This is a genomic window from Salinivibrio sp. VYel1 (assembly GCF_009377945.1).
Classification (GTDB): domain Bacteria; phylum Pseudomonadota; class Gammaproteobacteria; order Enterobacterales; family Vibrionaceae; genus Salinivibrio; species Salinivibrio siamensis.
The window spans coordinates 1-57,671 of record NZ_RSAM01000009.1; the positions used below are offsets into that span (position 1 = coordinate 1).

General features: G+C 50.2%; 56 protein-coding genes, 1 tRNA gene and 2 rRNA genes (1 of these 59 running past the window's edge). 43 read left to right on the forward strand and 16 right to left on the reverse strand.

Annotated features, from left to right (window positions below):
* From EHW58_RS09690 to EHW58_RS09700, 3 genes are all read left to right on the forward strand, one after another.
* Positions 1-214, forward strand: a 23S ribosomal RNA gene (locus tag EHW58_RS09690); the annotation flags it as partial.
* Positions 215-300: 86 nt separating this feature from the next.
* Positions 301-416, forward strand: a 5S ribosomal RNA gene (rrf, locus tag EHW58_RS09695).
* A gap of 101 nt (positions 417-517) precedes the next feature.
* Positions 518-594 (forward strand) — tRNA-Asp (locus EHW58_RS09700).
* A 233-nt stretch (positions 595-827) separates the two neighbouring features.
* Here the strand turns inward: EHW58_RS09700 and EHW58_RS09705 are convergent.
* The gene (locus EHW58_RS09705; protein ID WP_077522394.1) at positions 828-1,082 is read right to left on the reverse strand and encodes a YfhL family 4Fe-4S dicluster ferredoxin; all 255 of its coding nucleotides are present in this window, start codon (positions 1,080-1,082) and stop codon (positions 828-830) included.
* A 364-nt stretch (positions 1,083-1,446) separates the two neighbouring features.
* On the opposite strand from EHW58_RS09705, the gene EHW58_RS15670 reads away from it, so the two are divergent.
* The 3 genes from EHW58_RS15670 (at position 1,447) to EHW58_RS09715 (ending at position 3,583) form a co-directional block, all read left to right on the forward strand.
* Entirely contained in the window at positions 1,447-2,001 is a 555-nt protein-coding gene (locus EHW58_RS15670) for a hypothetical protein (RefSeq protein ID WP_194163215.1), read from the forward strand.
* Positions 2,002-2,039: 38 nt separating this feature from the next.
* Positions 2,040-2,585 carry a hypothetical protein gene (locus EHW58_RS15675; RefSeq protein WP_194163216.1) on the forward strand — a complete coding sequence of 182 codons (546 nt, stop codon included), beginning with the start codon at positions 2,040-2,042 and terminating at the stop codon, positions 2,583-2,585.
* A gap of 161 nt (positions 2,586-2,746) precedes the next feature.
* Positions 2,747-3,583, forward strand: a complete 837-nt coding sequence (locus tag EHW58_RS09715) for a hypothetical protein (RefSeq protein ID WP_152796164.1) — start codon at positions 2,747-2,749, stop codon at positions 3,581-3,583.
* Positions 3,584-3,653: 70 nt separating this feature from the next.
* On the opposite strand, the gene EHW58_RS16030 is transcribed toward EHW58_RS09715, so the two are convergent.
* Positions 3,654-3,842 (reverse strand): helix-turn-helix domain-containing protein, encoded by a 189-nt coding sequence (locus EHW58_RS16030; RefSeq protein WP_152796166.1) that lies wholly within the window; start codon positions 3,840-3,842, stop codon positions 3,654-3,656.
* Here EHW58_RS16030 and EHW58_RS09725 point away from each other — a divergent pair.
* From EHW58_RS09725 to EHW58_RS09735, 3 genes are all read left to right on the forward strand, one after another.
* Positions 3,778-4,302, forward strand: a complete 525-nt coding sequence (locus EHW58_RS09725; protein WP_194163217.1) for a hypothetical protein — start codon at positions 3,778-3,780, stop codon at positions 4,300-4,302. The genes EHW58_RS16030 and EHW58_RS09725 overlap by 65 nt on opposite strands.
* Positions 4,303-4,402: 100 nt before the next feature.
* Complete coding sequence (locus tag EHW58_RS09730; protein ID WP_152796170.1) at positions 4,403-5,287, forward strand: hypothetical protein; 885 nt, start codon at positions 4,403-4,405, stop codon at positions 5,285-5,287.
* Positions 5,288-5,365: 78 nt separating this feature from the next.
* Positions 5,366-5,860, forward strand: coding sequence for a hypothetical protein (locus EHW58_RS09735; RefSeq protein WP_152796172.1), 495 nt, complete (start codon positions 5,366-5,368; stop codon positions 5,858-5,860).
* On the opposite strand, the gene EHW58_RS09740 is transcribed toward EHW58_RS09735, so the two are convergent.
* From EHW58_RS09740 to EHW58_RS09755, 4 genes are all read right to left on the reverse strand, one after another.
* Entirely contained in the window at positions 5,841-6,764 is a 924-nt protein-coding gene (locus tag EHW58_RS09740; RefSeq protein WP_152796174.1) for a hypothetical protein, read from the reverse strand. The two genes, EHW58_RS09735 and EHW58_RS09740, sit on opposite strands and share 20 nt — an antisense overlap.
* Before the next feature lie 82 nt (positions 6,765-6,846).
* Positions 6,847-7,335, reverse strand: coding sequence for a phage antirepressor N-terminal domain-containing protein (locus tag EHW58_RS15840; protein WP_370517848.1), 489 nt, complete (start codon positions 7,333-7,335; stop codon positions 6,847-6,849).
* Positions 7,336-7,339: 4 nt separating this feature from the next.
* Positions 7,340-8,164, reverse strand: coding sequence for a hypothetical protein (locus EHW58_RS09750; protein WP_152796176.1), 825 nt, complete (start codon positions 8,162-8,164; stop codon positions 7,340-7,342).
* Positions 8,154-8,630: a hypothetical protein gene (locus EHW58_RS09755; protein ID WP_152796178.1), complete on the reverse strand. Its 477-nt coding sequence runs from the start codon at positions 8,628-8,630 to the stop codon at positions 8,154-8,156. Before EHW58_RS09755 ends, EHW58_RS09750 begins: the two co-directional genes overlap by 11 nt.
* A 172-nt stretch (positions 8,631-8,802) precedes the next feature.
* Between EHW58_RS09755 and EHW58_RS09760 the strand changes: the two genes are divergently transcribed.
* Positions 8,803-9,276, forward strand: coding sequence for a hypothetical protein (locus tag EHW58_RS09760; RefSeq protein ID WP_152796180.1), 474 nt, complete (start codon positions 8,803-8,805; stop codon positions 9,274-9,276).
* A gap of 164 nt (positions 9,277-9,440) precedes the next feature.
* Here the strand turns inward: EHW58_RS09760 and yegQ are convergent, their stop codons facing one another.
* Together yegQ and rdgC are read right to left on the reverse strand one after the other, a co-directional pair.
* The gene (gene yegQ / locus EHW58_RS09765; RefSeq protein ID WP_152796182.1) at positions 9,441-10,787 is read right to left on the reverse strand and encodes a tRNA 5-hydroxyuridine modification protein YegQ; all 1,347 of its coding nucleotides are present in this window, start codon (positions 10,785-10,787) and stop codon (positions 9,441-9,443) included.
* A gap of 123 nt (positions 10,788-10,910) precedes the next feature.
* On the reverse strand, positions 10,911-11,819 hold the full coding sequence (rdgC, locus tag EHW58_RS09770; protein ID WP_172970039.1) for a recombination-associated protein RdgC: 909 nt from the start codon (positions 11,817-11,819) through the stop codon (positions 10,911-10,913).
* Positions 11,820-11,859: 40 nt separating this feature from the next.
* Between rdgC and EHW58_RS09775 the strand changes: the two genes are divergently transcribed.
* From EHW58_RS09775 to EHW58_RS09795, 5 genes are all read left to right on the forward strand, one after another.
* Complete coding sequence (locus tag EHW58_RS09775) at positions 11,860-13,215, forward strand: exonuclease SbcCD subunit D C-terminal domain-containing protein (RefSeq protein ID WP_077579565.1); 1,356 nt, start codon at positions 11,860-11,862, stop codon at positions 13,213-13,215.
* 3 nt (positions 13,216-13,218) lie between these two features.
* Positions 13,219-16,986 carry an AAA family ATPase gene (locus tag EHW58_RS09780; protein WP_152796184.1) on the forward strand — a complete coding sequence of 1,256 codons (3,768 nt, stop codon included), beginning with the start codon at positions 13,219-13,221 and terminating at the stop codon, positions 16,984-16,986.
* Positions 16,987-17,093: 107 nt separating this feature from the next.
* Positions 17,094-17,783, forward strand: coding sequence for a phosphate regulon transcriptional regulator PhoB (gene phoB / locus EHW58_RS09785; RefSeq protein ID WP_046075035.1), 690 nt, complete (start codon positions 17,094-17,096; stop codon positions 17,781-17,783).
* 38 nt (positions 17,784-17,821) lie between these two features.
* Positions 17,822-19,117, forward strand: coding sequence for a phosphate regulon sensor histidine kinase PhoR (gene phoR / locus EHW58_RS09790; protein ID WP_046075034.1), 1,296 nt, complete (start codon positions 17,822-17,824; stop codon positions 19,115-19,117).
* Complete coding sequence (locus EHW58_RS09795) at positions 19,111-20,085, forward strand: PstS family phosphate ABC transporter substrate-binding protein (RefSeq protein WP_152796186.1); 975 nt, start codon at positions 19,111-19,113, stop codon at positions 20,083-20,085. The genes phoR and EHW58_RS09795 overlap by 7 nt, the downstream gene beginning before the upstream one ends.
* Before the next feature lie 66 nt (positions 20,086-20,151).
* On the opposite strand, the gene ppx is transcribed toward EHW58_RS09795, so the two are convergent.
* Genes ppx through EHW58_RS09810 form a run of 3 tightly spaced genes read right to left on the reverse strand, consistent with a single transcriptional unit; the run spans position 20,152 to position 24,283 of the window.
* Positions 20,152-21,663, reverse strand: coding sequence for an exopolyphosphatase (gene ppx / locus EHW58_RS09800; RefSeq protein WP_152796189.1), 1,512 nt, complete (start codon positions 21,661-21,663; stop codon positions 20,152-20,154).
* Positions 21,638-23,752 carry a polyphosphate kinase 1 gene (ppk1, locus tag EHW58_RS09805; RefSeq protein WP_046075032.1) on the reverse strand — a complete coding sequence of 705 codons (2,115 nt, stop codon included), beginning with the start codon at positions 23,750-23,752 and terminating at the stop codon, positions 21,638-21,640. Before ppk1 ends, ppx begins: the two co-directional genes overlap by 26 nt.
* Before the next feature lie 21 nt (positions 23,753-23,773).
* Positions 23,774-24,283, reverse strand: coding sequence for a glycine cleavage system protein R (locus EHW58_RS09810; RefSeq protein ID WP_152796190.1), 510 nt, complete (start codon positions 24,281-24,283; stop codon positions 23,774-23,776).
* A gap of 301 nt (positions 24,284-24,584) precedes the next feature.
* Here EHW58_RS09810 and EHW58_RS09815 point away from each other — a divergent pair, with 301 nt between their 5' ends.
* Genes EHW58_RS09815 through phoU form a run of 4 tightly spaced genes read left to right on the forward strand, consistent with a single transcriptional unit; the run spans position 24,585 to position 30,032 of the window.
* Positions 24,585-26,813: an ABC transporter permease subunit gene (locus tag EHW58_RS09815; protein ID WP_152796192.1), complete on the forward strand. Its 2,229-nt coding sequence runs from the start codon at positions 24,585-24,587 to the stop codon at positions 26,811-26,813.
* Between the two features lie 17 nt (positions 26,814-26,830).
* The gene (gene pstA / locus EHW58_RS09820) at positions 26,831-28,477 is read left to right on the forward strand and encodes a phosphate ABC transporter permease PstA (RefSeq protein ID WP_077606510.1); all 1,647 of its coding nucleotides are present in this window, start codon (positions 26,831-26,833) and stop codon (positions 28,475-28,477) included.
* Between the two features lie 18 nt (positions 28,478-28,495).
* Positions 28,496-29,314, forward strand: coding sequence for a phosphate ABC transporter ATP-binding protein PstB (pstB, locus tag EHW58_RS09825; RefSeq protein ID WP_046075028.1), 819 nt, complete (start codon positions 28,496-28,498; stop codon positions 29,312-29,314).
* 10 nt (positions 29,315-29,324) lie between these two features.
* Positions 29,325-30,032, forward strand: coding sequence for a phosphate signaling complex protein PhoU (phoU, locus tag EHW58_RS09830; RefSeq protein WP_046075027.1), 708 nt, complete (start codon positions 29,325-29,327; stop codon positions 30,030-30,032).
* A 3-nt stretch (positions 30,033-30,035) separates the two neighbouring features.
* Here the strand turns inward: phoU and ppk2 are convergent, their stop codons facing one another.
* The 3 genes from ppk2 to EHW58_RS09845 all read right to left on the reverse strand — a co-directional run bounded on the left by ppk2 (position 30,036) and on the right by EHW58_RS09845 (position 32,544).
* Positions 30,036-30,848 carry a polyphosphate kinase 2 gene (gene ppk2, locus EHW58_RS09835; RefSeq protein ID WP_077606511.1) on the reverse strand — a complete coding sequence of 271 codons (813 nt, stop codon included), beginning with the start codon at positions 30,846-30,848 and terminating at the stop codon, positions 30,036-30,038.
* 150 nt (positions 30,849-30,998) lie between these two features.
* Entirely contained in the window at positions 30,999-31,739 is a 741-nt protein-coding gene (locus EHW58_RS09840; RefSeq protein WP_152796194.1) for a copper homeostasis protein CutC, read from the reverse strand.
* A gap of 202 nt (positions 31,740-31,941) precedes the next feature.
* The gene (locus tag EHW58_RS09845) at positions 31,942-32,544 is read right to left on the reverse strand and encodes a peroxiredoxin (RefSeq protein WP_152796196.1); all 603 of its coding nucleotides are present in this window, start codon (positions 32,542-32,544) and stop codon (positions 31,942-31,944) included.
* A gap of 143 nt (positions 32,545-32,687) precedes the next feature.
* On the opposite strand from EHW58_RS09845, the gene EHW58_RS09850 reads away from it, so the two are divergent.
* The 3 genes from EHW58_RS09850 (at position 32,688) to aceA (ending at position 37,097) form a co-directional block, all read left to right on the forward strand.
* Positions 32,688-33,602, forward strand: a complete 915-nt coding sequence (locus EHW58_RS09850) for a hydrogen peroxide-inducible genes activator (RefSeq protein ID WP_046075023.1) — start codon at positions 32,688-32,690, stop codon at positions 33,600-33,602.
* 504 nt (positions 33,603-34,106) lie between these two features.
* Complete coding sequence (aceB, locus tag EHW58_RS09855) at positions 34,107-35,714, forward strand: malate synthase A (RefSeq protein ID WP_152796198.1); 1,608 nt, start codon at positions 34,107-34,109, stop codon at positions 35,712-35,714.
* A 78-nt stretch (positions 35,715-35,792) separates the two neighbouring features.
* Entirely contained in the window at positions 35,793-37,097 is a 1,305-nt protein-coding gene (aceA, locus tag EHW58_RS09860) for an isocitrate lyase (protein ID WP_152796200.1), read from the forward strand.
* A gap of 56 nt (positions 37,098-37,153) precedes the next feature.
* Here aceA and EHW58_RS09865 read toward each other — a convergent pair whose 3' ends face one another.
* Positions 37,154-37,594: a CBS domain-containing protein gene (locus tag EHW58_RS09865; protein ID WP_046075019.1), complete on the reverse strand. Its 441-nt coding sequence runs from the start codon at positions 37,592-37,594 to the stop codon at positions 37,154-37,156.
* Positions 37,595-37,809: 215 nt separating this feature from the next.
* Here EHW58_RS09865 and queA point away from each other — a divergent pair, with 215 nt between their 5' ends.
* The 5 genes from queA to secF all read left to right on the forward strand — a co-directional run bounded on the left by queA (position 37,810) and on the right by secF (position 43,303).
* On the forward strand, positions 37,810-38,862 hold the full coding sequence (gene queA, locus EHW58_RS09870) for a tRNA preQ1(34) S-adenosylmethionine ribosyltransferase-isomerase QueA (protein WP_077579560.1): 1,053 nt from the start codon (positions 37,810-37,812) through the stop codon (positions 38,860-38,862).
* Between the two features lie 112 nt (positions 38,863-38,974).
* On the forward strand, positions 38,975-40,096 hold the full coding sequence (gene tgt / locus EHW58_RS09875) for a tRNA guanosine(34) transglycosylase Tgt (RefSeq protein ID WP_077579559.1): 1,122 nt from the start codon (positions 38,975-38,977) through the stop codon (positions 40,094-40,096).
* A 36-nt stretch (positions 40,097-40,132) separates the two neighbouring features.
* Positions 40,133-40,462 carry a preprotein translocase subunit YajC gene (yajC, locus tag EHW58_RS09880; RefSeq protein ID WP_046075016.1) on the forward strand — a complete coding sequence of 110 codons (330 nt, stop codon included), beginning with the start codon at positions 40,133-40,135 and terminating at the stop codon, positions 40,460-40,462.
* Between the two features lie 27 nt (positions 40,463-40,489).
* Positions 40,490-42,343 (forward strand): protein translocase subunit SecD, encoded by a 1,854-nt coding sequence (gene secD, locus EHW58_RS09885; protein ID WP_077665915.1) that lies wholly within the window; start codon positions 40,490-40,492, stop codon positions 42,341-42,343.
* Positions 42,344-42,355: 12 nt separating this feature from the next.
* Positions 42,356-43,303, forward strand: coding sequence for a protein translocase subunit SecF (gene secF, locus EHW58_RS09890; protein ID WP_046075014.1), 948 nt, complete (start codon positions 42,356-42,358; stop codon positions 43,301-43,303).
* Between the two features lie 154 nt (positions 43,304-43,457).
* Here secF and suhB read toward each other — a convergent pair whose 3' ends face one another.
* Positions 43,458-44,261, reverse strand: a complete 804-nt coding sequence (gene suhB, locus EHW58_RS09895) for an inositol-1-monophosphatase (protein WP_046075013.1) — start codon at positions 44,259-44,261, stop codon at positions 43,458-43,460.
* A 222-nt stretch (positions 44,262-44,483) separates the two neighbouring features.
* On the opposite strand from suhB, the gene trmJ reads away from it, so the two are divergent.
* The 16 genes from trmJ to hisS all read left to right on the forward strand — a co-directional run.
* Positions 44,484-45,248: a tRNA (cytosine(32)/uridine(32)-2'-O)-methyltransferase TrmJ gene (gene trmJ, locus EHW58_RS09900; protein WP_046075012.1), complete on the forward strand. Its 765-nt coding sequence runs from the start codon at positions 44,484-44,486 to the stop codon at positions 45,246-45,248.
* Between the two features lie 122 nt (positions 45,249-45,370).
* Entirely contained in the window at positions 45,371-45,892 is a 522-nt protein-coding gene (gene iscR, locus EHW58_RS09905; RefSeq protein WP_077579558.1) for a Fe-S cluster assembly transcriptional regulator IscR, read from the forward strand.
* Between the two features lie 30 nt (positions 45,893-45,922).
* Complete coding sequence (locus tag EHW58_RS09910) at positions 45,923-47,137, forward strand: IscS subfamily cysteine desulfurase (RefSeq protein WP_046075010.1); 1,215 nt, start codon at positions 45,923-45,925, stop codon at positions 47,135-47,137.
* Positions 47,138-47,190: 53 nt separating this feature from the next.
* Positions 47,191-47,574 carry a Fe-S cluster assembly scaffold IscU gene (gene iscU, locus EHW58_RS09915; RefSeq protein ID WP_046075009.1) on the forward strand — a complete coding sequence of 128 codons (384 nt, stop codon included), beginning with the start codon at positions 47,191-47,193 and terminating at the stop codon, positions 47,572-47,574.
* A gap of 20 nt (positions 47,575-47,594) precedes the next feature.
* Positions 47,595-47,918: an iron-sulfur cluster assembly protein IscA gene (gene iscA, locus EHW58_RS09920; RefSeq protein ID WP_046075008.1), complete on the forward strand. Its 324-nt coding sequence runs from the start codon at positions 47,595-47,597 to the stop codon at positions 47,916-47,918.
* A 13-nt stretch (positions 47,919-47,931) separates the two neighbouring features.
* The gene (hscB, locus tag EHW58_RS09925) at positions 47,932-48,444 is read left to right on the forward strand and encodes a co-chaperone HscB (protein WP_046075007.1); all 513 of its coding nucleotides are present in this window, start codon (positions 47,932-47,934) and stop codon (positions 48,442-48,444) included.
* Between the two features lie 43 nt (positions 48,445-48,487).
* Positions 48,488-50,338 (forward strand): Fe-S protein assembly chaperone HscA, encoded by a 1,851-nt coding sequence (gene hscA / locus EHW58_RS09930; RefSeq protein ID WP_077606519.1) that lies wholly within the window; start codon positions 48,488-48,490, stop codon positions 50,336-50,338.
* 2 nt (positions 50,339-50,340) lie between these two features.
* Positions 50,341-50,679: an ISC system 2Fe-2S type ferredoxin gene (fdx, locus tag EHW58_RS09935; RefSeq protein WP_046075005.1), complete on the forward strand. Its 339-nt coding sequence runs from the start codon at positions 50,341-50,343 to the stop codon at positions 50,677-50,679.
* 29 nt (positions 50,680-50,708) lie between these two features.
* On the forward strand, positions 50,709-50,909 hold the full coding sequence (iscX, locus tag EHW58_RS09940) for a Fe-S cluster assembly protein IscX (RefSeq protein ID WP_046075004.1): 201 nt from the start codon (positions 50,709-50,711) through the stop codon (positions 50,907-50,909).
* 201 nt (positions 50,910-51,110) lie between these two features.
* Complete coding sequence (gene pepB, locus EHW58_RS09945; RefSeq protein ID WP_077606520.1) at positions 51,111-52,406, forward strand: aminopeptidase PepB; 1,296 nt, start codon at positions 51,111-51,113, stop codon at positions 52,404-52,406.
* A 149-nt stretch (positions 52,407-52,555) separates the two neighbouring features.
* On the forward strand, positions 52,556-52,984 hold the full coding sequence (gene ndk / locus EHW58_RS09950; RefSeq protein ID WP_077579555.1) for a nucleoside-diphosphate kinase: 429 nt from the start codon (positions 52,556-52,558) through the stop codon (positions 52,982-52,984).
* Between the two features lie 248 nt (positions 52,985-53,232).
* On the forward strand, positions 53,233-54,354 hold the full coding sequence (locus EHW58_RS09955) for a bifunctional tRNA (adenosine(37)-C2)-methyltransferase TrmG/ribosomal RNA large subunit methyltransferase RlmN (RefSeq protein WP_046075001.1): 1,122 nt from the start codon (positions 53,233-53,235) through the stop codon (positions 54,352-54,354).
* A gap of 24 nt (positions 54,355-54,378) precedes the next feature.
* Positions 54,379-55,134, forward strand: a complete 756-nt coding sequence (gene pilW / locus EHW58_RS09960) for a type IV pilus biogenesis/stability protein PilW (protein ID WP_152796204.1) — start codon at positions 54,379-54,381, stop codon at positions 55,132-55,134.
* Positions 55,124-56,122: a cytoskeleton protein RodZ gene (gene rodZ, locus EHW58_RS09965; protein WP_152796206.1), complete on the forward strand. Its 999-nt coding sequence runs from the start codon at positions 55,124-55,126 to the stop codon at positions 56,120-56,122. Before pilW ends, rodZ begins: the two co-directional genes overlap by 11 nt.
* A gap of 15 nt (positions 56,123-56,137) precedes the next feature.
* The gene (gene ispG, locus EHW58_RS09970; protein ID WP_077579552.1) at positions 56,138-57,265 is read left to right on the forward strand and encodes a flavodoxin-dependent (E)-4-hydroxy-3-methylbut-2-enyl-diphosphate synthase; all 1,128 of its coding nucleotides are present in this window, start codon (positions 56,138-56,140) and stop codon (positions 57,263-57,265) included.
* A gap of 52 nt (positions 57,266-57,317) precedes the next feature.
* Positions 57,318-57,671 carry the beginning of a histidine--tRNA ligase gene (hisS, locus tag EHW58_RS09975; protein ID WP_370517849.1) on the forward strand. Its footprint extends 915 nt past the window's final position, so only the first 354 of its 1,269 coding nucleotides appear in the window; it begins with the start codon at positions 57,318-57,320; the stop codon falls past the right edge of the window.

Below are 57,671 nucleotides of genomic sequence, written 5' to 3' on the forward strand. Positions count from 1 at the left end.
CGGGTTGTGTCGCCAGACGCATTGCCCGGTAGCTAAGTTCGGCACAGATAAGCGCTGAAAGCATCTAAGCGCGAAGCTGGCCCCGAGATGAGTCATCCCTAGAGCTTCGAGCTCTCTAAAGGGTTGTTCTAGACTAGAACGTTGATAGGCAGGGTGTGTAAGCGCTGTGAGGCGTTGAGCTAACCTGTACTAATTGCCCGTGAGGCTTAACCATACAACACCCAAGAGGTTTTGGGTTGGACTCGAATAAAGCCAGTTGATTGTGGCGAGAACGAACAGCTTTCTAGATTACCGAATTTGCTTGGCGACCATAGCGCTTTGGACCCACCTGACTCCATGCCGAACTCAGTAGTGAAACGAAGCAGCGCCGATGGTAGTGTGGGGTCTCCCCATGTGAGAGTAGGACATCGCCAGGCTTGCTTTCTTGTTTTCAGATTTTTGGAAAAATCTGAAGGCAAAAACAGATTTAAGCATCAAAGCAAATAGATGTAAGACTTTGATGAGACAGAATTGGTGCGGAGTGGTAGTTCAGTTGGTTAGAATACCGGCCTGTCACGCCGGGGGTCGCGGGTTCGAGTCCCGTCCACTCCGCCACTACTTAGAAACCCTAGCTGAAAAGCTGGGGTTTTTTGCATTTAAGCTCCCCAGAGCCAGACGTCTTGGTCGCGGCACTTGCAGTGCGCGTTGAGTCCCGGCACTCCGCCACTACTTAGAGACCCTAGCTGAAAAGCTGGGGTTTTTTGCGTTTAAAGCGCCCCTTTAGTGTTAGGGTTATTGCTGGAGAATAACAAGACATAAAAAAAGCGCCTTGCGGCGCTTTTAATGGCTTAGGCCATCCCTTGGATGACCACAAATTTTTCTAAGAGCTGATCCTCTGTCTCAACATTATCGGGATCGGTGATAATGCATTTGGAGATAGGGCAGACCGACTGACACGTTGGCTTGTCGTAATGGCCTTTACACTCGGTACATAAATCTGGCTCGATCTCAAAGATCTCGGAACCCATCGAGATGGCCCCGTTGGGACACTCGGGCTCACACATATCGCAGTTTATGCATCGGTCTGTTATTAATAGAGCCATGTTTCAAAAATCACTATTTTTGGTAATTATATCAATCATTTACGAATTGCTTTTATTAACTGTTCTTTGCCTTGAGTTACTGAAGTGAACTTTATTTTTCCATGTTTAGTAACGCAAATCCGTAACGCATGGTATTTTTTACGTATTCAAAAAGTAGCATGTGTGAGCTTTACGGATGAGCCCCGTTGAACAAAGGCCTCTACAGTGACGCGCACTTTAACATAAACCTCAAAAACGGCCAAAAAGTGATTATGAGCATGCAATTGAGCGCCGGTCGAAGTGTGAAAAGGCGAACTACCTGCGTGTCGATTTTAGTAAAACCGGTAAAGTCACCATATATGCCACGTTCCCAGAAGAGATGGGCTTGAAGGGACGCAAACTCGGCACCTATCCAGAGCTACAGCTCCCGATAGCACGAGAAAAAGCCCACGAGATAGCCCGTGATGGCTTACGCGCAGAATCTGTCGCACAAGCTATATCGATGTATGAAGACGATTTGCGGGGGCGCGTGGCTCGCCAGAGTATGAGCGAAGCCAGTTTTGATACTTACTCTGCTCGCATCAAACAACTCCGACTGGCATTCGATGAGCTTCTTGTCTTTGCTGATGTCTCTTATAACCAGCTTATCGATGTAGTGAATACGTGGATCGCTACAAAGTCTAACAACCACGCATTAGAGCTATTTGCCGAGTTACGCCGCGTGTGGCGATTTTGTGCACCGCTTTTGGCCAACGGTAAAAATGTAGCTGCCTCCATCCCTGATGACTATGTATCATCACGCGTTCAGCGGCCCCTACCTACACGCCTTTATACCGATATTGGCTCTATGGCTAGGCTATGGCTTAACTTGGCAAGCTGTGCCTCGCAGCATCAGAAAAATGCGGTGCGGTATATGATCCTGACTGGGGGCGCCCGATAAATGTCTGCAACCTCAAGTGGGAATACATCGATGAGGCGATGAGCGAGATTGTTTATCCTGCCGCGGTGATTGGCCTACGTGGCGCTATGAAAACGCAAGGTGAGTTTCGTTTGCCTATTACAGAGCCGCTTAAACAGATTCTTGAAGAACAACGCGAATGGCAGCATGCCGTACCTACGTGTAATAAGGAATATGTGTTCTTAAAGGTCTCAGATCCGTCACAGCCGTTTTCTAAACGGACACTCGATAAACTCATAAAAAGACACATGCCCGAAAATGCCATTAAAGGGATCACTCACGATGGCACGGTAAAAGGCAGTGCCGGCGCGTTTAACACCATTTGCCGCAAGTTTCTTAAAACCAATATCATTGTGTTACTGCGTTGCAAAGGCTTATCCCGCAGTGAGGTACGCGAGATAAGCGCCCTGTGCATGCACCACAAAATAGACCGCGACCCTATGGCCGAACACTACGATTTTTCAGACGAGATTTTGCAAGAAGAGATGGCCCTAAAGCGCATTGGGTTCCAAGCGCATGCAGAGAGCATTCTTGAGAACGCGGCGTTGCTAAGAAGAAAGCTCTAACAAGTTGATATCGTAAGTTATGAACTGGGTTAACGCTTTGCTGAGCTATGTTTGGCATACTAGTTCAGTAACTAAGCGTGATGAGGGCTAGCCTAGCCCCTCACGTCAGGTGAGTTATCCGTAGGTACCAAGAAAGCCATATTTATTTAGAGAGAGTAGTGATGAGTGAGCAGTCACAAAAGCGTTGTTTTGTCGTAACGCCAATAGGGCCAGAAGAGTCTAGCATTCGCCGGAAAGCTCAAGGAATTTTAGATGCGGTTATCAAACCCGTTCTAGAAGAAAAAGGGTTTAGCGTTTTTGTGGCGCATGAGATTGAAACCTCTGGGTCGATAACTAAGCAGGTTCTTAAACACTTACTTGAAGACGATCTTGTGATAGCAAACTTAACGGGCTTAAACCCGAATGTGATGTATGAGCTTGCTGTTCGTCATGCTAAACGACTCCCTGTTGTGACTATCGCTGAAGTTGAGACAGTACTCCCGTTTGATATTTCAGATGAAAGAACGCTTTTTTATAAAAATGATATGGCAGGAGCTCATGAATTGAAGCCTAAGATGGCAGGGATGATTGATTCAGCACTTGAAGATAGTGTCCCCGATAATCCAATCTATCGAGCAACCGAGTCCATCGTGTTCCAAGAGTCTACCGAGACCACTGATGCTGATAAGTATATGGTAGAAAGGTTAGATAGAATTGAGCATGTGTTAATGAACTTTGTTCATTCACAAAGTTACAAAGGCGATTTTTCAAATAAAGTGAGTGGGACGTTTTTGATGTTGGTAGTTCGAGTTACTGGCCAGCCCAAAAATATCAGTACATTCTCTAAGAAAGTTGGCCAACTAGCAGGATACCAAGGGCTAAGTCTTAGAGGTGAAAAAGATCCTGATAGAGGTAGTGCAGTATTTGAGTTGATTTTTGAAGCGATGGTAATTCCCAAACAGCTTATTGAAGATATCGCCTCTTTCTGTAACCTAGATATCGAGTGGTTGGCTGAATAGTGAACACATAGGGGGCAAGGGTGACATCGTATTATGAGAAGAAGCCAAGCTCTAGGCTTGGCTTCTTCGTTTAACTCACACTCAAACACCGGCGCTTGAACTCATACACTTGGCTTTCTAGGTAGCGCACGCGGCGTGCGCTGTACCGAATGGGGGCGAGAAAACTGCGATGCCGGTGTGAATGGGTCCAATCGATGAGTGTTTTCTGTGTGATCCCCAAAACTTCACACGCCTCTTTCGGTCTATCCCGGATCCTCAAGCCACTTTCCTATGCCGTGAACTCAGTAGAGGCTTATCGCGGCATTCGCGATGGCAACGGTGAGCAAGCCGGCTCGGCCTTGGGGGATTTAGGTGGATCACTGGCAGGCGCAGCGCTTGACTCGGTCGTGCCGGGCATCGGTACCGCCATTGGCGGGCTTGTCGGTGGTATTGCTGGCGGCTTGGGCGGGCAAGAAATTGGCGCATGGCTTGGCCGCAAACTGGATCCGCCCGAGGTGACGGCGGAGAAAATCAAAGAGGTAGAACGTAAAAAGGCAGAAGCTGCACAAAAACCACCCATGCACTTTGCACCTCAGATCAACATTGAATCTTCACCTAACCAAAACAGTGAAGAAATTGCCGAGATTGCAATGCGCAAGATGGAAGAGAAATACGCTTATGCTACATCCGGCAATGACGTTACCACGCAGCTGGGCTATTCGGGCATAGATCAAGATTGAATGATTTATATTATTATCAATAACATAAATTAATTCATCAAGGCTTTGCAACCAACCTATCACTCAGTACTATGCAGTTTCTGAGTGATAGGAGAGAATCATGCCCCCGCAGCCGTCAACAACCCTTAAAGAACAAGCTTTGAGCGCATTTCAGCGTTACACGTACCTGAAGTTGATTGTATTTGTCATTTCATGGACCAGTGGTTTTGCTTTTGTGAGTGAATTTGCTACTTATATGTATGCCTTTGGGTATGGCATTAGAATGCCTGCAGAAGGTGTCCCATACCTAAAGATAACCGCTATTTTGATAGCTACCTCTGTTTTCGCAGTGATTTTGCTTGCCTACTTCATTATAAAAGCGGTTTTGATTGGATTGTTAAACTATATCCAATCAATTCATAAAATAAACTCGTGGCTATGTAAAAAGTATCCTAAATATGGGGAGTTGGATGATGGCCTGAAAGCCGAAGAAATAATGGCTAAGTTTTCAAACTTATTGATGCTAGGTTTAATTGTACTGGTACCTTTTCTTTTCTATCTTACAGTTGTAGCTGTGTTGAAGATTGGGGGTTATTGTGGTGACATAAGTTGTTTTAACCACGGGAAACAGTCTTTTGTTTATTTATTGATTGCACTATTTGTTCTAGTGATAGGTAGGCCTAAATGGATAAAAGGAATGGCCGTTATAGCGTCAATGCTTGCGATTATTACTGTATTGTGGTTTGTGTTTTCCCCCTCTAAATACGCTGAATTCCTTCGCTTTGCGGGCTTTGGTGGCGGGAAACCTGTATCTGTTTACATGCTTGGTGCTGATAGTAAAAGCGAGAAAAAAATAGACGGCGGATTGCTGATCCGTAGTAACAATTATCTGACCGTTTATAGCGAAAGCTCCCAATCAAGCCTTGAGATACCAATGCCGTTGGTACGCAAAATTGAATACGGTAACAGTAAGAAGAACGCCATTCTGCCAAAGCTGAACGAATAACACTGCACAGACATAGGGGCCGCTCGGACTCTTTTTAATGGGGAGGGTTACAAGTAAACCAAACAAGGAGGCAAAAGGATGAGGCCAACTTCAGCACTGATTGATCTACAACGTGAGGCCATGAACGAGCATGCATCGCTGGTGGCGGTGATGGAAAAAGCGTATGACTATGCGGTGGAGAATGAACTGCATGAACTTGAAACATGGTTATACAACGAGCTTAACGGCTACCCCGAAACCACCATCACGCCTTGGTATCGGCGGCTAAGTGGAACATTGCTTGCCGAAATGCCGTTTAGCGGCTGGCACCCTATTGAGGGAGACGGCGAAGACTTTAAGCGCCATGTCACCACTTTTATTTGCCGGTTACCCATTGCAGAGATTGTCACCCACCATGAGTGCAAGCAGCCGATTAGGCTGCCGTTTACGAGTGATGAGAGTGCGTTTTTGTCGGATACTGTATGGGAAGGTGAAACGCACATGCTATTTATTGAGCCTCATTGTTTCAACAATGTTGTTCGGCAAGCACTAACAAAATTGGTTTCTATTTTGATTAATGTTCATCCCCGATAGATAAAGGGCCTTCTGTTGCTCTCCAAAGATCATTTAATCGTTCTTTATCTTGATGGTTGACATTATCCAGCGAAGCAATATTTTCAAGAGCACCTAGGAATTCTTTTCTATATGCATCCAGTTTCTTTGATTCCAAGTTTTGATCAAAAGTAACTGATTTTAATATTAATTTTTTGAGTGCATTGGCCACTAGTTGAATGTTCTCTACCTGAAAGGGAGGACGTTTAAACCTCTCATCAACTTCAAACCCTAAAAGAGGTAATTGTTCTTTCAACTCCTCTTCTATGAATGTCATGCCATTGATTATACTTGTTCTGTCTGCGGTTCCCTGATTCAGGTCTTTGATATTAGAACGAATAAACGTATCAAACCTACACACGATTTTGCATGCATGTAGTAAAACCTTGTTATCACTATGCATCACGCCGTTATTTATATTATTTTCAGGGTAGAGGCTACGGTATAAGGTTTTTATATCTAAATAGACTCTTGACTTATTGGTAAAGTCAATTACGTATTGCTGGATTTCGCCAAAATGATCTCTAAAGTGCTCATAATGCGCCAAGTAGAGGTTGGTTCTGTTCGTTGCCTGCGCTTCTGAGATTTGCAGCGCTGTTTGTTTTGTGCCGTGTAACCTACCAATCAGCACACCCAAAGGGATGGAGAGCGAGCTAATGCCGATTGGAAGAGCGCTGACTTTTAAGAATGTGCCATAGCCTTTGGCGGAGAACGAAAGCGAATACTCAAGCCACACAGGAATTGCCAATGCCAGTGCGAGTGATAAGGGAGTCAGTACGGCTAGCCAAAACAGCCATTGGTTCTCCAATCCTGTACTGGGGTTCAATGCTAGCTTCGCTTTTGCCTTGACCCAGATTGATTCCGTTGATTCATCCACCGTTATCATGCTCCCTTCCAATGAATGTCCTAAATGGTAAACGGGCATGACCGCAAAGTCATGCCTCATCTGTCGCACTTTTCATGCATGGTTAATACCGCTGCTCGGTGTACTCCGCTAGTTCGGCGATTTTATCAAGCGAGGTTTCGGCAATGGCTTTAAGCTCGGCCACGCTAAAATAACCCGGCTCGCGCAACAGGGCGGGAATTTGCCCGCGTGAGACAACCACGGCATCGTTCTCCACCAATTGGGTGCTCACCACATTGCCCCTGTCCATTACCATAAGCAGCCGTGCTTGGTGCGGTGGCTCTATTACTTGTGGAGAGGGTTGGCGGCTTTCTGCGGCCCAATATTGCCACAGCACATCATCGCATTCGTTTTGGTAGCGGATCACGCGGTCACGAATACTGGGTTTTACTTTGTTGGGGGAGAGGGTTTGCAGCCAGCCAAAGAGTGTACGGAGCGGTAGGCATATCATGGGGTTGTGTTTATCGATAGAGGGAATTGGCATTTTGACAACACCCCATCGTGCACTGTTGCCAGTTAGCTTTCTGGACTGGTTTCCCCAGTCCATTCCCATACATTCAACCGCGATGTAAATCTCGAAATAAGCCTTCAGCCATAGTCTCTATATCAGAGGGAAAATCCTCGTCTATATTTATATTCTTGTTTTCAATGTGGGTGGATATTAACGTTTTATATATCTTTTTGTCTGTAAACGTCTCCCTCACAGAACGACTGTTATTGACATAGGTGTTGGCGTAGGGTAACAAGTCAGAAGCCATCTGCTTAACTATTAACCCCATTGCAATCGTATGCTTTAATCTTGTTTTTTCTCGGATGAATCTGTTTTCTTCTATTCTCTTCATTAAGTGTAAGTGTGACATGAAAATGTTTATTTCATATAGTATTCCGGTAAGAATGCTCTCGACCTTCTCTTCACGTCCTGAGGATAATTTTATAAAGTCAGTAAATATCTTCTCATGGTCTTTGGGTTTTTCCATTTGCTCGATGTTTCTAATCATAATCTCCTTTGACTTTTCTTTCTTCTCCTTGTCGAATTTGTCAATAACAACATAATAGTTTAATATTTCATCTATACAATAATTAATGTACTCAATTATTGACCTTAGTGGTAGATTTAATAATAGTCGCGTTGCTTTTAACTCCCGCTCTATGGCATCGTAATGTCTTTCCCATGCAGCTTTATCAGATTTTATTGCTACGGCTGCTGTTATTACTGCTGCAATCAATGCGACCATGCCTGCATTGAAGGTTTGCCATTGAAGCAACGTGGCTCTGAGGAGATGGACACCCCCCTCATAAAAAGGAATAAAGAACATGCATATGAAGTATACGAAGAGTAAAACTAACACTAATGAATATGATAATATTTTTTTATTTTTCATTATGTAAACCTTTGAATAATGGTTTGGCTTTTTCTCGTAAGACAATAGATGTTATAAGAAATGCTAATGATGATATAAATGAAAAGTAAAACGTTGTAAAAAGCAAAGTGAGATAAATAAAAATGATCCCAGTTAAAACTATCCGCATCGATGTTTCATCTAGTGTGTTTTCAATATCCTCTATCGATGCTCTTTTTTCTTTAGCATAGAGATGAAAGCCAAGGGCGTAAGTGAAAATAACGAGAGATATTACATTAAGAGTTAAAGCTATCTCAAGAGATAAGCTGCTATGCACAAGCTCTCCTGCGCTAAGTAATGCCAAAATATAGGTCATGCAGAATGCAGATAGACCTCCATACACCCAAATGTAATATTCATTTCTATTGCTTTCTTTCATATTAAAACAGTGAACTTTCGTTTGCGCATAACCACACTCAAATTTACTTGCAAAATCCGCATTACGCAATGAGTGATGGCCTCCAGTACGTCATAACTCTGATAAATTCATTGCTGTGCTTTTTGTTGATAAATCTCAGGTGTGAGAAACGCGATCTCAGCAACAGAGTTCGGGATAACGCAGCGATAGGGTGAGCGTGTATATGCAATCATCACTATTCAATTTAAAAAGGAGCAGCGTTATGTCTTATATCCCCGAACGCTCAATGCGGTACAAAGCAGCTCAGCGTGACTATAAAAGAATCATCAGTGTGGTCGATGCATTTTACTCAAAGCCAGATACTACGGCGCTGGATGAACAGGGTATCACCGTCGTAATGCCCTATACAGACACCCATCGAGCCATGCAGCTAGAGGCTTTCGGCAAGCGCATTGATATACGCACTTCCATCACGTTTTTACAGGATCATGAATTGCTTATTGAGTCAGTGGCTGTTTATGTGCCAGATGCTGAAGGTAAAAACGAACAGGTTTTAGAGAGAACGTGGTTCGATACGTCAGGCGTCCGAGAAATGCCTACGTCTTGCAGTGTGTCGGTAAGCAATGAATTTTATCCAGCGTTAGGCTTTCTTATTAAATCGGTAGATGCTCTACTGAAACTTAAAGAATTTAGGTTAGTGTCTAAGGGAGCAACTGACTGGGGAGCTTTGCTTTAGCGGTGATTGTGAAGCAGGAAATTACCCCCTTATTTTGTGTTACGCGGCGCAAAGTGGTACACGCCGAGTAACACAAATTTATAAGTGGTTGTTATATGGTAATAAAAAACACGGATTCACACATATCACAGTTTATACATTTATTGGTGATGAGTGGTGCCATATTACTTACCCGATGGGTTACGTGTATCTTGTCCTGATTGCAGGTTACGCATCAGTAGCGCGTACTCTAGATCCATACCTTCTGGCACAGGAATAAATACGAAGTGGCCGCTACCTTTGGCATCAGTGATGGTTTCTGACTTACGGTTTTCCATCGCTTCTAGGGTGAAATGGACATTGCCTCGCGGTGTCATCAGCTCAAGGCTGTCACCGAGCATAAATTTGTTTTTCACTTCCACTTCAGCCAGATCGCCACGGCGCTTGCCAGTGAATTCGCCGACAAATTGCTGCTGTTCAGAAATCGAATAGCCGTAGTCATAGTTTTGGTAGCTATCGTGGGTATGACGACGCAAAAAGCCTTCGGTGTAGCCTCGGTGTGCAAGGTTCTCGAGGGTATTCATCAGGCTCTCATCGAACGGTTTACCGGCCACGGCATCATCAATTGCTTGGCGATACACCTGTGCTGTACGTGCGCAGTAATAGAAAGACTTAGTGCGACCTTCGATTTTTAGCGAGTGCACGCCCATTTGGGTCAAGCGTTCAACGTGCTGAATGGCGCGCAAGTCTTTTGAGTTCATGATGTAGGTGCCGTGCTCATCTTCGTACGCGGCCATCAACTCACCCGGGCGTCCGCCTTCTTCAAGCAACACGACATCATCAACTGGCTCGCCTTTACCCAGGGTTGGGGTCACTTCTTGAACTTGTACGACTTGGCCTGCGTCGTCTTCTTTGCCTTTATGCACTTTGTAGTCCCAACGGCAGGCGTTGGTACAGGTGCCTTGGTTTGGGTCACGCTTATTAATATAGCCTGACAACAGACAACGGCCAGAATACGCCATACATAGCGCGCCGTGAACAAACACCTCAAGCTCCATTTCAGGGCAGTGTTGGCGGATGTCTTCGATCTCTTCCAGTGATAGTTCACGCGATAAGATCACACGTTCAATCCCTTGCTGCTGCCAAAACTTGACGGTCGCCCAGTTAATTGCATTAGCTTGCACGGAAAGGTGGATTGCCATATCAGGGAAGTGCTCACGCACCATCATAATCAAGCCAGGATCGGACATGATCAGTGCGTCAGGGCCCATATCGATAATTGGCTTGAGATCGCGAATAAAGGTTTTTAGCTTGGCGTTGTGCGGCTGAATGTTACAGACCACGTAGAACTTCTTACCCTGCGCATGGGCTTCGTCAATGCCTATTTTCAGGTTGTCGTGGTTAAATTCATTGTTGCGCACACGCAGGCTATAGCGTGGCTGGCCGGCATACACGGCGTCGGCCCCATAGGCGAACGCGTAGCGCATATTCTTTAGGCTACCGGCGGGAGAGAGTAATTCTGGCGTAAACATAATTCCAAGCTTGAGTCTGAGTATAAGTCAGGCACCTTCACGTTGAAGGTGAGTGTGGGCGCCATTTTACTGTGACATTACCCACACTACCAGCCGAATTTACCTAATCTTTGTGGGGATTAGTTAGTCGGTTTTTAAACCGCCTAACGCGGTGAATAAGCCATCTAGAAGGGTGTCGAGCTCGCCGCACATCAGCGATAAGTCGGCATCGAGGCGGGCTGCGACATCTTCTCGGTCGATGTCAGCGTTTTGATCGCGAATTTCCTCGGAGAACTTCAGTCGCTTCACGCTTAAATCATCGCCTAATATGAAGTCGACTTGTTCTTGCCAGTCCATGGACAACTTGGTGACTTGCTTGTCTGCCTCCAGGTGCGCCTGAATTTCATCACTGGTGAGATCTTGCTGTTTACATTTGATCACCCCACCTTCTTCCAGCAGTGCTTTGAGTTCTGCTTCATCACCGAGGTGAAAGCCTTGCGGCGCTTGGCCTTGCTTGACCCATTCGGTCATTGCATGCTCTGCCGGAGTCTCGGTTTCAACGGGAACGACGGGTAAGCTGCCGATGGATTTCCGTAGAAGGGCGAGCAACTCTTCGCCTTTTTTGATACTGGCGGCATCAACTAATACCAAACCTTTATCCGCCATAATCAAAGCGCACATCTGACTTTGACGCGTGAAGGCACGCGGTAAGAGCTCCATGACCACATCGTCTTTTAGGCTATCTTTCTCGCGCTTTTTCAGGCGTTGCCCTTGGGCTTGCTCCATGGCGTCAACTTTCTCTTCCAAGGCGTCTTTGATCACCGACGCGGGGAGCAACTTTTCTTCTTTGCGAGCGCGGATCAGGATATTGTTACCACTGACATGCGTGAGCATATCGCCATGCTTACCCAGTGCATTGTCCCAGCCAAACTTTTGCATGTCCTGGCTGCCACAAGGGGTAAAGTCGAACTCCCTCAGCTGGCTTTCCAGTTGTGTTGGATCGAGGGGAATATCACGGGTAAGACGATAGACGAGTAAATTCTTAAACCAAATCATGGCGAGGCTTTATCCATCCTGTTGTGAGAAAGGCAACATGGTATTGCATTCACTCTCGAATGTCGCTGCAATTAGCGTAGAATTTAACCCTGCTCGCGACTTCAGCGAGACAAACTTGCCCAGCTTCCTCAATGAACGGATTACCTCAGTTGTGTTAAAGATCATTCATACCTCCGATTGGCACCTTGGTCATCAGCTACATGGCTATGATCGCCAATATGAACATCAAGCCTTTCTCGATTGGCTTAAGCAATGCCTCATTGATGAGCAAGCCGATGCCTTATTGGTGGCGGGAGATGTGTTTGACAGCGCCAACCCACCCGCCAGCGCTTGGCGAATGCTGTATCGTTTTTTGGCTGATGTTGCCAAAGCACTGCCACACTTAAATGTGGTGATCACCGGCGGGAACCATGACTCACCTAGCAAACTCGACGCCCCACACGAGCTACTGAAAGCCTTTGATTTACACTTAATTGGTGCCATTGCCCGTGACAGTGACGGTCACCTAGATACAGAACGTATGCGAGTGCCTATTACCGATAAGTCAGGCGACGTCGCGGCTTGGGTATTGGCGGTGCCTTTTTTGCGAAGTGGTGATTTGCGTACAGAAGGACTCGATGAAAAGGACGATCGGCTTATTGAGGGAGTGCGAAGTATTTATCAGCAAACGGAGCAAGCTGGGCGTGAAAACGCGCGCGCTGATCAGGCGTTGATAGCGATGGGCCATGTGTATATGGCCAGTGGTGAGTTGTCAGAAATGTCAGAGCGGCGCATTCTTGGGGGGAATCAGCATGCGCTGCCGGCGGATATTTTCAGTGAGGATATTGCCTATGTCGCGCTTGGACATTTGCATTTAGCTCAGCAAGTGGCAAAGCAAACACGGATTCGTTATTGCGGCTCGCCCATCCCTTTGTCGTTATCCGAACGCCACTATCGGCACCAAGTGTTAGCGGTAACGCTTGAAGACAATCAGCTACAAAGTGTGATCCCACATTATGTGCCGCGTGCCGTTGATTTATGGCGGGTTCCGGAACAGCCCTCACCGTTGGAAACGGTACTCGACGCACTGGCGGGACTCACGCTTGAGCCTTTACCGCTGTCGCAGCAACCTTTGCTTGATGTCCCTGTTTTGTTAGATAAACCCCAGCCGATGCTCAGGGAAAAAATTCTAGCGGCCTTGGATGGTAAACCTGTGCGGCTTGCCAAAATCACACCGCATTATCGCGAGCAACCACAAACAAGTGGCTTTCGACAGCAACGTCTCTCGGAGGTCGAGCCCTATCAGGTGCTTCGCCATGGTTGGCAGCAAAAGTATCAAGGTGAACCTGATACGGCGTTATCAGCAACGTTTTCTCAGTTATTGGAGCAACTGGAACAGGACGAGGATCAATAAACGATGAAAATCCTGGCATTACGTGGCGAGAATTTGGCCAGCATTCAACATCCGTTTGCATTGGACTTTTCACAAGGACCGCTGGGTGACAGTGGCTTGTTTGCGATCACAGGCAAAACGGGCGCGGGAAAGTCGACGCTTTTGGATGCGATTTGCTTGGCGCTTTACGACAAGATCCCGCGCTTTCAGTCCAATAAAAAGCATGATGCGGATATTGGCTTGGGCGACCCGACCACTCGGGTTAAAGCCAATGATGTGCGCAGTATCTTATCGCGTGGTAAAGGCGAGGGGTACGCGGAAGTGGATTTTGTCGCCTATGATGGCAGCCGTTGGCGTGCGCATTGGTTGGTACGCCGTGCACGCGGTAAGGCGGACGGCCGTATACAGGCGAGCGAGCATTGGTTGGAGAACCTCGCCACAGGCCAACGTATCGCCGGTAAAAAACAGGAGGTACTCAGTGAAATAGAGCGCTTAGTGGGACTGAGCTATGAACAGTTCCGCCGTGCGGTGATGTTACCGCAAGGGGATTTTGCCGCTTTCTTAAAAGCGTCTGCAGATGATAGAGCGGCCTTGCTTGAGCGCATGACAGGCACTGAAATATATAGCCGGCTGTCGCAAATGGCGCACGAGCGGGCACGTGATGAAAAGCAAGCACTGGATCAACTGACCCAACAGTTGGGCGATATTCAGTTACTCACGGATGACGAAGAACAGCAATTGCATCAAGAGCAGACGCAATGCCAGCAGCACATTCACGATTTACACACTCAGCTCCGAAAACTCAATGACTATCGCCAACAACACACGCATTTTGCGCAAGCGCAGCAGGGCGTTGAGACGGCTCAGCAGGCGCTCGATGAAGCGAGTGAAGCGCGAGAGAGCATTGCCGCCCGGCGTGACGCGTTGGACGAGATAGAGCGTGTCCAAGTAGCTCGGGACGATTGGCAAGCGGTGCAGACCACCCAATGGCAACGCCAGGCGCTCACACTCGAACGCCATCAGCTCGCGCGTGAAGAACGTCGTATAGCCCAAGCGTATGAACAAGAGGCTGAACGTTGGCGCGACGCTAATCGGGCAGTGGCGGAGGCCGAGCAAAGCTGGGCGGAGCTTGAGCCTAAAGTACGGCAAGCGCAACAGATAGATACCCAACTGTCTGGCATTGAACGGCAAATGCATGAGCAAAACCTAGCGCTGAATGAGCAACAGCAAAAGTATCGACAAGCCCAACAGTCTTTTGCGCAAGCGCGTGCGCAAGCCGAACAACAGCAACAACGTGAGGCGGCGATAGAAAAAGAAATCGCCCGTTATGGTGACTTTTCTCATGTGGCGGAACACTATCAACCTGTGTTTGATAACCTGCGCCAGTACCTCGATTGCCAAGATACACTCTCTGCGCTGCAAGAAGAGTATCAAGCCCGTTATCATCAGCAGCAACACTGGCAGCCGCAACGTGACAAGTTGGACAAAGACATTGCCCAAGTTGATGACAGCAGTGCGCAGCTGAAAGCCAAGCGACAAGCGTTAGAGCCTGAGGCGCTGCAGGCAAATCAAGACGCGGATCAGGTGCGGTATAGCAAACTGCACACACAAAAGCGGCAGCAAGAAGCGGTGCTCAATGAGGGAAAAAACTGGCAGTATTGGCAAGAGTGCTGTCAGCATAACCAAGCGGAGCTGGAAAAACATCAAGCACTGTTTGCAGACAGCCAAACCCATTTAGCGCATTTGAAAGACACGCTGACCCGTGAGCAGGCTCAGGTCGAAGAAGCACAAAATAGCCTCCAACAGGCGATGGCGGTGGTCGAGCTTGATGATCTTCGCCAAACTTTACACGAGGGGGATCCTTGCCCGCTTTGTGGGGCCACCGAGCACCCCTACCTGCACCACGCCCCCGCGATTGAAGGCATGATCGCGCAGCAGCAGGCGCGTGTAGACGCCTTGCAAGCATCGTATAACCAACATCACGCCGAGTATTATTACTGGCAAAGGCAGCACCAGCAAAGCCAGCACGCGTGTGCCGAGTTAAAAGAGCAGGGAGCGGTTTGGCAGGCTGAGCGACAGCAATGCGAACGAGAGGTACATGCTGCGATCGCTGAGCTGGATGAAACCATCGACTTATCGCGTCCACTCAGTGACATCCTCGGCGAGATTGACGCACAGGCGCAACCAACCTATGCCGAGTATCAAGCCTGTTATCAAGCGATGACAGAGCGCCAACAACAGCTTGCCCGCATTCAGCAAATGGATACGGCCATTGCCGAACTCCAGCATGCACGTGAGCAGCTAGTGGCTCGACGTCATCAACTCGACCAGTCACTGACTGAGTGTGAGACACGGCTCAATGCGATTGATGAGCAATGGCAGCAGCAACAGACGCAAGTGACTCGAGTCAGCCAATCGCTGGATCAGCAATTAGGCGCTGGACAGTGGCTGGCGAGCCTGCAACAGGTTGGCGCCGCGCATTATATCCGCCAGATGGAGCAAAAAATTCAAGCCTATCAGGCACTGCAAGACGAAAAAGCGGCGCTTGCTGAGCATAAGCAACAAAGAGAGACCGACCTCGCCTCGCTTTCTCAGCAGTGCCAGAGCTTGTCAGAAGATATTCAAGCCCGGCAAGCCCAACTGGTGACCCTCGCACAAGAGCATCAACAGCAAAGTGCCGCGCGCCAAGCGTTGATCCCGCAATCAGATCTGGAGGCGCTAGAGCGATCCTACAAAGCGGCCATTGAAGAACAAGCCGCACAACGTAACCAAGCTGAGCAAGCCTACACGCAGGCCAGTGAAAAGCGTGCTGGTGTGCAGGCGCGCCAGCAAACGCTTGATACCCAGCAGCGTGAGGCGGATCAGCGCTACCGCGCAAGTGTGAGACGTTGGATCCAATGGCAGCCGGAACTCGGTGTTCATCAGTATGATTTGATTGGCGCGCTGTCGTATAGCGAGGTATGGCGTGCCAATGAGCGACAGGCGATCAGCGATGTTGAAGCGCGTTATCAAGAAGCCAAAACGCGCCTTGATGAGCGTCAGCAACAGCTTGTTCATTGTCAGCAAACCATGGCAGACACCAAAGCTTGGATAGTGGCACAGCAGCTACCTGATGATGATGCGTCTCTCAGCGCACAGCAGTCACAGTGGCAGCAAGCGCTCGAGGAGCAGGAGCAGCGCCTCTTTACGCTTCGTCACCAATTGACTGAGTCGGAAAAAGCCAAACAGCAAGCCGGCTCGCTGACCGAAAAAATCGAGGGACAGCGGCAGCAAACCGAGCAATGGTTGAAGTTGGCCGACCTGATAGGCTCTGCCAGTGGCGCTAAATTCCGTAATCTTGCGCAGTCGTTAACCTTGTCCCAGCTGGTCGAGATTGCCAATGAGCACTTGGCGTCATTGTCACCACGTTATGCACTGCAAACGGTGCCGGATAGCTTGCTGGCGTTACAGGTGGTCGATCACGATATGGGTGATGAGGTGCGCAGTGTCGAATCACTGTCTGGCGGAGAGAGCTTTTTAGTCTCGCTCTCGCTGGCGCTAGCACTGGCCTCTTTAGCGGCAGATACCCGCCAGCTTGGCTCTCTATTTATTGATGAGGGCTTCGGCACCCTAGACCCTGATAGCTTAGAAATGGCGTTAGCCTGCCTGGATACCCTGCAAGCGGATGGCCGACAAATTGGGGTGATTTCGCATGTGAATACACTGGTTGAGCGGATTGGTGCACAAGTCCGTGTAGATAGCCAAGGTGGCGGCGCAAGCCGTGTATTAGTGACACAGCAAGGTGTAGGCTAGGTCACAGCCTGTCGACACAAGGGGAAAATAGCTCGCGCTGGGTCACAAAAATGTCATAATAAATCCACATAATGGCGCCAGTTCAATGATAACACTAGGTAATTATCATGGTTAGACGGATTCTCGTTGTTGAAGACGAAGCCCCCATTCGCGAGATGCTTTGTTTTGTACTTGAACAAAAAGGTTATCAAACGGTTGAGGCAGAAGACTACGACTCGGCACTGGCGCAAATATGCGAGCCTTACCCAGAAATGATCCTGATGGATTGGATGTTACCTGGCGGATCGGGGCTCAATCTTATTAAGCACTTAAAGCGGGAAGAGTTAACCCGACAAATCCCCGTGGTAATGCTGACCGCAAGGGGCGAAGAAGAAGACAAAGTGCGAGGCTTAGAAGTAGGGGCCGATGACTACATCACCAAACCTTTCTCGCCGAAAGAGCTGGTGGCGCGATTAAAAGCGGTGATGCGCCGCGTGTCGCCGACAACCTTGGATGATGTCATTGAAGTACAAGGGTTGAAGCTTGACCCTGTCTCGCATCGAGTGACCGCCAATGATAATCCGCTAGACATGGGGCCGACCGAGTTTAAGCTGCTGCACTTTTTCATGACCCATCAAGAGCGAGTATATAGCCGCGAGCAGCTACTCAATAACGTGTGGGGCACCAATGTCTATGTTGAAGATAGAACGGTGGATGTGCATATTCGTCGCTTGCGCAAAGTGCTGGAAGCCGGTGGACACGCTAAACTGGTACAAACCGTGCGCGGCGCTGGATATCGTTTCTCAACACGTAGTTAAATCCCGCCTACATCAGGTGTAGGCTGCATGGAGACGCAATGGTCGAACGACTGTCTTGGAAGAAGCTAGCCTGGGAGCTGGCTTTTTTTTATTTACCTTGGTTTATCATAGGTTGGCTGTTTGGTGGCCTACCTTGGCTATTGCTTGGCGCCACCGTTGCCATGCTGCTTTGGCACCTGCATCAGCAAGTCAAGCTGTCGGATTGGCTTTGGAAAGACAAAAGCCTGATGCCACCCTCAGGCACCGGCTCCTGGGAGCCTTTGTTTAATGGGATTTATCGCTTACAAAAGCGTAATCGTCGTCGCCGTAAGGAGCTGGCGAATCTGATTCGTCGCTTTCGCAACGGGGCAGAGTCTTTACCGGATGCGGTGGTGGTTTTTGAGCGTGACGGTGCCATTGTTTGGTGTAACAAATTAGCTCAAGAACTGCTCGGCTTGCGTATGCCTGATGATAATGGCCAGCATATCAGTAATCTTATCCGCGCCCCTGAATTCGTCAGTTATATTGCTGATGCCAATTACGATGTGCCGCTCGAGATGCGCTCTCACCTCAATAGCGCGCGCACACTTGAGTTCCGGACCATGCCCTATGCGGAAGGCGAATATTTGATGGTGGTGCGTGATATCACTCAGTTAAAGCAACTGGAAGGGATGCGCCGCAACTTTTTCGCCAATGTTTCACACGAGCTACGCACGCCGATGACGGTTTTGCGTGGCTACTTAGAAATGACTGAAGATCCGGAGATGGTTGTTGGTCCCATGTGGCCGAAAGCACATGGGGTGATGACCGAGCAATTGTCTCGGATGGAGTCACTGGTAGAACAGCTTTTGACCCTGTCTAAAATTGAAGCAGCGGCCAAGCCTGAGCTGGATCATCATGTGGATGTGCCAGCCATGCTTGATGTGCTACAAAAAGAAGCCCAAGCCTTAAGTGGTGATAGTGAGCATGTACTTACGTTTGAAGTTGATACCAGCCTTAAAGTGAAAGGCAATGACGATCAATTACGCAGTGCGATTTCCAACCTAGTTTATAACGCAGTAAAGCATACCCCGCCCAACGCTGGGATCACTGTGCGTTGGTATCGCGCAAGCAAAGGCCCACGCCTGGAAGTACAGGACAGTGGTGAGGGGATCGCGCCGCAACATCTGGATCGGTTAACTGAGCGTTTTTATCGGGTGGATAAAGCCCGCTCCCGTGAAACGGGTGGCAGTGGTTTAGGATTGGCGATCGTAAAACATGCGTTAAGTCATCACGATGCGGAATTAGATATTCAAAGTGAACTTGGGGTGGGGAGCACGTTCTCCTTTACCTTACCGGAGCGGTTAGCATGTTAAAGCGGTTTATTGCCACAGCCAGCCTGCTAGTGAGCATGGCGGGCTTTAGTCATGCCGACACGCTGCCTGATTATCAACGTAGCAGCGGTATATCCGGTAACTTGAGCTCTGTCGGCTCAGACACCCTAGCCAATATGATGGCCGCTTGGACTGACGGGTTCAAACGGCTACATCCAGGGGTGAATATACAGCTACAAACGCCAGGCTCTGCCTCCGCCGCCCCCGCGCTGGTGGAAGGGACCGCACAACTTGGCCCCATGAGTCGTCCGATGCGGGTCAGTGAAGAAAATGCGTTTCAAGCACGTTTTGGCTATCCTCCTACCGCGGTACCCGTTGCGGTGGATGCGATGGCCGTCTATGTCCACCAAGACAACCCTTTACGCGCCATCAGTTTTCAACAGTTGGATGCGGTATTTTCTCGCACCCTCTGGTGTGGGGCGAGTAAACCGGTGGCAACCTGGGGGCAATTGGGCTTATCAGGCCGTTGGGCCAACCGAGATTTGCAATTATTCGGCCGTAACTCGGTATCCGGTACCTATGGTTATTTTAAGCAAGCTGCGTTGTGTCGTGGGGATTTTCGAGCCGATGTGAATGAGCAGCCCGGTTCGGCGTCTGTTGTGCAGTCGGTGGCCTCTTCGCTGAATGCGATCGGGTATGCAGGGATCGGCCATCAAGCGTCAGGGGCGCGCATGCTGGCGATTTCACACCAAGGTAAAAAGGCGATAAAGCCCACCCCTTCAGCGATTCGAACGGGTGAGTACCCCCTTACCCGTTATTTATATTTGTACATCAATAAAGCGCCCAATCAGCCGCTGGCGCCACTTGAATCGGCATTTATGCGTTATATTTTGTCGGCGCAAGGGCAGAAGGCGGTGAGTCAGCAAGGCTATATTCCCTTGCCGGCTCAAGCGGTGCGTGCGCAAAGACAGGCATTAGGGCTGGATGCGTCGCTAACAGACTCGCGTTAAGGGTTTAGACGTTTAGGGACTCAGCGTTGCGGAAACGACGGCCTCCACCGAACGCTTGTCGTGCTCTCAGTCGCTAAAGGTCATCCCCCAGTTTACTGACTGCCAGTATGCCTGCTCTGCTTCCAAGTCCGCCGCGAGCAAACGGTTCTCTTGCAGCCACCCGGTAGGGAAGGTGAGTTGCCATGCCCCTTTTTTGTCGACACTGAGAGCAATCTCTGGCAAGGCCTCGTCGTTACGTTGTGAGTGCAACACACAGGCTAACCGTAGTGCGCAAATCAGCGTCTCGATGAGCTTAGGTTTAAACAAGGTAAACTTAGGCATTTCATTGAGTTTTAGCGCCTTACGATGGAAGCGCGCGAGGGTGGCTAGCACGGTTTGCTGCTCTTGGTTAAACCCAGGCAAATTGGTGTTGCGCAGAATATACGCAGAATGCTTGTGGTAGCCAGGATAACCAATGCTTAACCCCACTTCGTGCAGCAGCGCAGCCCAATTCAAAAGCCCGGCGAGCTCTGCTTTCTTACTACCCTTATCCGGCTCGGCTTGCGCATAAAAATACGCGGCTGTATGTTGCACGCGACGGGCGTGACTCAGGTCGATGTTGTAGCGTGCTGCCATATCATCCGTCGTACGACCACGGATATCGGTACGTTGAAAGCGGTCTTCCATTTCATAGAGCAATCCTTCACGTAACGCACCATCAGAGAAGCGCATCGATTCGATGGCAAGCGCATCAAAGATCCCAGAAAGAATCGCCACGCCTGCGACGAAAACCGGTTGGCGGTCGACCGACAAGCCCGGTAAATCGATACTGTCACTGGTTTTAAACTTCAGCAGTTTTTCGATCAGGTTATCTAACCGCTTACGGGTGATAATGCCGTCTTCATCACCCAGGCCGATAATCACTTCACGAATCGCTTTGATGGTGCCTGACGCGCCGAGCGCCACTTGCCAGCCAGCCTGACGGTATTGAGAAGCCAAGCTTTCTAGCTTTTGTTGGGTGGCCAGCTGTGCGGCGGCAAATTGCTTAGGCGTAATGTTGCCTTTGGGGAAAAAACGCTCGTTATAACTCACGCAGCCAACCCGTTTACTGTTAACCTGTGCGGGCTCAAAGTTATCCCCGATCACTAATTCTGTACTGCCGCCCCCAATATCAATCACTAACTTCCGGCCAACGTTTTGCTGCGTGTGGGAGACGCCCATGTAAATAAGACGCGCCTCTTCCTCCCCGGAAATAATTTCAATCGGGTAGGGCAAAACCTGTCTTGCCCGCTTGATGAAGGTGTCGACATTGCGGGCCTGGCGCAAGGTGTGGGTGGCGGCGATACGGACATTCTCCATGTCTAAGCCGTTCAGCCGTTCAGCGAACATGGCTAAGCACTCGACACCACGGCTGATCGCCTCATCACTGAGGCAATGTTGATCATCCAACCCTGCAGCCAGTCGCACACGTTGTTTATGGCGACTCACTATCTGTAACCCTTCGCCAACGACGCGCGCGACGACCATATGAAAACTGTTAGAGCCGAGATCAACCGCTGCGATTTCGCGCGGCTTATCCTTTGACTGGGGGTGTGTCATGTTGCAACTTTTCCGCGTTTTTGAGTTCTTGGCGCTCTGCGTGCTTAAGGTAATCATAGATCTCGGTCTGAGAGCGGATCTTTTTCTTGTTACCCCGTTTGACGTAGGCGTTGGACATGGCTTTATCGATAACGCGGGCTTTCGCGCGATCGGAAAATTGAATCTCCAAGATGGCCATGATGCGATCTTTCAGTCTGGGATCGCGAATGGGAGCCCCAACTTCAATCCGGTTATCGATGTTGCGAGTCATCCAATCGGCAGACGAAATATACATATCACGTTCACCGCCGTTTTCAAAGGCAAACACGCGGGGGTGCTCTAAGAAGCGATCAACAATGCTGATTGCTTTGATATTCTGACTGACCCCTTTAACCCCAGGCACCAGCGAGCACATACCGCGTACGATGATGCGAATTTTCACCCCTTCATTGCTGGCTTTGTACAGCAGGTTCACTAGGCCTTTGTCGACCAGGTTGTTGACCTTGAGCGTAATACCTGCCTTACGTTTGGCCTGCGCATGCTCAATTTCACGCTCAATCAGTTTATACATACGACGCCGCGAGTTACGTGGCGAGACAATTAAGTGGTTGAACTTTACAGGACGATACGGGTTTTCAATAAACTCAAATACTTTGCGGATTTCTGACGTCAATGGCTGATCCGCTGTAAACAGCGCGAAGTCGGTATAAATACGCGCCGTTTTTTCATGAAAGTTACCTGTGCCGATATGGCCATAATCGCGTAGCACGCCGTCTTCACGACGAGAAATTAAACACAGTTTCGAGTGAATTTTGAGCCCTGGCGTGCCAAACACGACTTTTACGCCAGCATCCGTGAGCACCCGTGACCATTCGATGTTGGCTTCTTCATCAAAACGTGCTTGCAGCTCGACCACGACGGTCACGCGTTTTCCGTTGTTGGCAGCATCAATCATCGAGTTGATAATGCGAGAGTTTTTCGCCACACGATAGACGTTAATCCGAATACTACGCACTTTAGGATCAAACGACGCCTGACGCACCAGTTCAGTCATATGGCGGAACGTATGATAGGGATAATAAAGTAGAATATCGCGTTCGCGAATAGCATCGAAAGCATTGTTTTGTAGTTGAAAATCAGCCGATTCGAACGGTGGCAAAGGCGGGTTTTCCAGGTATTTACGTCCAACGTTCGGAAAGCCGATAAAATCACGAAAGTTGTGATAGCGAGCACCCGGTAAGACACTGTCGTAGTCGGAGATTTTTAATACCTGAATCAATTTGCTCACCATTTCCGGTGGCATATCGCGTTGATAAACAAACCGAACCGGTAGGGCGGTTAAACGCTGATCCAAGCTTTCTGACATGTTTTCAAGCAGGCTGTGCTCCACTTCATTGGTCAGGTCGTATTCCGCATCGCGGGTCATCTTCATCGCGTACGCTTCGACAGTATCGTAGTCGAAAAAACCACTAAAAATTTGGTCTAAACACAAACGGATAATGTTATCGAGTAAAATGATGGTTTTTCGCTGCCGTTTTCCTTTTGGCTCAGGAACTTTAACAAAGCGTTCTAATTCATCAGTTGGGATCTCTATCAGCGCATACTTGGGCTCTTCCCCTTCTTTTTTCAGCTGTACGGCGAGGTAAGAGTAGGCATCTTTCAAAAAGCTTAAAACATCGACGTCCTTGTTAAGCATAATTGGCGTGATGTAAGGCAAAATATTGCTTCTAAAATAACGTTTTAGCCACTGCGCTTGATGGTCAGAGAGTTGACGTTCGTTAACTAAAAAAATATGGCGGCGTGCCATTTCGAGCAAAATATCGTTGTAAAGATGATCAAAATCTTGATTCAGTTTGACGACTTTCGCTTGAATCTTGCTCAATAGCTCTTTGGCATGACTTTCCACTCCGCGTTCTTCATCGATAATGATGCGCCGTTTCACGTCGGCAAACCGTACTTGATAAAACTCGTCAAGGTTGGATGAAAAAATGCCTAAAAACCGAACTCGCTCAATAATAGGCACACTTTTGTCCGCGGCCTCTTGCAGGACACGTTCATTAAAAGAAAGCCAGCTAAGTTCTTTGTCGACATGATAAGAGTCTAAAGTCATAACGCGTAAGAAAATCCTGTTCTACTGAATAAAATTGCTGTCAAAATCGACAATCAAGTCGTCTGACAGCGTTTCAAGGGCTTCATGCAATACGTTAATGTCCGCTGCCGGCGGAACCGTTAAATAAAAATCTGCGGTGAAAATTTGCCCGCCCGTATTGGCGGCGCTTTGTGTTTGCGTGTTGAGTTTGTTGATGGTGACGCCATGAGCGGCGAGCAGCTGGCTGAGCGCTTGCACAATGCCGCGCCTGTCGTTGTCTGTTACCGACAACGTATGGGTAATCGGAGACGGTGAGGCGGGCGTCGCATCGGTGATGAGCAACTGTAAACCATCGAGCGCGCGTAACGCATGGACCAGCTCATCAGCGTACGTGTCTGACACTGAAATGTGAATGATGCCGGCAAACTGCCCTGCTAGCTGACTGAGTCGGCTGGCTTGCCAGCTGCCGTGATGATTGAAAACCGTGTGTGATATTTGATCAACGAGGCCAGCGCGATCTGGGCCCACTAATGTGATAACAAAATGCTTCATGCGTGATCCTTACGGCGATTCTTTAGACAATTATTGAGGCCAGTCAAGGTGTTGTCTATGCTGCTGGAGGCTAAACTCACGAAAGTGTGCCCAATATCAACTTGAGCAAGCCTAAAGCCCGTTTGTTGCATATTTATTGCGTGGCGATAGCGTGACTAGGCGTTGATGACCACTCACGATACACTGGACGACAGTGATGCGATGCCGTGTTTGTGAAACGCGGCGTCGTGCGTCTCGCTGTCACAAAATTGTCATTGTAATGACATACAATACAGGGCTTGCTTAATAAAAAGAGGCACGAATGACCCACTCTTCACCATCATTAACGGACACCAGACCGGCGCGGCGTTTTAAAGATAAACTGACTCGCCAAACGGTACGTCTTGGTGGCGTGATGGTATTAGTGACCCTGCTGCTTCTTTTCTTCTACTTACTCACGGTGGTGGTACCGCTTTTTCACCAAGCGAGTGTGAGCTTGAGTGAGCGCTTTACCTTAGCCACTCCCGGCGTGCCTCAATACATTGGTGCCGATACGCGCAATCAACTGGTGTATGGCTTGGATGATCGAGGTGTGTTAACGGTTGCCAAACGCCCGCAACGGTCTGAGACTCCCACAGCCAGCGCCGTGCTCCGCGCGCAAACGGTATTACAGCAGCCGCTATCCAGCATGGATAAGCCTGCGATAAGCCGCGTCGAAGCATCTACGCCATTTTTGGCGGTGGAAAAGACGCCTGGGCGCGTAGCTGCTTGGCAATTACGCTTTCGTACACAATACCAAGCTGACGCCTCAGTGGTCCCTCAATTGTCCACTATGCCGGCCTTTGGTCGTGAGTTGATCGTGGACGCGAGCGCGCAGCCGCTTAACCAGCTGACTGTTGCGGTGCCGGATAGTTTACACGGTCAAACCATCCCGCCCGTGCTGGCTGCTGTCACTCAGGATAACCGTTTGGTGGTTTTTCGTGGTACGCAGAAAAGCATGGTGCCTCTTTCGCAAGCCGTTGACCATATCGCGTTATCAGGAGACGGGCAGCGCTTGTTTGTGCATCAACAAAATCGTTTAGCGATTTGGCGCGTAAACGGGAACGATTTAGCGTTGCGCGAAACGGTTAATCTCGACAATGTGGTCCCCAGCCCAGTCACGAAAATGTCGATGCTAGCCGGGGGACGCTCTTTGCTCCTTCAGCACCAAGATGGCACCGTCACACAATGGTTCGATGTGGTGAAAAATGGTGAGCCATCGTTAACTGAAGTGCGCGCGTTTTCACCGGGGGAGGGCGTGGCACGTCTCGCACCTGAGCGTCACCGTAAAAGTCTGGCGACGGTAGATGAAACGGGACGACTTAGCCTAGTGCATGCCACCAGTGAGAAACAGCGCCATTTCGATGCTCAGTTTACCGCGCTGCCCGACGCTTTGGCGTTTACGCCTCGTGCAAATGGGCTGATTGCTGTGGTCGACAATCAATGGCAATGGTTGACCGTCGACAACCCTCACCCAGAAGTGAGTATTCACTCGCTATGGCAGAAAGTGTGGTATGAAGGGTACTCGTCTCCGCAGTATGTGTGGCAATCGACCTCTGCGGATGACAGCTTTGAAGCCAAGCTCAGTGTGGTACCCGTGATTTTTGGTACCTTAAAGGTCGCTTTGGTTTCTTTAATTTTTGCGGTGCCGATGGCGATTGGCGCGGCCATATACACTGCTTACTTTATGTCATCCGGGCTCCGGCGCTGGGTGAAGCCGACGGTGGAAACGATTGAAGCGTTGCCCACCGTCATTATTGGCTTTTTGGCCGGTTTGTGGCTGGCACCCTGGGTTGAGTCGCACATTGCTAGCGTCTTTTTGTTGCTCCTGCTCATCCCTATTATTTTACTTGGGCTAAGCGGCGTGTGGCGCATGATCCCAAGATATGTGCGACGCCGCTTACCTGATAACGCGCAGATAGTGGTCATTATTCCGGCGTTATTGATGGTGGGCGTAGTAGCCGCTTACCTTGGACCATGGGTAGAGCAGGTCTGGTTAGGGGGCGATGCGCGCCAGTTTATGACGCATGAACTGGGTATCGGCTATGATCAGCGCAATGCGCTGGTGGTGGGTATCGCCATGGGATTTGCGGTAGTCCCAACCATTTTCTCTATTGCCGAAGATGCGATTTTTTCTGTGCCCCCTCACCTTAAAAACGGCGCCTTGGCCTTAGGGGCGACACACTGGCAAACCTTGATTCGGGTGGTGTTGCTTACCGCAAGCCCTGGTATTTTTTCTGCCGTAATGATGGGCCTTGGGCGCGCGGTCGGTGAAACAATGATCGTACTGATGGCAACCGGTAACACGCCTATCATGGATTGGAATTTGCTCGAAGGGTTACGTACCTTATCGGCCAATATTGCGGTGGAAATGCCGGAGTCTGAAGTCGGTAGTTCCCATTATCGAGTGCTGTTTTTAACCGCTTTTATTCTTTTTGTCTTCACGTTTGTCTTTAACACATTGGCAGAGCTGATCCGTCAGCGTTTGCGTGACAAATACAGCAACCTTTAACCGAGATGAGAATGCGCATGCGTCCATGGATAAAATCTGGCACTCCTTGGGTTTGGATGACGGCCGGAATGGTCAGCGTCAGTCTGATTGCGATTCTTGGGGTGCTGTTATTGCTCGGCTATCGAGGCTTAGGCTATTTCTGGCCGACACCGGTCACCAGCTTTGAAGTGAAGAGTGAGCAGGGAGTAGAAACCGTGGTCGGGCAAATATATCGAACCGATCAGGTTGATGCGACGCAGCTCAAAGATGCTGGTGTTGTATTGCCAGCCTATCGCCAGCCCAGCTACCAACGTTTGGTGGTAAAAACCGGTAACCGTGAGCAAGAAGGGATCGATTTTCGTCAATTGCTGGCGTTTCAGATAAAAAGCCAGCACACACCCGTTGAAATGGCGATGATCGAGCGAAATGAAAATGGCATGTTCTACGGCAAGCCTCAAGCATACGTCGACGCCGGCGGCCACCAACATGCATTAGTGCTGTCTGAACTTTATCAACGCCTGGAAGATTTAGCGGCGCGTCGAGAGGTGATCAATGACATCGAGCAAGTACACCTAGCGAGCGTTAACTATCAGCTGGAGCAGCTGCGGCTGGAGGAAAAGTCCCTCTCATTAGATAGCCAGCTAAACACGGCAGAAAAAAAACGAATTGATAAGCGTCGTTCTCAGCTGCTATCGCAATACCAGCAGTTGGAGAAAAAGCTCAAACAGCTGCGAGAAAAACAACAAACGGGCGCGCTTGTTGTTGAAGATAGCCACGGTGACGCCGTGGCGTTGCCTCTGCAAAATGTGATTAATGTTTGGTATCCCAACGCCATGAGTGCCGTTGATAAGCTTAAATTTTGGGGCTACCAGGTTGCGACCTTTTTATCCGAATCTCCACGAGACAGTAATGCGGCGGGGGGCGTTTTTCCGGCGATTTTTGGCACCGTTTTCTTGGTGCTATTGATGTCAGTGATTGTCACCCCGTTAGGGGTGCTCGCCGCGGTATATCTTCACGAATACGCGCCGAAAACGGCATTCACGCGTATTATTCGCATTGCCGTGGTTAACCTCGCCGGGGTACCGTCAATTGTGTACGGTGTGTTCGGGTTGGGCTTTTTTGTCTATTTTATCGGTGGCACCATTGACGATGTATTTTATCAAGCGGCGCAGCCGGCACCGGTTTTTGGGACACCAGGTATTCTCTGGTCGGCGTTAACCTTGGCGATCCTCACCTTACCTGTGGTGATTGTGTCTACAGAAGAGGGGTTGGCTCGGATTCCCACCAGTGTTCGCCATGGTGCGTTTGCCCTTGGGGCGACACAATCAGAAATGCTCTGGCGGGTGGTCCTGCCGATGGCCAGTCCTGCGATGATGACCGGGTTGATTTTAGCGGTTGCGCGCGCAGCCGGAGAAGTGGCGCCCTTAATGTTGGTGGGGGTGGTTAAGGTCGCCCCCTCTTTGCCAGTGGATGGTAATTTCCCGTTTTTGCACTTAGAGCGGAAGTTCATGCATCTGGGCTACCATATTTATGATGTCGGCTTTCAAAGCGCGCACATCGAAACGGCGCGTCCTTTGGTATACGCCACGTCGTTTTTGCTTGTGTCTGTGATCGTGGCGCTCAATTTGTCCGCGATTGGTATTCGTCATTACTTGCGTGAAAAGTATCGCGCATTGGAATTATAACGATAAGGATCCCTCTCGATGTTTTCGATAACGCCACCCATAGGTGTCACGCCTAGCTTAGATTTGGGGAATTTGCCTGACGAGCAAACCGCGTTAGCTATTCGGGATCTCAACCTTTACTACGGGTCGACCCAAGCGCTGTTTGATATCAGTATGCGTATTCCCAAAGGGAAGGTCACTGCGTTTATCGGACCGTCTGGGTGCGGTAAATCGACATTGCTACGTTGTATTAATCGGATGAATGACTTGGTGGATGGTTGCCGTGTTCGAGGCGGGATCACCCTACACGGGCAAAATATCTATCACCGCGACGTGGATGTGCCAGCATTACGCCGCCAAGTGGGGATGGTATTCCAGCGTCCTAACCCTTTCCCCAAATCTGTCTATGAAAACGTGATCTTTGGACTGCGTTTACAAGGGATCAATGATCCTAGAACACTCGATGATGCCGTCGAGCGTTCATTGCGTGGCGCGGCATTATGGGATGAGGTGAAAGATCGCCTTAATGACAATGCGTTTGGGTTGTCCAGTGGGCAACAGCAACGGCTGGTGATCGCGCGGGCGATCGCGATTGAACCTGAAGTGTTGCTGCTTGATGAGCCATCGTCAGCGTTGGATCCCATCTCAACCTTGACCATTGAAGAGCTGATTAATGATTTAAAGAATCAATACACAGTGGTGATTGTCACCCATAATATGCAGCAAGCGGCGCGGGTCTCGGATCAAACGGCGTTTATTAACATGGGACGCTTGGTGGAATACGCGGATACCGATACCTTGTTTACCACCCCACAAAACAAACAAACCGAAGACTACATCACCGGGCGCTACGGATAAGGAGCAGGCCTTGGATAACCACAATATTAGCCGTCATATTTCTGGTCAGTTTAACGCAGAGCTTGAAGCCATTCGCACCCACGTGCTGGCAATGGGCGGCTTGGTTGAGCGTCAGCTAACCGATGCACTGCGCGCCATGCACAATCAAGATGTGGAGCTCGCGCGCCATGTTATTCGTGAAGATCACAAAGTGAATGGCATGGAAGTGGCGATTGATGAGGCATGTACACGCATCATTGCTAAACGTCAGCCCACCGCGAGCGATCTGCGACTGGTGATGGCTATCATTAAGACCATCACTGATCTTGAGCGCATTGGTGATGTTGCTGACAGTATTGCTAAAATGGCTCTCGACAACTCGAGCTATTCTCAGCAGCCGTTTTTGGTATCACTCGAAGCGTTAGGTCAGCGCGCCGCTAAAATGCTGCACGATGTGTTAGACGCCTTTGCGCGCATGGATATTGATGCGGCAATGAAAGTCTATCGTAAAGATGACTCTTTGGACCGTGAATACGAGGGGATTTTGCGACAGCTGATGACCTACATGATGGAAGATCCACGCTCGATTCCCAATGTGCTGAAAGTAATGTGGTCGGCCCGAGCCATTGAGCGAGTGGGCGATCGCTGTCAGAACATTTGTGAATACATCATCTATTTTGTCAAAGGCAAAGACGTTCGCCACATTCAAAAAGAGGAGCTGGAAAAGCTCCTCAAATAATCGCTACTCGTCGTCTAACCAGTCACTGACGGCGTCTGGGACAAAGCTCTGGTCATGCAAAGGCATACGCACGTAACCTTCCTTATTGATTTCTGGGAGGGTGACTGCGGGGTAGTCAATTTCTTGGTAAGGGATTTGTGAGAGCAAGTGAGCGATGCAATTGAGCCGAGCGTGCTTTTTGTTATCGGCTTCCACCACCCACCAAGGGCTTTCTTTGGTGTCGGTGTAGGCAAACATGCGGTCTTTGGCTTCACTGTATTGCACCCAACGACTACGAGACTCGAGATCCATGGGGCTGAATTTCCAACGCTTTATTGGGGTGTTAATCCGCTCCGCGAAGCGCTTTTCTTGCTCCTCGTCCGATACCGAGAACCAGTATTTAATTAAGATGATCCCAGAACGGATCAACATTCGCTCAAGCTCGGGGCACGTACGAAGGAACTCTTCATATTCTTCATCGCTGCAAAAGCCCATGACTCGCTCGACGCCGGCGCGGTTATACCAACTACGGTCGAACAAGACAATTTCACCACCGGCGGGTAGGTGCTCAATGTAACGCTGAAAATACCACTGGGTACGTTCACGCTCTGTGGGCTTATCTAGCGCGACGACTCGACAAACACGCGGATTGAGCTTTTCGGTGATCCGTTTAATCACGCCGCCTTTACCGGCGGCATCGCGCCCTTCAAAAATGACCACCACTTTCAACTGCTCTTGCTTGACCCATTCTTGAAGTTTGACCAACTCAGTCTGTAATTCGGTTAGCTTTTTCTCGTAGTGTTTTTTGCTGATCTTGTGTGCTTTTTTATCCGACAAGGCCGCTCTCCTTTTACCACAGCGATGGGATCACGGTAGAAAACTCACTTTTCGGATGCAATGGATTCAAGTAGCGAAAGCGTATATCACCTCAAAAGACTAGAGTGGGTCACATTGCCATGTTGTCTGATCACGGTATTACACCGAGGTTTAAAACGATTGAGCAATGGCTTTGACGAGACGAACGCGTTCCGGATCGGTGATCGGATAACTGCCATCGTCCCCATCGCCCATCGATGCGCAGGCGTTTGATTGCATGACGCTTACTTGCTCGGTGCGTGCCGACAAGTGGATTTCACGTGCGCCGGTGGTCGTTAAAATCGCTTGTGCATTGTCGGGGGTCACGCCTGCGCCTGGCATGATGGCCAATGAGGTATGGCGTGTGGCGTCCACCCATTGTTTGAGTGCCTCTTTTCCCTGCCAAGCATTCGTCGCTTGCCCGGAGGTGAGAATGCGTTCAATCGTCGGGCGGGCAAGGATTGCTTCGAGCGCCGCGTGAGGGTCTTGGCAGTGATCAAATGCGCGATGGAAAGTCACTCCCATTCCCTTTGCTTGGGCAAGCATGGCATCAATAGCCGGCAAATCGAGTTGACCACTTGGCGTGAGTGCGCCGATCACCACGCCTGCACACCCAGCTTGGCGGGCGTTGGCGATATCTTGCAGCATCACTTCAATCTCTTCACTGGCATAGACGAAGTCGCCTTCTCGCGGTCGGATAATCGCATAAATAGGGATCCGCGCTTTCTGAGCGGCTTGTTGCATGTAGCCATCACTTGGGGTTAAACCACCGAGGCGCAGTGCGCTGCACAGTTCCACTCGATCCGCACCAGCGTGCTCAGCAAGCGATAACGAACGAATACTATCAATACAAACTTCAACCAAGACAGACATATCATCCCTTTGACGAAACGAACCGTATCAAGATAGTCCACGCTATTGTGACAGGGTGAGAGGCAATTACCTAGTGTTAGATTGGAAATGGCTTGATGAGAGAAGAGCCTTGAGTAAGGCGAGGTGGGATAGATAAAAAAGGGCCCGGTTTGCCGGGCCTCATTATTGTCTCACATTGTCCAGTGCAGGGCACTTGACCTTATTACAGGTCGTCAGTGTGCTCAGACAGGTATGCAGCTACACCTTCAGGTGACTCAGCCATACCCGCTTTACCTTCTTCCCACTGTGCAGGGCAAACTTCACCGTTTTTCTGGTGGAAGTTCAGTGCGTCAACCATGCGTAGCATTTCGTCGATGTTACGGCCTAGTGGTAGGTCGTTGACAACTTGGTGACGAACCACACCTTCCTCGTCGATAAGGAAAGAACCACGGAACGCAACGCCAGCTTCTGGGTGCTCAACGTCGTATGCTTTACAGATTTCGTGCTTAACGTCAGCAATCAGTGGATACTTCACAGCGCCGATGCCGCCGTCTTCGACAGCCGTTTTACGCCACGCGTTGTGTGAGAACTGAGAGTCGATAGACACACCGATAACCTCAACGCCTTTAGCTTGGAAGTCGCTCAGGCGCTTATCGAATGCGATCAGCTCTGATGGGCACACGAAAGTGAAGTCGAGTGGGTAGAAAAAGACAACCGCTTTTTTGCCTTTGGTGAACTCTTTCAGGTTGAAGTTATCAACGATTTCGCCATTACCTAGTACGGCAGCGGCAGTAAAATCTGGTGCTTGACGACCTACGAGTACCATATCTCAGCTCCTAGTTTAAATGTTTGCCTGATAATCAGGTTCCTATATAAGCGAGACAAACTATAGCTAACTTGTTAGATTGAAAAAAGTGGAATTAATAGATTGTAATAATCGAAAAATACGATTGTTTAAAATATGACTGTATGAACAAATATCCGTCTTTAAAGCAGCTACACTATCTGGTTACCCTCTCCGAAACGCGGCATTTTGGCGAAGCGGCGAAATTGTGTTTTGTGAGCCAGTCGACCTTGAGCGCTGGGATCCAAAACCTCGAGGATCTGATTGGTGCTCAGCTCATTGAGCGTGACAATAAAACCTTGGTACTCACTGGGATGGGCGAAGAGGTGGTGCGCCGTAGCCGAGAAATCCTAGCGCGCAGTCAGGATTTGATGGAGCTAACGCAAGTTAAATCAGATCCTATGCACGGCAAAGTACGGCTGGGCTGCATCCCTACCATCGCGCCATTCTTATTGTGTGATGTGGTGCAGCAAGTCAACCGACATTACCCCAACTTAGATTTGTTGTTGCGTGAGGACACCACGGCGAACTTACTCACCGCGCTCAAACACGGCGAAATGGATATCCTTATCCTCGCGCTGCCAATGGACATTGGCACCATGACCCGTCGCGTGGTGGGGCGTGATCCGTTTAAAATGGTGATGAGCCAAAAGCAAGCTGCGCAGCTTGAGTTACCCATCGATTATGACGCGCTGCCCGATGAATCTGTTTTCTTGCTTGAGCGAGAACACTGCCTCACTGACCATGCGGTTTCTGCCTGTCAGATGACGGCCTCACAGAAGATTAACCCATTTATGGCAACCAGCTTACACACCTTGGTGCAAATGGTCGCAAACGGCAATGGTGTGACCTTTATACCGCAAATGGCGATTGATCATGGCTTAATTGATAACCTCGACGTGCATTTAGAAACGCCGCCGGGAGAAGCGGCCTACCGTGATATAGGAGTGGTCTGGCGACCCTCTTCGAGTCGGATTAATACGTTTAACCAGCTCGCTGATCTGGTCGCAGGACTACTTTCCCCAACAGCTAGGGAGTAAAAAGCCTAAAATAAGTTATTTACACTGATATTTTTGCCTTTTTGCAGCATGATTGTCTGTTTAAGGGCGTTGAAAATGACACCAAAGCCGTTGGATTATTATCACGAAAAAAGCAGCACCCCAGGGTGCTGCTTTTTGTTTTTATATATAAGTCATTGAAGTTAAAATGCTTTTTTATTTTTTCGCCACAGGGTAAAGCGCTTGTTGTGTAATTTAATTACGTAACTGATTACAAAGTGGTGACAAAATTATGATCCCCGTAGCAGTGTTATATCATTCTGATAATGGTCATAAAAAAGCGCATTCGAGCTTATACTCTAAACTGTTTAAGTATTTGTTTTTAATTTATTTTAATAATTTACCATTCCGTTTTTGTTTTGTTCTTGGTTGATTTTTGCGCGAATGTAAGCCAACGTAATAGCACAAGTGCTGCACGAGAGCCCAAGCGCGTGTAGTAATAATAGTGTTGTGATTGGATTACAAATGATAAGCCAGGGAGGCGATATGACGGAAGCGTGCTCAACCTTACGCGAATCGTTGGTGATTAACGAGACAGTCACCGCAGAGCAGGCAGAAATCTTAACCGATGATGCATTGTGCTTTTTAGCCAGTCTCGCTGAGCGTTATGCGGCGCGCGTACCCACACTGTTAGCGGCGCGTGAGGCGCGTCAACAACGCATTGATGCGGGAGAGCTGCCCGACTTTCTTCCGGAGACGCAATCGATCCGCCAAGCGGATTGGACCATCCGTGGCATTCCCGAGGATTTACAAGATCGGCGGCTAGAAATTACCGGACCGGTAGACCGGAAGATGGTGATCAACGCACTCAACGCTAACGTGAAAGTTTTCATGGCGGACTTTGAAGACTCCTTTGCGCCGGCGTGGCCACAAGTGGTTGAAGGACAGCGTAATTTGCGCGATGCCGTGAATGGCACCATCAGTTATCAGCACCCTGATACAGGCAAACGCTATCAGCTAAATGAGGACCCAGCACGCCTTATTTGTCGTGTGCGTGGCTTGCACCTGACCGAAAAACACGTGACGTGGCAGGGTAAACCAATTCCAGGTGCCCTGTTCGACTTCGCTCTTTACTTTTTCCATAACTACCGTCGTTTACTCGAGACGGGATCGGGGCCTTATTTCTACCTGCCTAAACTTCAAGCATATCAAGAAGCCGCGTGGTGGAGTGAGGTGTTTTCCTTTGCCGAAGACGAGTTTGGGCTAAGCCGTGGCACCATCAAAGCGACCGTGCTGATTGAAACCTTGCCCGCCGTGTTCGAAATGGATGAGATTTTGTATCACCTTCGTGATCACATCGTCGCCCTTAACTGTGGTCGTTGGGATTATATCTTTAGCTATATCAAAACATTGCGTAATCATCCGGACCGCGTGTTGCCGGACCGCCAAGTGGTGACCATGGACAAGCCTTTCCTTAACGCTTACTCGCGTTTACTGGTCAAAACGTGCCATAAGCGTGGCGCGTTGGCGATGGGTGGCATGGCAGCCTTTATTCCCAGTAAAGACCCGGCTGAAAACCAGCAGGTGCTAGAGAAAATTGAAAAGGATAAAAGCTTAGAAGCCAATAATGGCCACGATGGCACCTGGATTGCGCATCCAGGGCTGGCTGACACGGCTCGCGCGATTTTCGACCGTGCACTTGGCGATAAGCCGAATCAACTTACGGTGACCCGCGAGCAAGATGCTGAGATTACTGCTGCAGAGTTGCTGGCGCCTTGCGATGGCGAACGCACAGAGGCGGGAATGCGACATAACATTCGCGTGGCGGTGCAGTACATTGAAGCGTGGATTTCAGGTAACGGTTGTGTGCCTATTTATGGCTTGATGGAGGACGCGGCCACGGCTGAAATCTCACGTGCGTCGATTTGGCAATGGATTAAGCATCAAAAACCACTGAGCAACGGCAAGGTGGTGACCAAGGCGTTGTTCTCTCAGTATCTTGCCGAGGAAATGGCGGTGCTTGAAAAAGAGCTAGGCGCAGAGCGCTTTGCGCAAGGACGGTACCGGCAAGCGGCAACCTTGATGGAAACGCTCACTACCAGTGATGAGCTGGTTAACTTTTTAACCTTACCGGGTTATGAGTATTTGCCGTAATGGGCATGGAAGCACAATAACAAACATGGAATGACAGTAAGGGGCTGGTACAGCCCTGCTAACAAAGAGGAATGGAACATGACTTTGACTCGCCAACAACAAATCGCTGAACTGGAAAAGGATTGGGCGGAAAACCCGCGCTGGAAACAGGTTAAGCGCCCCTACACGGCTGAAGAAGTCGTCAATATGCGTGGCTCGTTTGTGCCGGAGAATACCGTCGCTAAGCGGGGAGCTGCCAAACTATGGGATTTGGTCAATGGCAGTGCCAAAAAAGGCTACGTCAACTGCTTGGGCGCATTGACAGGCGGTCAAGCGGTGCAGCAAGCCAAAGCGGGTATTGAAGCGATTTATCTGTCTGGTTGGCAGGTGGCGGCTGACAACAACACAGCCTCGAGTATGTATCCAGACCAGTCGTTGTATCCGGTTGATTCCGTTCCCGCTGTCGTTAAGCGCATTAATAATGCGTTTCGCCGAGCGGACCAAATTCAGTGGTCGAAAGGGGGCTCGCCGGAACAGGGCACCGACTATTTCTTACCGATTGTAGCGGATGCCGAAGCAGGCTTTGGTGGCGTGCTTAACGCCTACGAGCTGATGCGTAACATGATTGAAGCTGGCGCTGCCGGTGTTCACTTTGAAGATCAGCTCGCCTCAGTGAAAAAATGTGGCCACATGGGCGGAAAAGTGTTGGTGCCAACCCAAGAGGCGGTACAAAAATTGGTCGCGGCGCGCTTAGCTGCCGATGTGGCGGGCACCGATACGCTGGTCATTGCGCGTACTGATGCCAACGCGGCCGATCTATTGACCTCAGATTGCGACCCATACGACAAGGACTTCATCGTTGGTGAGCGCACAGCCGAAGGGTTTTATCGCGTGCGTCCTGGGATTGAGCAAGCCATTTCTCGAGGCCTAGCTTATGCGCCGTATGCCGATTTGATTTGGTGCGAGACCGCGAAACCGGACTTGGAAGAAGCACGACAGTTTGCTGAAGCCATTCATGCTCAGTATCCAGACCAGCTTTTGGCTTATAACTGCTCACCGTCTTTCAACTGGGAGAAAAACCTGGACGCCGAGACGATAGCGCGTTTCCAACAAGAACTGTCTGATATGGGCTATAAGTACCAGTTCATTACCTTAGCGGGTATTCATAACATGTGGTACAACATGTTCGACTTGGCGCATGCTTATGCGCAAGGTGAGGGCATGCGTCACTACGTTGAAAAAGTGCAGCGTCCAGAGTTCGCTGCCGCTGAGCGTGGCTATACCTTTGTCGCGCACCAGCAAGAAGTGGGTACTGGGTATTTTGATCAGATGACCAATATTATCCAAGGTGGGCAATCATCGGTCACGGCATTAACGGGCTCGACGGAAGAAGATCAATTCTAATCGCACGATACCGGTTATCAACCTGATAAAAGGGAGTCTCACACTCCCTTTTTTATTTATTCTCCCTCTTCAACCGGCTCACTTTCTTCTTGGATCTCCAGCAATGTTGACGCGATGGCCACAAAATCACTGTCGGTGATGATCCCAACCAAACGTTGGTGCTTCACCACCGGTAAGCAGCCTATTTTACGCTCGAGCATGGTTAGCGCCGCGGCCCGTAGTGACGCCCCGGGGTCGACTGTGACCAGTTGCCGCTCGATAAAGTGTGATAAGGGAGTATGGATCTGGTGATCGCCATTGGTCGTTTTGCCTAGTGAAGAGGCTTGTGCTGACAGCACATCTCTTTGTGTGACCAGTCCTAACAAACGCTCATCATCGTCAACGATGGGGAGATGGCGAAAGCGCTCGGCGCGCATTAAACGGTGCGCGTCATCCAGGGTATGGTCAGGGCTAAGCGTGTGTGGATGCCGGGTCATCATATCATCAACAATAAACATGGCACCTCCTTGTCATCAGTACACAGGGATACTTTTACTGTAGTGCAGTTGTACCGGGTTAGGCGTGATATGCATCAAGATAACTACGCGCATCGAGGCAAATGTTGTGTTCATTGGCGCCTGTGTAAACGATGCCTGAATCAAGCATCCAGCTTGCTTGATCTTCACGGTGGGCTACCTATACTAGCGGCCTGCTTTTTATCTAGGCAAATGTCATGCAATTATCCGATTTTCACTTTGAACTCCCCGATGAGTTAATTGCACGCTATCCGCAACCGGATCGCAGTGCAAGTCGCTTATTGTCACTCGATGGCACAAGCGGTGAGGTGGTACATCGTCAGTTTAAGGATATCCTCGATCTGGTTGAGCCAGGGGATTTGATGGTGTTCAACAACACGCGTGTGATCCCCGCGCGCGTGTATGGTCGCAAAGCGTCGGGAGGTAAAATAGAGGTGCTGGTGGAGCGTGTGCTCGACGAACGTCGTTTCCTCGCCCATGTGCGCGCCTCTAAAGCACCTAAACCCGGCGCCGAATTATTCCTCGGCGATGACGGACAGGTCCCAGCAAAGATGGTGGCACGCCATGATGCTCTGTTCGAAATCCAGCTACACGACGATAAAGGCGTGGTAGATACGCTTAACGACATCGGCCATATGCCGTTGCCGCCATACATCGACCGCCCAGATGAAGAGAGCGATAAAGAACGCTATCAAACCGTGTATAACCAAAAGCCTGGGGCCGTCGCTGCGCCAACGGCGGGGTTACACTTTGACGATGCCATTATGGCAGCGCTTAAAGAAAAAGGCGTCAATATTGCTTTTGTCACCTTGCACGTGGGAGCCGGAACGTTCCAACCGGTTCGGGTCGACAACATTGAAGAGCACACCATGCATGCTGAGTATGCTGAAGTGCCGCAAGAGGTGGTCGATGCGGTCAATCAAACGCGAGCACAAGGCAAGCGGGTGATTGCGGTGGGAACCACCTCGGTGCGTTCACTGGAAAGTGCGGCACAGGCGGCCAAGCAAAAAGGTGAGCCACTGTCCCCGTTTTTTAATGACACCCAGATTTTTATCTATCCGGGGTATGAATGGCAGCTAGTGGATGTATTGGTGACCAATTTTCACTTGCCGGAATCCACCTTGATCATGTTGGTAAGCGCGTTTGCCGGTTACCAGCATACCATGGCCGCTTATCGTGCGGCGGTTGAAGAACGCTATCGCTTTTTCAGCTATGGCGATGCCATGTTTATTACCCGTCAGCACCACTGACGACATGATGAGAACACGGGCTCTTATGTCCGTGTGCGCTATGCTTGCGGCAGGGTAAACCTGTTAGCATAAGACACACGCCAGACTGTTTCTCTGGCACTGAGGAGGATTCGTGGAATACGAACTGAAAAAAACCGACGGACGCGCCCGCCGTGGCCGCTTAATCTTTGAACGCGGCACTGTGGAAACGCCGGCTTTTATGCCGGTGGGTACCTATGGCACCGTCAAAGGGATGACGCCTGAAGAAGTGAAAGGGACTGGGGCGGAGATCCTATTAGGGAACACTTTTCATCTATGGCTACGCCCAGGTCAGGAAATTATGCGACTGCACGGGGATTTGCATGACTTTATGCAGTGGCATGGCCCTATTTTGACCGACTCTGGCGGTTTCCAAGTGTTCAGTTTGGGCGATATCCGTAAAATCACCGAAGAAGGGGTGCACTTTCGCAACCCAGTGAACGGCGATCGCATCTTTATGGACGCGGAAAAATCGATGGAGATCCAATATGACTTGGGATCAGACATCGTGATGATTTTTGATGAGTGTACGCCCTATCCTGCCACGCATGACGAAGCGAAAAAGTCGATGGAGATGTCACTACGCTGGGCAAAACGTAGCCGCAATCACTTTGACAAATTAGGTAACAAAAATGCCTTGTTTGGTATTGTACAAGGCGGCGTGTACGAGGACTTGCGAGATGTATCTGTAGAAGGTCTTACCGAGATCGGTTTTGATGGGTATGCCGTTGGCGGCCTAGCGGTCGGAGAGCCGAAAGAAGACATGCACCGGATCTTGGAGCACACTTGTCCACAGCTGCCAGAGGATAAACCGCGCTATCTGATGGGCGTAGGGAAACCTGAAGATTTGGTCGAAGGGGTTCGTCGTGGTGTCGACATGTTTGATTGTGTGATGCCGACACGAAACGCACGTAATGGCCACTTGTTTATTACTGGCGGTGTGATCAAGATCCGCAATGCGAAACATAAAAGTGATACCTCGCCTCTGGATCCCGAGTGTGACTGTTACACTTGCCGCCACTACAGCCGTGCTTACCTCTACCATTTAGACCGCTGTAATGAGATCCTAGGCGCGCGACTCAACACCATCCACAACTTACGCTACTATCAGCGCGTGATGGAAGGTTTGCGTAACGCGATTGACGAAGGTAGATTAGATGCCTTTGTAGCGGATTTCTACGCGCGTCGTGGCAAGGAAGTGCCGCCGCTCGATTAATTTCGAATTCAACAACTAGAACGAGGACGTGATTGAATGTTTATCTCACAAGCTCACGCAGCCGCTGAAGCCGCACCACAAGGTGGCGGAATGCAGCTTTTTATCATGCTTGGTCTCTTTGCGGTGATTTTTTACTTTATGATCTACCGCCCGCAATCTAAGCGTGTCAAAGAGCACAAAAACCTTATGGCATCTATGAGCAAAGGGGACGAAGTGCTAACCGGAGGTGGTTTAGTGGGTAAGATCACTCAAATCGCTGAAGACAATGACTTTATTGTGATTGCACTCAACGATAATAACGAAGTGACCATCAAAAAAGACTTCGTGACGGCAGTACTGCCTAAAGGTACTATCCAGTCTCTCTAATTCTCGCAACCATAAAGGATGCATGCTGTGCTAAACCGTTATCCTTTGTGGAAGTACATCATGGTGCTAATAACACTGGTTATTGGCATCGTGTATGCGCTTCCCAATTTATACGGTGAAGATCCAGCAGTACAAATTTCCGGGGCGCGTGGCGCCTCGGTAGATATGACTGCGTTGGACTCCATCAAACAGACCCTCGAATCGAACGACCTTTCCTACCAATCCATTGCGCTCGAAGACGGTACCGTCTTAGCCCGCTTTAAAGACACGGAAGCACAAATCAGTGCCCGTGATGCCTTGATGTCGCGTTTCGACAGTGATGACTATGTTGTTGCCTTAAACTTGGCGCCTGCAACGCCATCGTGGCTGGATACGCTGGGTGCTACCCCGATGAAGCTTGGCCTAGACCTACGTGGTGGGGTGCACTTCCTGATGGAAGTGGACATGGATGCAGCATTAGAAAAGCTGATCACCCAGCAAGAAGACAGCTTCCGCACCGACTTACGTGAAGCGCGTATCCGTTATCGTGGTTTACGAATAGAAGATAACACCCGTGTTGTGGTGAATCTGCGTAATGCCGAAGACACCAATAAAGCGCTAGAACTGCTCTCGAACAACTACCTCGACATGAACTTTTCTGTCGATGAAGATGAAGGGCGATTAGCCGCGGTTTACAAAGAAGAGCGCCTCAAAGAGATTCGTAACTACGCGGTGGCGCAAAACATTACCATTCTGCGCAACCGTGTGAATGAACTGGGTGTGGCCGAGCCTTTGGTGCAACGTCAGGGCGCAAGCCGTATTGTGGTTGAACTCCCCGGTGTGCAAGACACGGCACGCGCGAAAGAAATTCTTGGTGCCACCGCGACCTTGGAATTCCGCGAAGTGGATCAGGACGCTGACCTATCTGCCGCCATGGCAGGCCGCGTGCCACCGGGCAGCGAGTTGATGCGTACTCGAGATGGCCGTCCCGCCGTGCTGAAAAAGCGGGTCATTTTGACGGGCTCACACATTACTGACGCCAGCTCCTCCCGCGATGAATACAGCCGACCACAAGTTAACATCTCTCTCGACAGTGAGGGTGGTGACAAAATGGCGGACTTCAGTAAGCGCAATATTGGTGAGCTGATGGCCACCGTGTTTGCAGAATACAAAGACAGTGGCGAGCGTGACGAAGACGGCAAAGTGATCTTGGAAAAACACGAAGAAGTGATTAACCAAGCCACGATCCAGTCTGCTTTGGGACGTAATTTCCGCATTACCGGCATTGATTCTGCCGCCGAAGCACATAACTTGGCGCTGCTGCTGCGCGCAGGTGCCTTGATTGCGCCTATCTCGATTGTTGAAGAGCGCACCATTGGTCCATCAATGGGTCAGCAAAATATCAACATGGGTGTGCAAGCCTGTATCTGGGGCTTGGTGGCGGTGATGCTCTTCACCTTGATTTACTATCGTCGCTTTGGTCTGTTTGCCAACTGTGCCTTGCTCGCCAATATCATCTTGATCATCGGTATTATGTCTCTGATCCCAGGGGCGACCATGACACTGCCTGGTATTGCCGGTATCGTCTTGACAGTGGGGATGGCGGTCGATGCCAACGTGCTGATTTTTGAGCGGATCCGCGAAGAAATCCACGAAGGACGCAATCCTCAACATGCAATCGACCGTGGTTATTCTAACGCGTTTAGTACCATCGCCGATGCCAATATCACCACGCTGATCACCGCAATCATCTTGTTTGCTGTGGGAACAGGCGCGATAAAAGGCTTCGCGGTGACACTGTCGATCGGTATTTTGACCTCGATGTTTACCGCCATCATTGGTACGCGTGCACTGGTTAATCTGGTGTACGGCGGTAAGCGCGTCAAGAAGCTGTCGATTTAAGGGAGTCCAAGCATGTTTCAAATATTTAAACCGGACATGTCGATCAACTTTATGCGTTGGTCTAAATTGGCCTTCGTGTTGTCCATCGCCATGATTGCCGCGTCTGTCGTCACCCTATCCACTAAGTGGCTTAACTGGGGGCTCGACTTTACCGGTGGTACCTTGATAGAAGTGGGCTTTGAACAGCCCGCTGACTTACCGCAAATTCGTGAGTCACTGGCGGCTGACGGCTTTGGTGACGCCGTGGTACAAAACTTCGGTAGTGCCACTGATGTGATGGTGCGCCTGCGTCCGCGTGATGATATGGAAGGCGAAAACCTCGGTAACGAGGTGCTCAATGCCATCAAAACAGGTACGGGTGACCAGGTAGAAATGCGCCGCATCGAGTTTGTTGGCCCGAATGTGGGTGACGAGCTGACCGAAGCGGGTGGATTGGCGATCATCATCGCGCTGGTCTGTATCCTGATCTACGTGTCGTTCCGTTTCGAGTGGCGCTTGGCGGCTGGCGCGGTGATGGCACTGGCGCACGATGTGATCATTACCTTGGGTATTTTCTCCTTGTTCCAAGTCGAAGTGGACTTGACCATCGTCGCTGCGTTGCTGACGGTGGTGGGGTACTCGTTGAACGATACCATCGTGGTGTTCGACCGTATTCGTGAAAACTTCCGTAAGCTGCGTAAAGGTGAGTCAGATGAAATCATTAATGCGTCTGTCTCTCAGACCCTGAGTCGAACCACCATTACCTCGGGCACGACTTTGTTTGTGGTGATTGCACTGTTCACCTTGGGTGGAACCATGATCCACGGCTTTGCGATGGCCTTGCTGATTGGTATCACTGTGGGTACCTACTCTTCAATCTACGTGGCGTCTGCTCTGGCATTGAAGCTGGGTATTGCGCGTGAGCACCTGTTGGTGCCAGAAGTGGAAAAAGAAGGGCAAGAGTTTGACGCGATGCCTTGATGCGCTCGCCCCGCGTCTGTTGCGGGGCGAATTGCACACTCGGTGTGCGTCGCAGCCAGTATGGCACTCTGTGTTAAAGAGACAGCCGATGATTTGACGGCATAAAAAAAGCGACGCTCACCGAGCGTCGCTTTTTTATACCCAGAGGGAAGCATTATTTTTTCATCGACTCAGGGGCGTTCTCGCGCACTTTGGCCAGCATGCCTTTTACGACGCGTGGTGCACCGCTTACCACGTTACCGCTACGCATGTAGTCGGTTCCGCCGTTAAAGTCGGTACAAATCGCCCCAGCTTCACGGGCAATCAATTCGCCTGCCGCGATATCCCACGGTTTCAGGCCAAGCTCAAAAAAGCCATCAACACGGCCTGCGGCCACATAGCAAAGATCCAACGCGGCAGAGCCGGTGCGACGGAAATCAGCACAATCAACGAATAACGCGCTCACGACCGCCATAAAGCCTTCAGCGTGTTGCTTTGCTTTGAAGGGGAAGCCCGTCGCTAAGATGGTGCCGTCGAGCTCTTTGGCGCTACCGGTACGAATACGCTTGTTATTGAGTTGTGCGCCAGCACCACGTTGTGCGGTGAATAGCTCATTACGGATAGGGTCGTAAACGCAGCCGATCTCAGTGCGGCCTTTAATACGCACCGCGATAGACACGCTGAAATGGGGAAAGTCGTTAACGAAGTTGGTGGTGCCATCCAGTGGGTCGATGATCCATTGATAGTCGCTATCTTTCCCTTCAGCCACGCCTGACTCTTCGCCAACGATGGTGTGGTCCGGGTAGGACTTTTTGATGATGTCGATGATGATTTGTTCTGCCGCTTTGTCGACATTAGTGACAAAGTCATTACTGCCTTTTTGCGCGGTTTCGATGTTGTCTCTGTTTTCTGCAGATTTGGCGATAAAGTCGCCAGCCTTCCGTGCAGCACGGACGGCGATGTTTAGCATCGGATGCATACGGTTTTCCCAACGGATGTTAAAGAACGAAAGCGGGGCGGAGTATAACAGAGCCAGAGCAAAAGGAAAGTGGGTATTTTTTGACCGTCGCGACGTCCGTGAACTGGCGCGACACGCTTAGCTGAGAAGTATTATCGATTGCACTGTGATAAACTGCGCAGATCTAACAGACACCTGCCCACCCCACCAAGGGTGCACAGCGTAAGAGACGAAAACAACATCATGCTAGATCAAATCCGCGTCGTATTGGTGGGAACTTCCCATTCCGGTAATATTGGCTCAGCCGCTAGGGCAATGAAAGTCATGGGGCTAAGCAATATGACCCTCGTGGCCCCCGAATGTGAAGTGGATGGCCAAGCCATTGCGTTGGCGGCCGGTGCCAGTGATATCGCCAACAATGCGCGGGTCGTCGGTACCTTAGAAGAGGCAGTGGCAGACTGTGGCCTTGTGGTGGGAACCAGTGCAAGAAGCCGGACACTCGAGTGGCCGATGCTCGATGCGCGCGAATGCGGTAAAAAGGCCGTGGAAGAGGCGAGTACTCACCCGGTGGCGATTGTCTTTGGTCGCGAGCGCACTGGCTTGACCAATGAAGAGCTGCAGACCTGCCATTATCATGTGTCGATTCCGTCCAACCCAGACTATAGCTCGTTGAACTTGGCGATGGCGGTACAAACCCTGTGCTATGAAATGCGCGTCGCTTGGTTAGACAGTCAAGCCTATCAAGGCCCCACGCTGGAACAAACCTACCCTTTAAATGAAGAGCTTTCACGGTTTTATCAGCACCTAGAAACGGTCCTTAGCAAAACCGGATTTATCCGTACTCAGCATCCCGGGATGGTGATGACCAAGTTACGTCGGCTCTTTAACCGAGCGCGACTTGAGAGCCAAGAGTTAAATATTTTACGGGGGGTGCTGTCATCCATCGAAAAAGTGACCCAACAAGCGGCATCGCGCGAGCAAAATACCGATAATCATCGCGCTCAGTGATCCTTTCAACCGAGCATGCGTAACTTAAGGTGAAAACCTGACAAAAATACTCAGGTAAATACTTGACCAAATTACTCGGGTATGTAACTATCTGAGCATCTATTCACCACAGGTAGCGTGTTATGAGATTGACTTCGAAAGGCCGTTATGCGGTTACCGCCATGCTCGATGTGGCGCTTCATGCCGAGCAGGGTCCTGTACCACTGGCGGACATCTCTGAGCGTCAAGGCATTTCCTTGTCTTATCTTGAGCAACTTTTTTCACGGCTCCGCAAGTCGGGGTTGGTGACAAGTGTACGTGGTCCCGGCGGCGGCTATCGCCTCGGTATTGCGGCAAGTGACATTGCCGTGGGGGCCGTGATTGCTGCCGTTGACGAATCTGTCGACGCGACCAAGTGCCAAGGTAAAGCGGATTGCCAAGGCGGCACCCGTTGTTTAACACATACTCTGTGGCACGACTTAAGTGCCCGAATTAGCGGCTTTTTAAACGACATCACGCTCGGTGAGCTGATGCATGATAACGAAGTGAAGCAAGTAGCAGATCGTCAGGACGCTAAACTGGATGCCTCATTGGCGCCCAGAAACACATTTAGCTCGAAGGTCAAACAAGATAGCGCCACCATAGGCGTGAACGTTCGCTCCTGATGACCAATGTCGGTGTAATTGGAGAAAAACATGAAATTGCCCATTTATTTTGATTATTCAGCCACGTGTCCGGTGGATCCGCGCGTTGCTGAAAAAATGAGTCAGTACCTGACCATGGACGGGTTTTTTGGTAACCCGGCCTCTCGTTCACACCGCTTTGGCTGGCAAGCAGAAGAAGCGGTTGATACAGCGCGTGAGAACATTGCCAATTACTGCAATGCCGACCCACGTGAGATCGTGTTTACCTCTGGCGCGACTGAGTCAGACAACTTGGCTATCAAAGGTATTGCTAATTTCTACTCCAAGAAAGGCAAGCACATTATTACCTGCAAAACAGAGCATAAAGCCGTGCTTGACCCTTGCCGTCAACTGGAGCGTGAAGGCTTTGAGGTGACGTATCTTGAGCCAGAAGAAAACGGCCTGGTCGATCTGAAGAAGCTCGAAGCGGCGATGCGTGATGACACGATTTTAGTGTCAATCATGCACGTGAATAACGAGATTGGCGTGATTCAAGATATCTCTGCGATTGGCGAGCTTTGTCGTGAACGTAAAATTATGTTCCACGTCGATGCGGCGCAGTCAGTGGGTAAAGTGCCACTGGACGTCAAAGAGATGAAAATCGATTTGATCTCGTTCAGCGCACACAAAGCGTACGGCCCTAAAGGCATTGGTGCCTTGTACGTTCGCCGTAAGCCACGCGTACGCATTGAAGCGCAAATGCATGGTGGTGGTCACGAGCGTGGTATGCGTTCAGGCACATTGCCTACTCACCAAATTGTGGGCATGGGTGAAGCGTTCCGTATCGCGAAAGAAGAGCGCGAGAAAGACTTCCAACATGCGCTGGCATTGCGCGAGCGTTTTTATGAAGGCGTGAAAGATTTAGAAGAAGTTTACGTCAATGGCGATTTGGAACAGCGTGTTCCACATAACCTAAACGTGAGCTTTGCCTTTGTTGAAGGCGAGTCATTGCTGATGGCACTGAAAGATCTGGCGGTATCGTCAGGGTCTGCGTGTACCTCAGCAAGCCTTGAACCTTCCTATGTGCTTCGTGCGCTTGGACGCGACGATGAGCTCGCACATAGCTCGCTGCGCTTCTCCTTTGGTCGCTTTACGACGGAAGAAGAAGTGGATTATGCGATTGAGAAAGTGCGTGAAGCAGTTAACAAGCTGCGTGAAATGTCACCACTTTGGGACATGTACAAAGACGGTATCGATCTAAGTACCGTTGAATGGGCGCACCACTAACTCGAATAACGCGCCAGCTGGCAACAGTGAGCAATCATATTGAGGAAACGATTATGGCTTACAGCGATAAAGTAATTGACCACTACGAAAACCCACGTAACGTTGGCTCGTTTGAGAAAGGCGACCCATCGGTTGGTAATGGCATGGTTGGTGCCCCTGCGTGTGGCGACGTCATGAAACTACAAATCAAGGTGAATGACGAAGGCATCATCGAAGACGCCAAGTTTAAAACATACGGCTGCGGCTCGGCGATTGCCTCGAGCTCACTGGTTACCGAGTGGGTGAAAGGCCGCTCGATTGACGACGCTGCTGCGATCAAAAATTCTGAGATCGCAGAAGAATTAGAGCTACCACCCGTCAAGGTGCACTGCTCTATCTTGGCGGAAGACGCCATTAAAGCGGCGGTCAGTGATTACAAGAAAAAACACCAGCAGTAAAACGAAGGGGTTGTTGATATATGGCTATTACCATGACACAGGCGGCAGCAGATCGCGTCAGAGCGTTTCTCAATAACCGTGGCAAAGGCATTGGCTTGCGCCTGGGCGTGAGAACGTCAGGGTGTTCAGGCATGGCCTATGTACTCGAATTTGCGGATGAGCTGCAAGAAGGCGATCAGGTTTTTGAGTACGATGATGTCAAGGTAATCGTCGATGGTAAGAGCTTGCTCTATCTCGAAGGGACAGAGCTGGATTTTGTTAAAGAAGGCCTGAATGAAGGTTTTCAATTCAACAACCCTAACGTGAGTAGTGAATGTGGTTGTGGCGAAAGCTTCAACGTGTAATCCGTGAGAGCACATGAATCATTTTGAACTTTTCGAGCTACCGTATCAGTTTGAGCTGGACGGTAGCTCGCTTTCTTCAACGTTTCGGGAATTGCAACGTCAGTACCATCCCGATAATGTTGCTAGCCAAGACGAGAAAACCCGTCTGCAGGCGGTACAGAAAGCATCGCAAGTGAATGACGCGTTTCAGACGTTAAAAGATCCGGTTCGACGCGCTGAGTATATGCTGACGTTGCAAGGTATTGACTTAAAAGACGAACAGCAAACCATGCAGGATCCTGAGTTCCTGATGCAGCAAATGACGTTGCGTGAGGAGCTCGAGTCGATTACCGATAGCCAAGATGAAGCGGCGCTGTTTGATTTTGGTGAAAAAGCCCAGTCACTCTACGACGCATTGATTCTAGAGGTTAAACAGGCATTGGCTGCGTCACAGTGGCAAGAGGCCGCCGTGATTGTGCGTAAACTCAAGTTCGCAGAAAAGCTTCGCCATGAAGTGGAGCGTGTCGAAGATCAGCTGATGAGTTGATCGCCCTTTCGCCTGTCAACGCAGTAAAGTTTAAGGATTAGACATGGCACTGTTACAAATTTCAGAGCCCGGTCAAAGTGCCGCGCCGCATGAGCACAAGCACGCGGTCGGCATCGATTTGGGTACCACCAACACCTTGGTGGCCACGGTACGAAGCGGTACCGCAACCACCTTGAACGACGAACAAGATCGACCACTGATCCCTTCTGTGGTCCATTACGGTGATGATGCCATTTCCGTGGGCTATGACGCCCTCCCACACGTGCAAACGGATAGCGCCAATACCTTGGTGTCTGTCAAACGCATGATGGGGCGTTCATTAGACGATGTGCAAGCCCGTTATCCGCAACTTCCTTATCAGTTTTCACAAACCGAAAATGGCTTGCCACAAGTGGAAACCCGCCGTGGCGCGATTAACCCAGTGCAGGGCTCGTCCGATATCTTACGCACCGTTCGCGAACGTGCGGAAAAAAGTTTGGGCGACGCGCTTGAAGGTGTGGTGATCACCGTACCCGCTTATTTTGATGACGCACAACGTGCGGGGACTAAAGATGCGGCGAAGCTGGCAGGCCTAAACGTGCTGCGTTTGCTTAACGAGCCTACCGCTGCGGCGATTGCTTATGGCCTTGATTCGGGCCAAGAAGGGGTGATTGCGGTCTATGACCTAGGTGGCGGCACCTTTGATATCTCGATTCTACGCTTGTCTCAGGGCGTGTTTGAGGTCATGGCGACCGGCGGCGATTCCGCATTGGGCGGAGACGACTTTGACCATCTACTCGAGCAATGGATCTGTGAGCAAGCCGGGTTTGACACCCTCAGTGGCGATCAGCGCCGTACCGTGCTGCACGCCGCCACGCAGGCGAAAATTGCCCTTTCTTCTGCTGACAGCGCGTCCATCGATGTGCTGGGGTGGCAAGGCGAGTTGAGCCGTGAAACGTTCGATCAATTGGTTGCTCCACTTATTAAGAAAACCTTGATGTCATGCCGCCGCGCATTAAAAGATGCCGGTGTCAGTGCCGATGAGGTGCTGGAAGTCGTGATGGTGGGCGGTTCTACCCGTGTTCCCGCCGTGCGTGAACAGGTTGGTACGTTTTTCGGTCGCGAGCCACTGACCAGCATCGATCCAGATAAAGTGGTTGCCGTTGGCGCCGCGACACAAGCTGATATTTTGGTGGGCAACAAACCAGACTCTGACATGTTGCTGTTAGATGTGATCCCGCTTTCTCTTGGTATCGAAACCATGGGCGGTTTGGTGGAGAAAATTATCCCACGCAACACCACCATTCCTGTGGCAAAAGCGCAAGAATTCACCACGTTTAAAGATGGCCAAACCGGCATGAAAGTGCATGTGGTACAAGGTGAGCGTGAAATGGTAGACGATTGCCGCTCATTAGCACGTTTTAGCCTCAAAGGCATCCCACCGATGACGGCGGGGGCGGCCCATGTTCGCGTGACTTATCAAGTAGATGCTGATGGCTTGTTGTCCGTGACGGCGATGGAAAAATCCACCGAAGTGGAAGCGTCTATCCAAGTGAAGCCCTCTTATGGCTTGAGTGATGATGAGATTGCCACCATGATCAAATCGTCATTTACCCATGCGGAAGAAGACAAAGATGCCCGCTACTTGGCGGAGCAGCGTGTGGAAGCCGATCGTGTGATCGAAGGCTTGCTGGTTGCCATGCAACAAGACGGGGATAACCTGCTCAACCCTGATGAGCAGCAAGCTTTGGTGAAAGAAATAGAAGCCTTGATTGCCTTGCGCAACGGTGATGATGGCGCCGCCATTGAAGCCGGGATCAAAGCATTAGACAAAGCCAGCCAGACCTTTGCGGCACGCCGCATGGATCAATCGATTCGTCATGCGTTGGCCGGCCAATCCATTGATGAGGTGTAATCATGCCTAAGATTATTGTTCTGCCGCACCACGAGTTATGCCCAGAAGGTGCGGAATTGGAAGCGAAAGAAGGGGAAACAGTCCTCGACGTGGCGTTGAAAAATGGCATTGGCATTGAACACGCGTGTGAAAAGTCGTGTGCGTGTACCACCTGCCATGTGGTGATCCGTGAAGGGTTCGACTCGTTAGACGAAAGTGATGAGCTAGAAGATGACATGCTCGACAAAGCGTGGGGGCTTGAGCCGGAGTCTCGCTTGGGTTGCCAAGCAAAAATTACCGATGAAGATTTGGTGGTTGAGATCCCGCGCTATACCTTGAATCACGCAGCCGAAAACCATTAATCCAAGGCTGTAACGGACGGAGAAGCAAGATGAGCTTAAAATGGACAGACTCGCTCGATATTGCAATCGAGCTTTGTGACGCCTACCCAGATGTCGATCCAACAACGGTTCGTTTTACTGATTTGCATCAGTGGATCACTGAACTGGATGATTTTGACGATGACCCAGAGCGTTCCAATGAGCGCATCCTCGAGGCGATCATCATGTGCTGGATGGATGAGCGAGACTGAGGGCTAGCTCTCGCGAGTGATTGATAATACTTGTGTTATCGTCTCCGGCTCGGCACAGTACCTGTGGCCAATAAAACATACATTCAAAGCGGGCCAATGGGCTCGCTTTTTTCATATCGCTGAGGCGTCCAGGCGTTTGTCTGAGAGCCCAGTGAGACACGCTGTACAGTAAAAGCAGCGAGACAGTACAAGGAGTGCAATATGTCAGATTCATTAAACGTTATCCTGTCGCATCAGCCGGCGGCGCCACAGTGGGGCGATAACGCGCTGGTCTCCTTTGACGCTGACAACGCGGTGATCCATGTGTCGAGCGATGCCAACCCGCGAGACAAGGTGCAACAAGCGGCGCGCAAGCTTGAAGGGCAAGGTGTGCCTGCGCTGACACTCACAGGAGAACACTGGGATCTTGAATTAGTCTGGGCGTTCTACCAAGGGCTTCGTGGCCCCAAAAATAAGGTCGCCTTTACGCAGACCGTGTTGAACGATGCCGATACGCAAGAGTTCGAGCTTCGACAGACCGTGGGTGACTGGGTACGCGATATTATCAACCAAACGGCAGAAGAAGTTGGGCCACATCAGTTAGTGGCGCGTGCAGGGGAGTTTGTTAAGTCCATGGCCCCCGACCAAGTCACTTATAAAATCATTTCCGGTACCGACCTGTTAGAAAAAGGCTGGAATGGCATTTATACCGTCGGTCGTGGCTCGGCGCGCAAACCGACCATGTTACAACTTGACTATAACCCTACAGGCGATCCGGACGCGCCTGTGTATGCCTGTTTGGTGGGGAAAGGGATCACCTTTGATTCTGGGGGCTACAGCATTAAAGGCTCCGACTTTATGACCACCATGAAAGCGGACATGGGCGGCTCAGCGACAGCGACCGGGGCGCTGGCGATGGCGATTGCCAAGGGGCTGAATAAACGCGTTAAACTGGTACTCTGCTGTGCCGAGAACATGATCTCAAGCAGTGCTTACAAGTTGGGTGATATTATCACGTACAAAAATGGCGTGACCGTTGAAGTGCTCAATACCGATGCAGAAGGGCGCTTGGTGCTCGCTGATGGCCTGATGTACGCCAGTGAACAAAAACCTGAACTTCTGATTGATTGTGCCACGCTCACCGGATCGGCAAAAGCCGCGTTGGGTAATGACTATCATGCGCTGTTTAGTTTCGACGATGAGCTCGCACACCGTACGCTTGACGCGGCACAAAAAGAAGGCGAGGGCATGTGGCCGTTGCCATTGGCCGAGTTCCATCGCCAGCTGCTGCCTTCCTCGTTTGCGGATATTGCCAATGCATCCATGGGGGCGTACATGCCAGGTGCGAGCACCGCGGCGGCGTTCCTTTCCTACTTTGTTGAGGATTATCAAAAAGGCTGGATGCACATTGATTGCTCTGGCACTTACCGCAAAGCGGCCAATGATAAATGGGCCGTGGGCGCGACCGGAATGGGCGTGAAAACCTTAGCGCGTGTATTGCTCGACCAAGCGAAATAGACCTGTGACACCTTGGGTGAAAGGTTAACAAAATTTTGTGTGAGTTAACGCTTCACCCGATTGGTCATAGGGACACGCGAGGAAATTTGCTAGGGTAGGCGCGTTGTTGCCCCTAGCGGGCCAGATTCAGACAGTGAAAGGACAAGCGAATGACCATTGAACGCACTTTTTCTATCGTTAAACCTGATGCCGTAGAGCGTAATTTAATTGGCACGCTTTATCAGCGTATCGAAAGTGCAGGTTTGCGTATCGTGGCGGCGAAAATGCTCCATCTTAGCAAAGAGCAGGCAGAAGGATTTTATGCCGAGCACCAAGGGAAGCCTTTCTTTGAATCCTTGGTTGGGTTCATGACGTCAGGCCCTATCATGGTGCAAGTACTAGAAGGCGAGAGCGCGATTAGCCGCTACCGTGAGTTGATGGGAAAAACCAACCCAGAAGAAGCAGCGTGTGGCACATTGCGCGCTGACTATGCGGAAAGCATGCAATATAACTCAGTGCATGGCTCTGATAGCCCTGCGTCTGCAGAGCGCGAAATCGCGTACTTTTTTACCGCGGATGAAATTCATCCTCGCTGCTAAATCAAACACCTGCTTTTTAATCTTCAAAAAGAGGCGTCAGCCTCTTTTTTTCTGCCTATCGAAATCAGACAACCACATTGAATAACCCCGCTGTTAGAGAGTGGAAACTGTGATCTAAAGCCTGTACAATTTCGCGCCTTAAGCGCGTCCCGAGGAGATATCTTGGCTATGATCAAGGTAAGACATCGGCACGCGTGAGGCGATGATTCAGTCTTACCACCTAGCTAGTTCTTACGAGGCAACCCCCAATGACGACAGAGAAAGTTAATCTGCTTGATTTTGACAGGCAAGGATTGCGTGCCTACTTCGCTGATGAGCTCGGCGAAAAAGCCTTCCGTGCTGACCAAGTCATGAAGTGGATGTATCACTTTGGTTGCGACGACTTCGATGAAATGAACAACATCAACAAGAAGTTGCGTGAGAAGCTCAAGCGGGTGGCAGAAATTAAAGCCCCAGAAGTCAGTGAAGCGCATTACTCCCAAGATGGCACCATCAAATGGGCAATGCGTGTGGGCGGTCAAGACGTGGAAACCGTATATATCCCCGAAGATGATCGGGCGACACTGTGTGTCTCCTCTCAGGTAGGCTGTGCGCTTGATTGCAAGTTCTGCTCAACCGGGGCACAAGGTTTTAACCGCAACTTGCGTGTGTCTGAGATCATCGGGCAGGTGTGGCGTGCGTCGAAAGAGATCGGCATTGAGAAAGAGACGGGCCGTCGTCCGATCACTAACGTGGTGATGATGGGCATGGGAGAGCCGCTGCTCAACATGAAAAACCTTCTCCCTTCTCTGAATTTGATGCTCGACGACAATGCTTATGGCTTATCTAAGCGCCGAGTCACCGTGTCGACATCGGGCGTGGTCTCTGGCTTGGAGCAAATGATTGGCAAAATCGATGTCGCCTTGGCTATCTCACTGCATGCGCCGAACGATGAGCTACGTAGCCAAATCATGCCAATTAACGATCGTTGGGATATCGAGGCCTTTTTGGATGCGGTACACCGTTATATCGCAACCTCAAATGCCAACCGCGGCCGTGTGACGGTAGAATATATCTTGCTGGATCATGTCAATGACTACATGGAGCATGCGCGCCAACTCGCAGAGCTATTAAAAGACACCCCAGCGAAGATTAACCTGATCCCATTTAACCCGTATCCTGGATCACCGTTCAACAAACCGAGTAATTCTCGTATTGATAGGTTTATGAAAACCTTGATGGAATACGACTTTACGGTGACGGTACGTAAAACACGAGGCGATGACATTGACGCAGCGTGTGGCCAACTAGCCGGTGACATTGTCGACCGAACTAAGCGTGCCGAGAAGCGACTGGGCGCACAGGAGGTGATCCCTGTTCGACCCGTCTAAATGAGATGGCGATAAGGGGATGGCATGACAAAAACGGTTTGGGTTGTGGGCGTGTTGATGGCGTTGGCTGGTTGTTCAACGCCAAGTTCGCAGCACAGTGAGCCCAATTTTGATAAGATTCAAGCCGCAGAGGCGCGTATTGCACTGGGATTAGGCTATCTAAACAGTGATCGCTATCAACAAGCGCAGCAAAACTTGCAGCAAGCGCGCCAATATGCACCTAACTACTATCGCACCTCGCTGTCGATGGCGTATTATCAACAACGTGTCGGTGAAAACGACAAAGCGGATCGCTTATATCAACAAGCGTTAGCGCAAGCGTCTGAAAAAGGCGATGTATATAACAATTACGGTGTTTTCTTGTGCGAACAACAGCGGTTTGCCGCGGCAAATGACGCATTTTTGCAAGCAGTCGTACAACCGTATTATCATCGTGTGTCAGACAGTTATGAAAACGCGGCGTTTTGTCAGCTAAAAGCTGGCCACGTAGAACGCGCAAAAGCCTTGTTTAGCAAAGCGGCTGATCACGACCCGCGGAATGTCCGTGCGGGTTTACAACTTGCCAAGTTAGAGATAGAGACTGGGCAAGAGGCAGCAGCCGTCGCACGTATCAAGCGGCTCCACCAACGCGTTGGTGTTCAGCCTGCCGGACTGTTATTGCTAGTGAAAGCTTATCAGCAACAAGGCTACACGGAGCGAGCTGCCCATGACGCTCAGCGATTGGCGCAACGGTTTCCAGAATCCAAAGAATATCAATTGTACCTAGCGAATGAATACTGAACAGACGGAAGAACAAGCGCAATCTGATACCCAACCTGCGCCCGGGGAAGTATTAAAGCAAGCGCGAGAGAAAATGGGCTGGAGTGTTCGTGATGTTGCTGACCGACTTCGGTTGCGGGTCAGTGTCATTGAGGATCTTGAACAAAACAACCCAGACATGGATCAATTGGCCACGTTTACACGTGGCTATTTGCGCTCCTATGCCAAGCTGATGCAAATCGACGCCGATCAGCTGTTGGGTAATAGTAATATGGAAGCGAGCAGTGCGGCTACCGTACAAAAAATGCAAAGCTTCTCGCGCAAAACGCGGCGGCAAAAGAGCGAAAGTCGATTAATGTGGCTGTCTTGGGTGATTATTGCCATTGCGGTCGGGATCACTGGCGTGTGGTATTGGCAGAATCAGCAGGCTATGACGTCCGTGCCAACACAATTGGATAGCCAACAAGCGGATGAACTCGTCACGACCCCATCAGCACAAGATAGCGCGATAGTTGCCGCCGATGCGCCGGCAATGGCCGAGCCTGCGATGACAGATTCGGCGGCCTCACAAGGGGCGGAGCCGCAAGTCACTGATGTACAAGATGCCGCGAACGCGCCGGTGTCAGATGAGGTGAGCCCATCAGCATCGACGGCGTCAGAATCGGCCACTGCGGTTGAGTCGGCGCAAACGGACGAGGCGACAACGCAAACAACACCAGAGGCACAACCAACGGCAGCGTCTGAGGATGAAGCCCCCGCAAGCACGGTCAATAACCGTCTGGTGATGACCTTTAGTGGAGATTGCTGGATAGACGTGCGAGACGCCAATGGTGAGCGACTGGCAACCGGGATAAAATCGGAGGGTGAACAAGTGACCTTAACCGGCGACACCCCGTATCAATTAGTATTGGGTGCCCCCAGTGTGGTGAAAATCACCTTTAATGGCGACAACATTGATCTTGATGGCTTCCCAACCGGCCAAGTGGCTCGGTTGCGCCTTCCGCAGTAATCAGAGAACGTCGATATGCACAACGAAACTCCCATCAAACGCCGTCCCTCAACGCGCATCAATGTCGGCAATGTGCCGATTGGTGATGGCGCGCCGATTGCCGTGCAATCTATGACCAACACGCGAACCACAGATGTGGCAGCCACCGTCGCGCAAATCAAAGCGCTAGAAGGGGTGGGTGCAGATATCGTTCGGGTGTCAGTACCCACCATGGACGCGGCGGAAGCGTTTAAAGAGATTAAAGCGCAAACGTCGATCCCTTTGGTGGCAGACATCCACTTTGACTACCGTATTGCATTAAAAGTGGCGGAGTATGGTGTCGATTGTTTGCGTATCAACCCAGGTAATATTGGTAAAGAAGAGCGCATTCGGGCGGTGGTGGATGCCGCACGTGATAAAAACATTCCAATCCGTATTGGTGTGAATGGCGGCTCACTTGAGCGTGATCTGCAAGAAAAATACGGGGAGCCAACGCCCGATGCTTTGGTCGAGTCGGCCATGCGTCATGTCGATATCTTGGACCGTCTTAACTTTGATCAATTTAAAGTCAGCGTCAAAGCGTCAGATGTCTTCTTGGCGGTTGAGTCTTATCGCAAACTTGCGCAGCAGATTGATCAACCTTTACACCTTGGCATTACGGAGGCCGGTGGCGCGCGTGCTGGTGCGGTTAAGTCATCCGTTGGTTTGGGAATGCTATTGGCGGAAGGCATTGGTGATACCTTGCGGGTATCGCTCGCCGCCGATCCGGTAGAAGAAATCAAAGTGGGCTTCGATATTCTCAAATCACTTCGCATTCGCTCGCGCGGCGTCAATTTTATTGCGTGTCCGAGCTGTTCGCGTCAAGAGTTTGATGTGATTGGTACAGTCAATGCGCTCGAGCAGCGCGTGGAAGATATACTGACCCCAATGGATGTCTCCGTGATTGGTTGTGTGGTCAATGGCCCGGGTGAAGCCGAAGCGTCTCACCTCGGTTTGGCTGGGGGTAACAAGCGCAGTGCTTATTACCTCGACGGTAAACGCCAAAAAGAGCGCTTTAATAACGACAACTTGGTGGATGAGTTGGAGGCAAAAATCCGCGCCAAAGCGGCGATGATGGATGAACGCAACCGCATCAAGGTGTCACAAATCGATCAAGAAGGCTAAGCCGTTAGGCGGCCTTCTCCCCTTTTCTATCATGTCGGTAACGGAAGTTAACGTGGCTAAAACAATTCAAGCAATTCGAGGCATGAATGACTGCCTCCCGTCTCAATCTCCTTTATGGCAAAAGCTCGAATCTACGATTAAAAAGGTAGTGAGCGCTTACGGCTATAGCGAAGTTCGCATGCCTATTGTGGAAGCAACGCATTTGTTTAGCCGTGCGATTGGCGAAGTGACAGACGTTGTCGAAAAAGAAATGTACACCTTCGATGATCGCAACGGTGACAGCCTCACTTTGCGTCCTGAAGGGACCGCGGGTTGTGTCCGAGCGGGGATCGAAAACGGTCTGCTGTACAACCAAGAGCACCGCCTGTGGTACACCGGGCCTATGTTCCGTCATGAGCGCCCACAA

Bases quoted from the DNA above. Each gene is read 5' to 3' on its own strand.
- EHW58_RS09705 (WP_077522394.1), bottom strand. From the start codon at position 1,082: ATGGCTCTATTAATAACAGACCGATGCATAAACTGCGATATGTGTGAG.
- EHW58_RS15675 (WP_194163216.1), top strand. From the start codon at position 2,040: ATGAGCGAGATTGTTTATCCTGCCGCGGTGATTGGCCTACGTGGCGCT.
- EHW58_RS09715 (WP_152796164.1), top strand. From the start codon at position 2,747: ATGAGTGAGCAGTCACAAAAGCGTTGTTTTGTCGTAACGCCAATAGGG.
- EHW58_RS09725 (WP_194163217.1), top strand. From the start codon at position 3,778: ATGAGTGTTTTCTGTGTGATCCCCAAAACTTCACACGCCTCTTTCGGT.
- EHW58_RS09730 (WP_152796170.1), top strand. From the start codon at position 4,403: ATGCCCCCGCAGCCGTCAACAACCCTTAAAGAACAAGCTTTGAGCGCA.
- EHW58_RS09735 (WP_152796172.1), top strand. From the start codon at position 5,366: ATGAGGCCAACTTCAGCACTGATTGATCTACAACGTGAGGCCATGAAC.
- EHW58_RS09740 (WP_152796174.1), bottom strand. From the start codon at position 6,764: ATGATAACGGTGGATGAATCAACGGAATCAATCTGGGTCAAGGCAAAA.
- EHW58_RS15840 (WP_370517848.1), bottom strand. From the start codon at position 7,335: ATGGGAATGGACTGGGGAAACCAGTCCAGAAAGCTAACTGGCAACAGT.
- EHW58_RS09750 (WP_152796176.1), bottom strand. From the start codon at position 8,164: ATGAAAAATAAAAAAATATTATCATATTCATTAGTGTTAGTTTTACTC.
- EHW58_RS09760 (WP_152796180.1), top strand. From the start codon at position 8,803: ATGTCTTATATCCCCGAACGCTCAATGCGGTACAAAGCAGCTCAGCGT.
- yegQ (WP_152796182.1), bottom strand. From the start codon at position 10,787: ATGTTTACGCCAGAATTACTCTCTCCCGCCGGTAGCCTAAAGAATATG.
- EHW58_RS09775 (WP_077579565.1), top strand. From the start codon at position 11,860: ATGGTATTGCATTCACTCTCGAATGTCGCTGCAATTAGCGTAGAATTT.
- EHW58_RS09780 (WP_152796184.1), top strand. From the start codon at position 13,219: ATGAAAATCCTGGCATTACGTGGCGAGAATTTGGCCAGCATTCAACAT.
- phoB (WP_046075035.1), top strand. From the start codon at position 17,094: ATGGTTAGACGGATTCTCGTTGTTGAAGACGAAGCCCCCATTCGCGAG.
- phoR (WP_046075034.1), top strand. From the start codon at position 17,822: ATGGTCGAACGACTGTCTTGGAAGAAGCTAGCCTGGGAGCTGGCTTTT.
- EHW58_RS09795 (WP_152796186.1), top strand. From the start codon at position 19,111: ATGTTAAAGCGGTTTATTGCCACAGCCAGCCTGCTAGTGAGCATGGCG.
- ppx (WP_152796189.1), bottom strand. From the start codon at position 21,663: ATGACACACCCCCAGTCAAAGGATAAGCCGCGCGAAATCGCAGCGGTT.
- ppk1 (WP_046075032.1), bottom strand. From the start codon at position 23,752: ATGACTTTAGACTCTTATCATGTCGACAAAGAACTTAGCTGGCTTTCT.
- EHW58_RS09810 (WP_152796190.1), bottom strand. From the start codon at position 24,283: ATGAAGCATTTTGTTATCACATTAGTGGGCCCAGATCGCGCTGGCCTC.
- EHW58_RS09815 (WP_152796192.1), top strand. From the start codon at position 24,585: ATGACCCACTCTTCACCATCATTAACGGACACCAGACCGGCGCGGCGT.
- pstA (WP_077606510.1), top strand. From the start codon at position 26,831: ATGCGTCCATGGATAAAATCTGGCACTCCTTGGGTTTGGATGACGGCC.
- pstB (WP_046075028.1), top strand. From the start codon at position 28,496: ATGTTTTCGATAACGCCACCCATAGGTGTCACGCCTAGCTTAGATTTG.
- EHW58_RS09840 (WP_152796194.1), bottom strand. From the start codon at position 31,739: ATGTCTGTCTTGGTTGAAGTTTGTATTGATAGTATTCGTTCGTTATCG.
- EHW58_RS09845 (WP_152796196.1), bottom strand. From the start codon at position 32,544: ATGGTACTCGTAGGTCGTCAAGCACCAGATTTTACTGCCGCTGCCGTA.
- EHW58_RS09850 (WP_046075023.1), top strand. From the start codon at position 32,688: ATGAACAAATATCCGTCTTTAAAGCAGCTACACTATCTGGTTACCCTC.
- aceB (WP_152796198.1), top strand. From the start codon at position 34,107: ATGACGGAAGCGTGCTCAACCTTACGCGAATCGTTGGTGATTAACGAG.
- aceA (WP_152796200.1), top strand. From the start codon at position 35,793: ATGACTTTGACTCGCCAACAACAAATCGCTGAACTGGAAAAGGATTGG.
- EHW58_RS09865 (WP_046075019.1), bottom strand. From the start codon at position 37,594: ATGTTTATTGTTGATGATATGATGACCCGGCATCCACACACGCTTAGC.
- queA (WP_077579560.1), top strand. From the start codon at position 37,810: ATGCAATTATCCGATTTTCACTTTGAACTCCCCGATGAGTTAATTGCA.
- yajC (WP_046075016.1), top strand. From the start codon at position 40,133: ATGTTTATCTCACAAGCTCACGCAGCCGCTGAAGCCGCACCACAAGGT.
- secF (WP_046075014.1), top strand. From the start codon at position 42,356: ATGTTTCAAATATTTAAACCGGACATGTCGATCAACTTTATGCGTTGG.
- suhB (WP_046075013.1), bottom strand. From the start codon at position 44,261: ATGCATCCGATGCTAAACATCGCCGTCCGTGCTGCACGGAAGGCTGGC.
- trmJ (WP_046075012.1), top strand. From the start codon at position 44,484: ATGCTAGATCAAATCCGCGTCGTATTGGTGGGAACTTCCCATTCCGGT.
- iscR (WP_077579558.1), top strand. From the start codon at position 45,371: ATGAGATTGACTTCGAAAGGCCGTTATGCGGTTACCGCCATGCTCGAT.
- EHW58_RS09910 (WP_046075010.1), top strand. From the start codon at position 45,923: ATGAAATTGCCCATTTATTTTGATTATTCAGCCACGTGTCCGGTGGAT.
- iscU (WP_046075009.1), top strand. From the start codon at position 47,191: ATGGCTTACAGCGATAAAGTAATTGACCACTACGAAAACCCACGTAAC.
- iscA (WP_046075008.1), top strand. From the start codon at position 47,595: ATGGCTATTACCATGACACAGGCGGCAGCAGATCGCGTCAGAGCGTTT.
- hscB (WP_046075007.1), top strand. From the start codon at position 47,932: ATGAATCATTTTGAACTTTTCGAGCTACCGTATCAGTTTGAGCTGGAC.
- hscA (WP_077606519.1), top strand. From the start codon at position 48,488: ATGGCACTGTTACAAATTTCAGAGCCCGGTCAAAGTGCCGCGCCGCAT.
- fdx (WP_046075005.1), top strand. From the start codon at position 50,341: ATGCCTAAGATTATTGTTCTGCCGCACCACGAGTTATGCCCAGAAGGT.
- iscX (WP_046075004.1), top strand. From the start codon at position 50,709: ATGAGCTTAAAATGGACAGACTCGCTCGATATTGCAATCGAGCTTTGT.
- pepB (WP_077606520.1), top strand. From the start codon at position 51,111: ATGTCAGATTCATTAAACGTTATCCTGTCGCATCAGCCGGCGGCGCCA.
- ndk (WP_077579555.1), top strand. From the start codon at position 52,556: ATGACCATTGAACGCACTTTTTCTATCGTTAAACCTGATGCCGTAGAG.
- EHW58_RS09955 (WP_046075001.1), top strand. From the start codon at position 53,233: ATGACGACAGAGAAAGTTAATCTGCTTGATTTTGACAGGCAAGGATTG.
- pilW (WP_152796204.1), top strand. From the start codon at position 54,379: ATGACAAAAACGGTTTGGGTTGTGGGCGTGTTGATGGCGTTGGCTGGT.
- rodZ (WP_152796206.1), top strand. From the start codon at position 55,124: ATGAATACTGAACAGACGGAAGAACAAGCGCAATCTGATACCCAACCT.
- ispG (WP_077579552.1), top strand. From the start codon at position 56,138: ATGCACAACGAAACTCCCATCAAACGCCGTCCCTCAACGCGCATCAAT.